Annotated in this window: 48 protein-coding genes and 9 pseudogenes (1 of these 57 running past the window's edge); 30 read left to right on the forward strand and 27 right to left on the reverse strand. The window is 51.5% G+C overall.

All coding sequences use genetic code 11. The features are described from left to right. The 14 genes and pseudogenes from DO97_RS00705 to DO97_RS30520 form a co-directional block, all read right to left on the reverse strand. The coding region (locus DO97_RS00705) for an IS5 family transposase (RefSeq protein ID WP_036530391.1) at positions 1–921 on the reverse strand (921 nt) is incomplete at its 3' end. Next, positions 894–1400, reverse strand: a complete 507-nt coding sequence (locus DO97_RS00710; protein WP_162182912.1) for a DUF2726 domain-containing protein — start codon at positions 1398–1400, stop codon at positions 894–896. The genes DO97_RS00705 and DO97_RS00710, both read right to left, overlap by 28 nt. 150 nt (positions 1401–1550) lie before the next feature. Beyond that, positions 1551–2081: an HNH endonuclease gene (locus DO97_RS00715; RefSeq protein WP_081980580.1), complete on the reverse strand. Its 531-nt coding sequence runs from the start codon at positions 2079–2081 to the stop codon at positions 1551–1553. 77 nt (positions 2082–2158) lie between these two features. Further along, entirely contained in the window at positions 2159–3118 is a 960-nt protein-coding gene (locus DO97_RS00720; RefSeq protein ID WP_036530398.1) for a DNA cytosine methyltransferase, read from the reverse strand. 211 nt (positions 3119–3329) lie between these two features. Then, a complete protein-coding gene (locus DO97_RS00725; RefSeq protein WP_036530400.1) occupies positions 3330–5963 on the reverse strand; it encodes a S8 family peptidase in 2634 nt (877 codons plus the stop codon). Further along, positions 5956–7002, reverse strand: a complete 1047-nt coding sequence (locus tag DO97_RS00730; RefSeq protein ID WP_036530401.1) for an ATP-binding protein — start codon at positions 7000–7002, stop codon at positions 5956–5958. The genes DO97_RS00725 and DO97_RS00730 overlap by 8 nt, the downstream gene beginning before the upstream one ends. Positions 7003–7418: 416 nt before the next feature. Further along, the gene (locus tag DO97_RS23520) at positions 7419–8198 is read right to left on the reverse strand and encodes a hypothetical protein (RefSeq protein WP_156120372.1); all 780 of its coding nucleotides are present in this window, start codon (positions 8196–8198) and stop codon (positions 7419–7421) included. Between the two features lie 674 nt (positions 8199–8872). Further along, positions 8873–10123, reverse strand: coding sequence for a Y-family DNA polymerase (locus tag DO97_RS00735; RefSeq protein ID WP_036530404.1), 1251 nt, complete (start codon positions 10121–10123; stop codon positions 8873–8875). A 6-nt stretch (positions 10124–10129) separates the two neighbouring features. Continuing rightward, positions 10130–10567, reverse strand: coding sequence for a LexA family protein (locus DO97_RS00740; RefSeq protein ID WP_036530405.1), 438 nt, complete (start codon positions 10565–10567; stop codon positions 10130–10132). Between the two features lie 350 nt (positions 10568–10917). Continuing rightward, on the reverse strand, positions 10918–11073 hold the full coding sequence (locus DO97_RS23525; RefSeq protein WP_156120373.1) for a hypothetical protein: 156 nt from the start codon (positions 11071–11073) through the stop codon (positions 10918–10920). A 50-nt stretch (positions 11074–11123) separates the two neighbouring features. Continuing rightward, entirely contained in the window at positions 11124–11420 is a 297-nt protein-coding gene (locus DO97_RS00745) for a HigA family addiction module antitoxin (RefSeq protein WP_036530408.1), read from the reverse strand. A 12-nt stretch (positions 11421–11432) separates the two neighbouring features. Beyond that, the gene (locus DO97_RS00750) at positions 11433–11714 is read right to left on the reverse strand and encodes a type II toxin-antitoxin system RelE/ParE family toxin (protein WP_036530409.1); all 282 of its coding nucleotides are present in this window, start codon (positions 11712–11714) and stop codon (positions 11433–11435) included. 284 nt (positions 11715–11998) lie between these two features. Then, a complete protein-coding gene (locus DO97_RS00755; RefSeq protein WP_204368410.1) occupies positions 11999–12340 on the reverse strand; it encodes a hypothetical protein in 342 nt (113 codons plus the stop codon). A gap of 382 nt (positions 12341–12722) precedes the next feature. Further along, positions 12723–14283: pseudogene (locus DO97_RS30520) on the reverse strand (DEAD/DEAH box helicase family protein). 293 nt (positions 14284–14576) lie between these two features. Here DO97_RS30520 and DO97_RS30525 point away from each other — a divergent pair. Continuing rightward, positions 14577–17293, forward strand: a pseudogene (locus tag DO97_RS30525) (MGH1-like glycoside hydrolase domain-containing protein). Positions 17294–17384: 91 nt separating this feature from the next. On the opposite strand, the gene DO97_RS00770 reads toward DO97_RS30525, so the two are convergent. From DO97_RS00770 to DO97_RS28045, 3 genes are read right to left on the reverse strand one after another with little or no spacing between them, the layout of a single operon-like run. Continuing rightward, the gene (locus DO97_RS00770) at positions 17385–19184 is read right to left on the reverse strand and encodes a response regulator (protein WP_036530415.1); all 1800 of its coding nucleotides are present in this window, start codon (positions 19182–19184) and stop codon (positions 17385–17387) included. Beyond that, complete coding sequence (locus DO97_RS00775; RefSeq protein WP_338038153.1) at positions 19184–21577, reverse strand: response regulator; 2394 nt, start codon at positions 21575–21577, stop codon at positions 19184–19186. Before DO97_RS00775 ends, DO97_RS00770 begins: the two co-directional genes overlap by 1 nt. Then, positions 21462–22343 carry a hypothetical protein gene (locus DO97_RS28045; RefSeq protein ID WP_338038100.1) on the reverse strand — a complete coding sequence of 294 codons (882 nt, stop codon included), beginning with the start codon at positions 22341–22343 and terminating at the stop codon, positions 21462–21464. Before DO97_RS28045 ends, DO97_RS00775 begins: the two co-directional genes overlap by 116 nt. Positions 22344–22858: 515 nt before the next feature. Here DO97_RS28045 and ilvA point away from each other — a divergent pair. Genes ilvA through DO97_RS24750 form a run of 4 tightly spaced genes read left to right on the forward strand, consistent with a single transcriptional unit; the run spans position 22859 to position 26479 of the window. Beyond that, positions 22859–24370: a threonine ammonia-lyase, biosynthetic gene (ilvA, locus tag DO97_RS00780; protein ID WP_036530417.1), complete on the forward strand. Its 1512-nt coding sequence runs from the start codon at positions 22859–22861 to the stop codon at positions 24368–24370. A gap of 39 nt (positions 24371–24409) precedes the next feature. Beyond that, positions 24410–25312 (forward strand): glycosyltransferase family 2 protein, encoded by a 903-nt coding sequence (locus DO97_RS00785; protein WP_052128204.1) that lies wholly within the window; start codon positions 24410–24412, stop codon positions 25310–25312. Further along, positions 25290–25958 carry a glycosyltransferase gene (locus tag DO97_RS24745; RefSeq protein WP_204368412.1) on the forward strand — a complete coding sequence of 223 codons (669 nt, stop codon included), beginning with the start codon at positions 25290–25292 and terminating at the stop codon, positions 25956–25958. Before DO97_RS00785 ends, DO97_RS24745 begins: the two co-directional genes overlap by 23 nt. Beyond that, entirely contained in the window at positions 25919–26479 is a 561-nt protein-coding gene (locus DO97_RS24750) for a glycosyltransferase family 4 protein (RefSeq protein WP_204368413.1), read from the forward strand. Before DO97_RS24745 ends, DO97_RS24750 begins: the two co-directional genes overlap by 40 nt. Before the next feature lie 128 nt (positions 26480–26607). Here DO97_RS24750 and DO97_RS00795 read toward each other — a convergent pair whose 3' ends face one another. Next, the gene (locus DO97_RS00795; RefSeq protein WP_239651336.1) at positions 26608–26847 is read right to left on the reverse strand and encodes a helix-turn-helix transcriptional regulator; all 240 of its coding nucleotides are present in this window, start codon (positions 26845–26847) and stop codon (positions 26608–26610) included. Positions 26848–27147: 300 nt separating this feature from the next. Here DO97_RS00795 and DO97_RS00800 point away from each other — a divergent pair, with 300 nt between their 5' ends. Then, positions 27148–27726, forward strand: a complete 579-nt coding sequence (locus DO97_RS00800; protein ID WP_036530420.1) for a DUF3611 family protein — start codon at positions 27148–27150, stop codon at positions 27724–27726. A 2-nt stretch (positions 27727–27728) separates the two neighbouring features. On the opposite strand, the gene DO97_RS00805 is transcribed toward DO97_RS00800, so the two are convergent. Both DO97_RS00805 and pheA read right to left on the reverse strand, forming a co-directional pair. After that, positions 27729–28445, reverse strand: a complete 717-nt coding sequence (locus tag DO97_RS00805) for a phosphoribosyltransferase (RefSeq protein WP_036530423.1) — start codon at positions 28443–28445, stop codon at positions 27729–27731. 80 nt (positions 28446–28525) lie between these two features. Beyond that, a pseudogene (pheA, locus tag DO97_RS00810) lies at positions 28526–29399 on the reverse strand (prephenate dehydratase). A gap of 255 nt (positions 29400–29654) precedes the next feature. Between pheA and DO97_RS00815 the strand changes: the two are divergent. Together DO97_RS00815 and DO97_RS00820 are read left to right on the forward strand one after the other, a co-directional pair. After that, complete coding sequence (locus DO97_RS00815; protein WP_036530426.1) at positions 29655–30227, forward strand: DUF1997 domain-containing protein; 573 nt, start codon at positions 29655–29657, stop codon at positions 30225–30227. 50 nt (positions 30228–30277) lie between these two features. Continuing rightward, a complete protein-coding gene (locus tag DO97_RS00820; protein ID WP_156120375.1) occupies positions 30278–31693 on the forward strand; it encodes a 1-acyl-sn-glycerol-3-phosphate acyltransferase in 1416 nt (471 codons plus the stop codon). Positions 31694–31830: 137 nt separating this feature from the next. Here DO97_RS00820 and DO97_RS00825 read toward each other — a convergent pair whose 3' ends face one another. Continuing rightward, positions 31831–32172, reverse strand: coding sequence for a hypothetical protein (locus DO97_RS00825; RefSeq protein WP_036530431.1), 342 nt, complete (start codon positions 32170–32172; stop codon positions 31831–31833). A 230-nt stretch (positions 32173–32402) separates the two neighbouring features. Between DO97_RS00825 and cobQ the strand changes: the two are divergent. Both cobQ and DO97_RS00835 read left to right on the forward strand, forming a co-directional pair. Next, positions 32403–33888 (forward strand): annotated as a pseudogene (gene cobQ, locus DO97_RS00830) (cobyric acid synthase CobQ). A 13-nt stretch (positions 33889–33901) separates the two neighbouring features. Next, a pseudogene (locus DO97_RS00835) lies at positions 33902–34142 on the forward strand (2Fe-2S iron-sulfur cluster-binding protein). 33 nt (positions 34143–34175) lie between these two features. On the opposite strand, the pseudogene DO97_RS28060 reads toward DO97_RS00835, so the two are convergent. After that, positions 34176–35571 (reverse strand): annotated as a pseudogene (locus DO97_RS28060) (gluconeogenesis factor YvcK family protein). A gap of 173 nt (positions 35572–35744) precedes the next feature. On the opposite strand from DO97_RS28060, the gene DO97_RS00845 reads away from it, so the two are divergent. The 4 genes from DO97_RS00845 to trxA all read left to right on the forward strand — a co-directional run bounded on the left by DO97_RS00845 (position 35745) and on the right by trxA (position 38335). Continuing rightward, positions 35745–36527, forward strand: coding sequence for an ABC transporter ATP-binding protein (locus tag DO97_RS00845; RefSeq protein ID WP_036530435.1), 783 nt, complete (start codon positions 35745–35747; stop codon positions 36525–36527). A gap of 118 nt (positions 36528–36645) precedes the next feature. Beyond that, positions 36646–37869 carry an MlaD family protein gene (locus DO97_RS00850; protein WP_052128207.1) on the forward strand — a complete coding sequence of 408 codons (1224 nt, stop codon included), beginning with the start codon at positions 36646–36648 and terminating at the stop codon, positions 37867–37869. Positions 37870–37877: 8 nt separating this feature from the next. Beyond that, positions 37878–38000, forward strand: a complete 123-nt coding sequence (locus tag DO97_RS27185; RefSeq protein WP_275574910.1) for a hypothetical protein — start codon at positions 37878–37880, stop codon at positions 37998–38000. Between the two features lie 17 nt (positions 38001–38017). After that, positions 38018–38335 (forward strand): thioredoxin, encoded by a 318-nt coding sequence (gene trxA / locus DO97_RS00855; RefSeq protein WP_036530438.1) that lies wholly within the window; start codon positions 38018–38020, stop codon positions 38333–38335. Positions 38336–38409: 74 nt separating this feature from the next. On the opposite strand, the pseudogene DO97_RS30530 reads toward trxA, so the two are convergent. Both DO97_RS30530 and DO97_RS00865 read right to left on the reverse strand, forming a co-directional pair. Then, positions 38410–39923 (reverse strand): annotated as a pseudogene (locus DO97_RS30530) (UDP-N-acetylmuramoyl-L-alanyl-D-glutamate--2,6-diaminopimelate ligase). Between the two features lie 29 nt (positions 39924–39952). After that, positions 39953–40228: a glutaredoxin family protein gene (locus tag DO97_RS00865; protein ID WP_036530440.1), complete on the reverse strand. Its 276-nt coding sequence runs from the start codon at positions 40226–40228 to the stop codon at positions 39953–39955. Between the two features lie 149 nt (positions 40229–40377). On the opposite strand from DO97_RS00865, the gene cysH reads away from it, so the two are divergent. After that, positions 40378–41109 carry a phosphoadenosine phosphosulfate reductase gene (cysH, locus tag DO97_RS00870; protein WP_036530442.1) on the forward strand — a complete coding sequence of 244 codons (732 nt, stop codon included), beginning with the start codon at positions 40378–40380 and terminating at the stop codon, positions 41107–41109. A gap of 73 nt (positions 41110–41182) precedes the next feature. Here the strand turns inward: cysH and DO97_RS00875 are convergent, their stop codons facing one another. Next, a complete protein-coding gene (locus DO97_RS00875) occupies positions 41183–41512 on the reverse strand; it encodes a hypothetical protein (protein WP_036530623.1) in 330 nt (109 codons plus the stop codon). A gap of 183 nt (positions 41513–41695) precedes the next feature. Continuing rightward, positions 41696–42386: pseudogene (locus DO97_RS00880) on the reverse strand (NUDIX hydrolase). A 77-nt stretch (positions 42387–42463) separates the two neighbouring features. Here DO97_RS00880 and DO97_RS00885 point away from each other — a divergent pair. From DO97_RS00885 to DO97_RS22780, 15 genes and pseudogenes are all read left to right on the forward strand, one after another. Next, positions 42464–43279: a protein phosphatase 2C domain-containing protein gene (locus DO97_RS00885; protein WP_036530445.1), complete on the forward strand. Its 816-nt coding sequence runs from the start codon at positions 42464–42466 to the stop codon at positions 43277–43279. 83 nt (positions 43280–43362) lie between these two features. After that, the gene (locus tag DO97_RS00890) at positions 43363–45210 is read left to right on the forward strand and encodes a hypothetical protein (protein WP_239651337.1); all 1848 of its coding nucleotides are present in this window, start codon (positions 43363–43365) and stop codon (positions 45208–45210) included. 74 nt (positions 45211–45284) lie between these two features. Beyond that, entirely contained in the window at positions 45285–46334 is a 1050-nt protein-coding gene (locus DO97_RS00895; protein ID WP_036530450.1) for a cysteine hydrolase family protein, read from the forward strand. 179 nt (positions 46335–46513) lie between these two features. Beyond that, entirely contained in the window at positions 46514–47308 is a 795-nt protein-coding gene (locus DO97_RS00900) for a hypothetical protein (protein ID WP_036530451.1), read from the forward strand. Positions 47309–47517: 209 nt separating this feature from the next. Continuing rightward, positions 47518–48468, forward strand: coding sequence for an AraC family transcriptional regulator (locus DO97_RS00905; protein ID WP_156120376.1), 951 nt, complete (start codon positions 47518–47520; stop codon positions 48466–48468). Positions 48469–48589: 121 nt separating this feature from the next. Continuing rightward, positions 48590–48757, forward strand: a complete 168-nt coding sequence (locus DO97_RS29970) for a DUF6887 family protein (protein ID WP_420805839.1) — start codon at positions 48590–48592, stop codon at positions 48755–48757. A gap of 121 nt (positions 48758–48878) precedes the next feature. Then, positions 48879–49631: a PRC-barrel domain-containing protein gene (locus tag DO97_RS20400; RefSeq protein ID WP_052128212.1), complete on the forward strand. Its 753-nt coding sequence runs from the start codon at positions 48879–48881 to the stop codon at positions 49629–49631. 50 nt (positions 49632–49681) lie between these two features. Continuing rightward, positions 49682–49909, forward strand: a complete 228-nt coding sequence (locus DO97_RS00915; RefSeq protein ID WP_036530453.1) for a hypothetical protein — start codon at positions 49682–49684, stop codon at positions 49907–49909. Between the two features lie 15 nt (positions 49910–49924). Then, positions 49925–50860, forward strand: coding sequence for an SDR family oxidoreductase (locus DO97_RS00920; protein WP_036530455.1), 936 nt, complete (start codon positions 49925–49927; stop codon positions 50858–50860). 97 nt (positions 50861–50957) lie between these two features. Continuing rightward, positions 50958–52175: pseudogene (locus DO97_RS30535) on the forward strand (ATP-grasp domain-containing protein). A gap of 27 nt (positions 52176–52202) precedes the next feature. Then, on the forward strand, positions 52203–53111 hold the full coding sequence (locus DO97_RS00930; protein WP_036530457.1) for a succinate--CoA ligase subunit alpha: 909 nt from the start codon (positions 52203–52205) through the stop codon (positions 53109–53111). A gap of 229 nt (positions 53112–53340) precedes the next feature. Then, positions 53341–54489, forward strand: coding sequence for a bacteriohopanetetrol glucosamine biosynthesis glycosyltransferase HpnI (hpnI, locus tag DO97_RS00935; protein ID WP_036530629.1), 1149 nt, complete (start codon positions 53341–53343; stop codon positions 54487–54489). A 92-nt stretch (positions 54490–54581) separates the two neighbouring features. Then, on the forward strand, positions 54582–56045 hold the full coding sequence (gene hpnJ / locus DO97_RS00940) for a hopanoid biosynthesis associated radical SAM protein HpnJ (RefSeq protein ID WP_036530460.1): 1464 nt from the start codon (positions 54582–54584) through the stop codon (positions 56043–56045). An 84-nt stretch (positions 56046–56129) separates the two neighbouring features. After that, on the forward strand, positions 56130–56549 hold the full coding sequence (locus DO97_RS22775) for an EamA family transporter (RefSeq protein ID WP_052128214.1): 420 nt from the start codon (positions 56130–56132) through the stop codon (positions 56547–56549). A 7-nt stretch (positions 56550–56556) separates the two neighbouring features. Next, a complete protein-coding gene (locus tag DO97_RS22780) occupies positions 56557–56934 on the forward strand; it encodes an EamA family transporter (RefSeq protein WP_052128215.1) in 378 nt (125 codons plus the stop codon). A 207-nt stretch (positions 56935–57141) separates the two neighbouring features. Here the strand turns inward: DO97_RS22780 and DO97_RS00950 are convergent, their stop codons facing one another. Then, positions 57142–57671, reverse strand: the 3' portion of a protein-coding gene (locus tag DO97_RS00950) for an S-layer homology domain-containing protein (protein ID WP_239651339.1). It continues 847 nt past the right edge of the window; only the last 530 of its 1377 coding nucleotides appear in the window; its start codon lies off the right edge, out of view; it ends in the stop codon at positions 57142–57144.

Below are 57671 nucleotides of genomic sequence, written 5' to 3' on the forward strand. Positions count from 1 at the left end.
CTTACCCCCCAACTCCATCACCCAACTCCCGAAAACATGCTCTACTTGGGCACGAATTTGAGACTTCTCTCGGTTAGACTCCTGCTGCTGTTCTGTTAGTGGGTGATTGCGATAGCCACGCTCATGAATCTGACTCTCATACGTGAGTAACTCTAAAACCGTCTCAATCACTTCACTGCGGTAGGCACTATCCGCCCAGACCTGATCCCCACTATTATCAAAGTCCAATAGCGAACCCACCATCTTAGAATCATGGACGGCAGCATCGCTGACGGCATAGCGACGAATAAAGCCATGAACTCTATCGATGCTGATGTGGTCTTTATAGCCAAAGTGGCTGCTGCCATTCTTCTTTGTCCAACGTGCTTCAGTGTCTTTTTGCGCCAGTTTATGGGGCTTATCTTGCCATGTAGTAGGAGTCTCACCGCTCTTGATCTGCTTGTTCTCGTCACGACTATTGCGCTGTTTGGGCACGGGAACTAAGGTGGCATCCATGATTTGACCCCCTTCGGCTTGATAACCATGGCTCCTGAGATAGCCATCAAACTGCTCGAACAAGGGTTCGATTAACTGCTGCGATGTCAATTGCTGACGAAATAACCACACGGTTGTGGCATCGGGAACGCGCTCTTCAATCCCTAGATGGAGAAAGCGCATGAACGATAGGCGGTCGTTGATTTGGTACTCTAAGGATTCGTCGCTGATGTTGTACAACTGCTGCAATATCAACATCTTGAACAGCAGCAAGACATCGGTGGGTTTGCGTCCGGCGTTGCTTTTGCGAGGTTTGTCGTGAATTTGCTCCAGGATGGGGCGAAACTCTTGCCAAGGGATAATGCTGTCTAGACGAATCAGGATGTCTTGTTTCTGGGCTAGGATTTCATAACGCTGCTCTAGATCCCAAAGGCTTTGTTGTCCCATAGCTGTGAATGGATGACTAGTCTAATGCTCAATGATCTCATTGTTTCCTTGATGTGAGACAGCTTTGACTGAATTTTTCGAGGTGCCCCTAAGTTCGTCTTGTTTTTTGATAATTCTCTAAAAGCAAAGTAGTAAGATACCAACCAAGCTATAAGTTCAAGCTTTTTGATTCTTTTAAGAGATTTATTGCTAATACGTAGTAAAGGCAAGCCCAGTTTAGAGCATAATTCATTCTTTAGTTTATCCTTGCTAATATCTTCTGGATTAGATAGATGGTGCTTTTCATCTATTTCAACACCAAATTCAACATAATCATCGCTATTGATAACACAGAAATCAATATGAGCCTTGAGTGCATAGGAATATTCTTGTTTGCCAATCCCTGAATTAGAAATATCAAGAATATCTTTTAGACCAACCTTAGGACAAACTCTTGCACCATAGGGGATGACTGCTTTGGTAATTAGTTCATCAGCCAACTTCTCATAACTGTTAACTAGTAATTTTCGTCGTCTATCCATTTGAAAACCTAATTGCTTTGGCTTTGCGGCCTAACGGTGAAGTTGTGCGGCGGCAGATAACCTCGAACGCTCACCGATAACCTCTGTCCCGTCCGCACCAACGCAGTGTTAGGTGTCTTCTTCGCCCAGGAACTCTTTAGTTTGTTTTGGATACTTCCGAACAAGCCACTTAAGAAGCTCAATTTGATCACTTCCTTTAGCTCGTCTAACCTGTGCTAGAAGTTTTAGGTTTGAAGGTCTTTCCAAAGTTAAATTTGAAGCACCTTCATTACACACAGAGCAAATCGCACGGAGATTGGATGGATCGTCAGTCCCTCCTTGGGACTTGTCCACTATATGCCCAATATGCAACCGTGTCTTTCTTGTGAGATCATAGGGATGTGACTCTCCTGCTACAGCACCACACATCTGACACGTAAATCCATTTCTATCGAGAACGTAAGCACGAGTCTCCTTGGAAATTGCTCTTTCAAAAGCGGGGATTGGCTTAGGATCTTCAAGAATGTATTGCCCAGGTCTTAGATCGCCTCTATCGTTATGAGTTTGAATTTGATACCCTTCTTCTGACCGCAGTTCTCTTACTCGCCTTGCCCATTCTGTGATACCTCCAGCCACCTCCCTAAGTTCATCAGAGTCCATGACTCTGCCGATGTTGTTAAGAAAGTGTTCTCTGAGTTTTGCCCTTGCGCCTTTCCTTTCTGGCATAATTCATTCTTTCAACTGGCAATTGCAAATATCTTTTTGGATGTTAAGCAGTTAAAGACTTCTTGTGCGACAGCGTGAGCTACGGGTGGCGGAAAGGCATTCCCCACTTGGCGGTATGCTGGTGTCTTTTTACCAGTGAAATGCCAGTCATCAGGAAAACCTTGAATTTTAGCAACCATTTCTACTGTCAGCTTGGGCATTCCCACAAAATCCTTACCAGGTGGCTCGTTGGCAACTCCCATACCATCCACACCCAAACTTGCCCAAGCTCGCTTAGCACGAGTAGGGCCTAAGTCAGGTCCACCATGCTTCTTAGAACCTCCTACAATCGTAGGGGCAATATCATCAGCTTGCTGTTTCCACTTATCAACGCCTTTCCATCCGCGAGATGCCATTTGTTTGTATAAAAGCTCTCCGACAGTGGGTGGATTTTGGCCGTAAGATTGAGGCCATGAGAAATTGCCTGCTAAATCTTGTCGTATGGCTACTATCACAACACGAGGTCTTAGTTGCGACACACCAAAATCAGAGGCATTCAGCAACCTCCAATCAGCTATATATCCCATCTTTTCGAGCTGTCGCTTTAAGTTGACTCGGTAGTCTTCAAAAACAGCATCCAAAAATCCTCGAACGTTTTCTAGCATGACAGCACGAGGCTTGCATTCATCTACTAACCTCAACGCTTCGGGAAAAAGATCGCGGTCATCTTCTTTGCCTAGTTGCTTGCCTGCTTTTGAAAATGGTGGACAAGGTACGCCACCTGCTAGCAAATCAACACCTGTGAATGATTTGCCTTCAAATTCTCTAAGATCGCCTTCTACAATGTTCCAGTGAGGTCGATTAAGCCTGAGAGTATTACAACAGACACTATCAATCTCAACCAGTGCTTGAGGCTCAAAGCCACTCTGCTCTAGTCCTAAAGCTTGACCACCAGCACCAGCGCAGATTTCTAAGCATGTCACTTGAGCCATTGCAGTTCCCTCGACCATCTCACAGATTGTAGTACAAGCTTACGTGGAAAGGACTTGGACAAAGGGATAGAGAGCTACGGACACCTAACGGTCGTGTTCAGCGGCGGCTAGTAACCCTCGCATCTCACCGATAACCTCTGTTCCGTCCGCTGCAACACGGTTGTTAGACATCGTTTTAGCTGTGCATCATAGCAGGAAAATTGATATTACTTTAGGAAACACTCAAACGTACTTCCTGCTGTACTTGTAGAGGTTGCTGAATCTGAACAAACGCATCATAAATTGCAATTTCTGAGTTGATAGCCTCAAAACTGACAACTAAAGAGTAGGGAACAGTTGCTTCTGGATCATTATTCCACCCTTCATGCCCAACCACCGCGACACAGAAACCCTCACGCAAATCATAAGACTGCACTATTGCCCAGTCTTTCTGCACGGTTCCTGTACTTCTGGAAACCTCTTTCACGATTCCATCAATTCCTTTTGGTTTTCGCTGATCATCACCATTAGGTCTGAATTGTCTCTTACCAAGAGTCCAACGAAATAAACCTTCACCTTCGTCAGCATCTTCTGGGGCTTCATTGTATTCCTGGAGTACCCTGTCTAAAAACTTTTGAGGATCTTCTCCTTTTTTACTGCATGTCCAATCAAGCCATGTTGATAAATATTTTCTCCGATGCCGACGAGTACGGCGAGGTTCAGCGACGTAGGACAGAGTAATTTCAATCAAAATATCAAAGCCTTCACCTTCCCTTAAAAGAACTTCTGGTATTTGGACTTGATAAACTTTGGCTTGCCGAGCGCGGATAATTTCACTACCTTGAGTTTTCAAAGTTATACGATTGAGAGAATTACCCAAGGCTCTATCAAGATCGGGGATTCCATAGCCCATTGTTCTAATTCCTTGATAGAGTTTTACAACTGACTCATTTGTCCAAGTGGGTAGACGTGCTGATTGGACAATGAGCGCACGATATAACAAAGTACTCTCTTGGGGAAATGTCGCTGCTAAAGTGGCTGCAATATGAGTTACTTTTGGGGCAGCAAAGGAAGTGCCAACAGCGTCAGAGCTGACAGCTTTACCCCCATAAAGTGTGGATCGCACTAGCTCAGGACAAACGGACTCTGGTTTGGTGAAACTTGGTGAGGTAGGTGAGTCAATTACATAGTCTCCTCCGTACTCTACTACTTCTGGTTTGATAGTGCTCCAAATTCCTAATCCTGAACAAGAAAATGAAGAAGGAAAGCCTGCTTCTGCTATTGATTTAAGTGGAGGATTCTGATAAGCAATGTGAGCAACCGAACCTACCGTCAATGCTTGAAAACTTTGGGCAGGGTTCGCGACTCGTGCAGAGGGGGCTAATAGATAATTTGGATAGATCCGCCCAGCTTGCATATGTGCGGAAATGGATGGTCGAGTAACAAAGCTTGCATTCGCCTCAATGTTGCCCGCAGCGACAATGAATAAAACATCTTTTTCCCAAGCCAGCTTATCTATTGCGGCTGCCCAAGGAGTCATGGATTGAGTTCGACAAGGAGAGATTCCTGCAACTGAGTGATTAAAAATACGAGTTCTAGTGTGGTGATGGTAAAATCTCACAATTTCTTCCAGCACTTCAGGAGGAAATAGTTTTTTAGGTAGCTGATTGCTACCATCAAGAATCCTAGCGTTTTGAATCCAACATATCGCTTGCTGACGACCTGTTGGAAGAATCCCACGAGGGTAAAGAACAGCACCAGCAACTCTAGTACCATGCCCACCTCCTCGAACATAGTCAGCAGTCATATCAAGTTCTCCGGGCACCCATGATTTGGAATGATGGGAATCGATTGCAGCCCGTAATTTAGGATGAAGTTCCTGAATACCACTATCGATTACGCAAACTTTGGGCGCGTTAGGATCGGGAGGTTCTAGTATAAATAGTTCCCGATCAGATTCAGACCCATTGGGTATCACTGAAGGAAGACTAAATTCATCGGGTTCACTGACATCAAAAATATACGGAAAATTGAGAACAAGATCTTTTAATCCTTTTCCAAGAATCCGAATGCGGCAAGAGAAACTATCTGGCAGCCGTGAAATGCCTATTTCTTCACCAGCTATATTTCTCAGGATTTCGCCATTATACTGGTTGATAAATTTTTGGAGTTGGTTCGTACGTTCTGAATATAAGTCATCCCATTCCTCAGGAGACAAATTGTGCTTGCCTAACCATCTATTTACTCGTTGCTGATATTTTTCGTTACTCTCATTTTCCTTACGTTTAGGGCATCTTGAATATTGCTCTTGTACGTTTATGCAGGCAACACCAATATCTGCAATATACTCCTGTTGCTCCAGAATTCGATCCCATTCAGCTTTAAGGTTGTCAGAAAGAATATACTCTGGGCGTTGAGTTCCTTCTAAGATCTGCCAAATTTCTGGAACTTTACCTCCGCCCCTCTGAGAGTTAATAAATTGCTCAATCTTCTTTCTAAGTTCTGAAAGCTCTGTGTCGGCTGAAGCTCCAATAATATAACCCTGTTCTAAATCTGCAACGACCTCAATTCCAAAACTCTTTAAAGCATCTGCATCAAATAAATCAGGATCTACTTGTAGTATGAAGGATACTGCATCTGGCAATTCAGGTTTGCCCTCTTCCTCACGTCTTTTCTTCTCCTCTTGCCAGTTTATGGCGATAAGATCAATTGAGGATTTCAGCTTGTTACCATGCCCGCCTGCATCTCCCCTATTAGCCAAGGTAGTTGCAGAAACTCTGCCACCACCACCTGGTGGAGCAGAGGCTATCCCTTCTTTGACTAGGCGAAGTGAAATGTGAGGAAATTGTTCCGAGCTATCAGGCATGAGAAGCTAAAACGTCTTGAATTGACTCTTCTAAATGTTCTTGAATAACTAACTCTTCTCGATCTAGGATGGCTCGTTTTGCAGCATCCTGAGAAACCCTGACAACTTGTGCAGCCGAAAAATTCACCATTTTCTGAACAACTAAGTTCCAATCGATTGAACCAACTTCAACAGAGGAGAGTGTTTGTTTAAGAATAGCTTCAATTTCTGATTCTGTTGGTTTTGGTACTTCAATAGCATCATCAAACCTTCGCCAAACAGCTTCATCAAGAAATTTGGTTAAATTAGTTGCTGCCACAAGTAAGCCATTTGAGGCTTCATACTCGTCAAGTAGTTGAAGAAATGTATTGACTACACGCTTAATCTCACCAACCTCTTGGCTATCTTCACGGGATTTGGCTAGTGCGTCACATTCATCAATAAAAAGCAAACAAGGAGATGAAGCAGCAGTTTCAAATACTTCACGTAAGTTAGTAGCAGTTTCTCCTAAGTAGGAGGACACCATTGCATCAAAGCGAACCTTGACTAAAGATAATCCGGTATTCCAAGCAATACGTTCGGCTCCCATAGTTTTGCCGCAACCCGGAGATCCATAAAGTAAGATCTTTTGACGGTATCGCAAACCATGATGAGCAAGCCGATCACGAGCAGCATATTCCCGCTCAACACGACGGAATCGTGTTTCAACAGCATCAGAGAGGATCATATGATGCCGCAAACTATCACGAGGAATAGTAACAATGAACGGATGATTAAACCTGTGCTTACTTGATAAGAGTGTGAGCGGTCTTGCATCAGGTACTTTAGATGCAGTGTCTTCTGAAGTCGTTGCAGGACTGCCTTTATGAGGAACTGTTGATGGATTTTCAGATTTAGTAAGACGGGTGCTTTTTCGGAGAATGCTTTCCAATTGATCAGCAAGGTTGATATGCCCTAACTTGCGTTCTTCTTCTACAACAACGGACAGCATACTCTGTATCGCCTGTGAATCATCACTGGCAACAGCACGAAATAAACGCTTTAGCACCTCTCCCTTCATTCTTTGACCTGTCGCCCACAGCCACTTGTTCTACTCTTACGATACCTAAACCTCCTGAAATCTTATGAAAACTTCACAAAATTAAAATATGCTCTCTAAGGTTTGGGGGTTGGCAACGATGTCTAATGGGGCGCGAGATAAGCGGAACTCCGACTTGAACGATGCGGAAGCATCGGACGACCAAGGAGTGAAGTGCAACGGAATCCGAAGGATTCTGCTTCATCGAGTAGTTGGGCAGATTGCGAGCTGAAGATTGGAGGTATAACAAACTCGATGAAGTCTCGCGCCCCATTGGGCGAGCAGGCGAGCCCCGCGAGCGATCGCCCAACGACTAAGATAAGCGGCAGCAGATGGTCATGGCAACTCCACCTAGATCTTCCAACTGTCCGCTTCATCGACTTGTTCGACTGCAACGCTTACCTATCGGTGTAATAATTGACCAACATATTCTGCTTCGCTAAACGCATCAGCAACCAATCTTTCGAGACATCGTAAAGATGATGCAAATTACTACCATCGTTATACATGATTGATACCATCCTTAAATCTAAATCTAAGTATGAGGACGAGGATGAGTTGAGCTTGAAACTGAATTGAGAGGGGCGATCGCAAATCATACAAACCTTTCTATATGGATAAATCCAACCACAATGTTGAGTCAATAACTGAAACGCTTGCCAATCAGCCAGGCTATGCTCACAACAAAGAACCGAAATGCAAAAATCTAGTAAAGCTCCATGTAACATCCATAGTTCAGGCTTGACACAATTTTTCAGTTTATTACGTTGCGATCGCGGTAAGGGTTTGATCAAAGGGTATAGTAACACTTGGTTTGCGAATTCAATGGGCAGTACCTTAGTGTGCATCACCCACCAAAGTCTTCTGTGCAATTCTTGATAAAGACGGTAGCTAAGTTGGCTGGTAACTTGTTTGAGGAGTGATTGCTTGTAATAATTTTTGATAGCTTTAGTCACGGAGTTACCGAACTGAGATGATGTAACAGTTCCTATTGCTGCACAAGGACTAGCTCGAAATAAGATTTCTGGCGTAGATAAATTTAGGATTGTATAAACAGATTGAACTGCCGTTCTTGCAAGTAAACGGTCAGTAGGTGCTGGGATCAGGGCAATTCTTTGCCATTTCTGCCGATATAACGATATCTGTTCTTCCTGAGTTTCCGTTAACTGATCAATCACCTACTATCTTCCCACGAACAAGCTTGAATACTGCCCTACTGCTAGCCTCACAGTACCTTGATACTGAAGACCAACAGATAAACTTAATGAACCGTCTCAACCAGTAACCTTGCGGTCGAACTAATACTTAGATCCCATTTTGAGATCTAAGTAACCCCATGATTTATGCCCATTATTTGCGGTGCATCTTGATACATCAAGTATTTCAGGGATTTTATCATGCCTCCCCTGAATAGAATATATATGGAAAATTGAAATATAGAAACTCAATAGTTAACCACTGAAATCTTTACTTACAAAGCATTTCGAGAATTATTAGCGGCAATTTTATGAGTATATATCGTCAGAATGCCATCATAACTAACAAAAATGGGGTTTTATTCATCACTCTAGTTCTATGATCCAATTGTGCAACAAGTCGTGCTTCCCGCTCTACCCAAATGCGCTGCTCAACCAGCCAGAAGCTGAATCAGGTTGAGCTGTTGCCTGCGGCGATCCGAGCCATTCCAGAGCTACGCAAAGACCGCTTCGGCATCCTACACTACGCTCCAGCCGGGGAGAGAAGGGGGGTAAGGGTATGGCGAAACCGGGCAAACTACCCGGCTCCAGTGTCAACTCACCCCATTAAGGCCCTTGCTCTGAAAATTGCCACTAAAAAATCACATCGTTCAGGCTTAGTTGATGAGGGGCAGATCTTGCCAGCGGGTAGTGTACTGGGGAGAACGCCGATTTGCCTGCAGCCGCCATGCGGTTTTGAGTCCCACAGCCCCATACTGGAGAGTTCCGGCTCCCATCTGGTTATTAAGGCGGTCAATCACCTGCATTAACTTCTGGTGCCGTTCTCGATCCAGGGAGTCAAAGAGCCCCATCTGTCGCTGATGCTCCGGTACTAAACCCATCATCATAACCCCGGCTTTTTTGTAGCGTTGCCCAGGGCAATACACAACTTCTGCCCCCTGCAAGGCAAAGCCCAGTAGTTCCGGTGTGAGGTTGGTAACTACGGGCAGGGTCAAGGTTGTGGAATTGGAGTAGGGATGCTCCTGAAACAGACTGGTACGAGCAAACACCATCAGGATAGTCGCCGCCTGCTGCTGTCGTCGGAGTTTCTCAGCGGCTTTGGAAGTATAAAGGGCGATCGCTTCTTTAAGTTCAGGCAAAGTCTCAATCGGGCGACCAAACGAACGAGAGACACAGGTTTCCTGTTTGGGCATTGGGCATAAATCTAGTGGCAGACAGGATTCTCCCTGCAACTCTTGAAGCAAACGGATGCCCACAACCCCCATTTTCTGGCGAATCAAAGCTGGGTCGCTATCTCGCAGTTGAAATGCGGTTTCAATGCCCACAGAACGCAGCCATTTGCTATAGCGCCGACCAATGCCCCAAATGTCCTCAACCTCCGTTGCTGCCAGAACCTCATCGGGATCTGAGCAGGAGGAGATATCAAATACGCCATTGGCGGTGGAGGATTTCTTGGCGACTCGATTAGCAATCTTTGCCAGGGACTTGGTACAGCCGATTCCAACGGATACCGGAATTCCAGTCCACTGCAAAATCTTACGTCGGATTTCCTGTCCATAAGCCGTCAGGTCACGGTGCCTAAAAGGTAAGTCCAGAAATGCCTCATCAATGGAGTAAATTTCCATTTCGGGTGCAAACTGTTCCAACAGCATCATTACTCGCTGGGACATATCGCCATAGAGGGCGTAATTGGAAGAAAACACCTGGATCTGATGCTTCTGAATCAAGGGTTGAATCTGAAAGACTGGCACCCCCATCTTGATGCCCAGGGCTTTCGCCTCAGGGGATCTTGCCACCACGCACCCGTCGTTATTCGACAGTACTACCACTGGCTGTCCCCATAGCTTTGGGTTAAACACCCGTTCGCAGGAGACATAGAAATTGTTGCAATCTACCAGAGCAAACATGCAGGGTTAGAGGGGATGGATCACATTGGTTACCACCCCCCAGACCTGGAAGTCCATAGCCTCATCAATTTCCAGATCCGGGTAGTTCTGATTATCCGGGATCAGAAATAGTCTGCCTTTACGTCGTCTGAGTCGTTTGACGGTCAATTCACCATTGACCACCGCAATAATAATCCGCCCCTCCGTTGGCTCTAGGGCGCGGTCTACCACCAGCAGATCGCCAGGATGAATCCCCGCTCCCTTCATGGAATCGCCACTTACCCGCACGAAAAAGGTAGCAGCAGGATGCTTAATCAGATACTGATTTAGATCAAGCCTGCCTTCGATGTAGTCCTCTGCCGGGGAGGGGAAGCCAGCCGTCACCGGAGTCATGTACAGCGGTAAGGCACAGACGGTTGAGCGATCTGGTGAGAAAACCTGCTCAACAATGAGTTTAGAATCCATAGGGGGTAGGGTAAAACCACTCTGGACTTTATCACATCAAATTCAATGGCTATAGCATCTGGCGAACAAAGGCCATTGCGGCGTATTTTTTAGCATCACGGAAAAATCTAGAAATCCGCCCATGATTCATCCTTTTGTAATTACCTGGGTCTGGGGGATCTTCCCCTAGGGCTTGAAGCTGGAGGCCCAACATGATGATGATTCCCAAGATTTTGGATCAACCCAATCAGCTCATCCACCTGCTCAGAGGTTAACTGCTTGGGACTGGTGCGGCTAAAGTAATTCTGCATCAACGTTTTAACCGAATCGGTATCTAGCCCCGTTGCTTCCCGTGCTGCTCGAACCCGATCTCACTTATTTTGACCAGACTCCGGCATCGGTGCTCCATCCGTTAACCAAGCCAGCAGAGACTCTGCCAACGCTTGACCGGGGTTGTGGTGGGTGTTGGTTGATGGGGGTTCAGGTACATGGTGCTTTGGGGTGCAGATGTACCGATTGCTAGTCACCAATCCCCCAGGTGTCAACCTAACTGTTGGGTTGACTGTTTGGCTTGCAGTTACACCAGTAGCTTGCAACGAGAGATTCGAGCCAGCACTTCACCCATAGATTCACGCGCAATTGCAAGATCGTAGTTCGTCTGACCACGAAGCCACCAACCATCGCTAAGTCCAAAGTAGCGACATAACCGGAGGTCAGTATCAGCAGTGATCGCACGCTTGCCAGCGACGATATCGCCTATGCGCTGAGCTGGCACACCGATATCCTTAGCAAGACGATACTTCGTAAGACCGAGTGGCTTCAGAAACTCTTCTTCCAGCATTTCGCCCGGAGAAACAGGGGGAACAGTGCGCATGGTCAACCTCGTTCAATGGTAGTCAACGATCTCCACGTCTTTCGCGCCTTCGGAAGTCCACACAAAGCACACGCGCCATTGATCATTGATGCGGATGCTGTGCTGACCTTTCCTATCACCTTTCAAGGCTTCGAGTCGATTGCCAGGTGGTACGCGTAGATCTTCCAAGACAGACGACCAATTAAGCTGCTCAAGTTTTCGCAGAGCCGGACGCTCGACGTTAACCCAACGACCTACACGCTTGCCAGCGAAGAGGGCCTCGGTGTCCTTGCACTTGAAGCTCTTGATCGCCATGATAATATACTAACGCCTAACGTTAATAACGTTAAATGTGATTATCACCTGACTAGGGTGCGCGTAGGTGCAGGAGGAATGCTGTTGCCTGCGGCGATCCGAGCCATTTCAAAGCTACGCAAAGACCGCTTCGGCATCCTATCAATTCCGCTCCGCTCCATTGATGCGCCTACGCTTGGGGTCTTTGCTCCGCAATGGCTTCCACTACGTTCCAGCCGGGGAGAGTAAGAGAGAGAAGGGGGGTAAGGGTATGGCGAAACCGGGCAAACTACCCGGCTCCGGTGTCAACTCACCCCAACATGATGATTCCCAAGATTTTGGATCAACCCAATCAGCTCATCCACCTGCTCAGAGGTTAACTGCTTGGGACTAGTGCGGCTAAAGTAACTCTGCATCAACGTTTTAACCGAATCGGTATCCAATCCCGTTGCTTCCCGCGCTGCTCGAACCCGATGCTCGAAGAGCGGTCTTTGACCATCGCACTTACTTTGACCAGACTCCGGCATCGGTGCTCCATCCGTTAACCAAACCAGCAGAGACTCTGCCAACGCTTGACCGGGGTTGTGGTGCGTGGTGTTGCTCAACGCAGGGCAGCGAGACTTGTAAATCGTCAAAATATGCTGCATGTGCATTGGATCAACCGCATCTTGAACAATCGGCTATTTCGGCTGATCATGGGGGCAATTATCTAAAAATGTAAAGTTATGCATCCACTTTCAACGTTTCTGTCTGGAACCCTATAGAACTTGGGCTATAGCTCATCATCACAAATCCAGAGACCAGTGCCAGGACGACAATGAGGTGAAGTGCAACGGAATCCGCAAGATTTCCGCTTCATCGAGCAGCTGGGCAGATTGCGAGCTGAGGAATGAACTACCCTGCCGCAAGCGGACGGGGTATCAGATTAAAGCTAGTAAGAGGCTCGATCAAGTCTCGCGCTCTGTTGGGCGAGCATGCGAACCTTGAGAGCGATGTGCAGCAAAAGTGATCACTGGGGATTTCATTCAATCACTGGATCACTGGAGGGCATGGATCGGTGTCTTGGGCAGACCGATCAATCGCTGGGTTGTCCCAATCTCCGGTCTCTTCAGCGACGCGATAGACCGGGATCTCAGCCGGCGCATAGGTGGGGGGCACCAACTGTAAGGAGCGCTGTTGTTGGAGGGGTTGCGCCAGGGATTTTGTCTGGGGAGTGGGGGAGTCGCCCCTGTGTCGCCGTTGGGATGTCTGTTCCTCGGAGGTTTCTGCCGCAACGACTTCATAGAGCCATGCCAGCTTATCGGGGCGACTTCCCTGGCGCAGCACCCGCCCCAAACGTTGGATATACTCACGGGTGGAGCCAGTTCCCGACAGAATAATCGCAATCTGCGCCTCAGGAACGTCTACCCCTTCATTGAGCACATGGGAGGTGACCAGGGTTTTGTAATCTCCCTGGCGAAATCGTTCTAAAATCCGGTGGCGTTCCTTGACGGGGGTTTGATGGGTAATTGCCGGAATCAGAAAATCTTGAGAAATTCGATAGACCGTGGCATTGTCATTGGTGAAAATCAAGATCCGTTCCGGAGCATGTTGAGCCAGCAGGTCAGCCAGAACCCGTAATTTTCCCTCGGTGCCCAAGGCGATCGCCCGGGCATCCCGGTGAGCTAGCATCGCCCGTCGTCCGGCAACAGAACCCGCACTCACCTGTACAAATCGCTGCCACCCCTGAAGGCTCCCCAGGTAAATTTTTTGGGATTGTAAAAAACTCATTCCGCAGCTTCATTAAGGTGGTGTAGCGATCGCGCTCTGAGGTGGAGAGTTGCACCTGAATTTTCACAATTTCATGGGGTGCCAATGCCTTGCCAGAGAGTTCGGCGGCGGTTTTGCGGTAAATCTCTGCTCCCAGGAGAGCGACTAGGTCGGCATGTCTGCCATCAGTTCGTTCCGGCGTGGCCGTTAACCCCAAGCGATAGGGCGCTATGGAAAGCTCGGCAATCCCGCGGTTGAAGTTGCTAGGCAGGTGATGGCACTCATCACAAATTAACAGTCCATAGCGATTTCCCAGGGTCTCCGCATGGATGGCCGCACTGTCATAGGTTGCAATTAAGATCGGGGTGCGATCGCGGGAACCCCCTCCCAGCAGTCCGACGACACTATCGGGGAAGGCCGCGACCAGGTGGGCATACCACTGGTGCATCAAATCGAGGGTGGGCACCACGATCAAGGTGCTGCGAGGGGTTGCCTGCATTGCCAGTTGAGCCAGGTAGGTTTTACCAGCAGCGGTCGGTAGCACAACAACGCCCCGGCACCCTGCCTGTTTCCAGGCTGTCAACGCCTCCTGCTGGTGGGGATAGGGTTGCATTTCTAGGCGGGGAGTTAAGGTCATTTCTTCAAAGGCCGTTGCCTGATCCAGAAACTCCACGCCCGCTGTTTGCAGCGCCGTCATTAGATGGGAATAGTGGCAGGCGGGAATCCGAAACCGCTCCACCCGATCATCCCAGGTGGCGAAGTCAACCCATGCTTTGCCTTTGGGGGGAGGATGGAGAATCAGGGTGCCCCGGTCAAAGGTCAGGGTAGAAATGCGAACCATGGGCTGTCCTGGGATCTGATCAACGATGGGCGCTAGCCTGCGGTGGATTGATCTTACGCGAACCATCCCCTGCATCACCCCCAGTTTGCAACCGATGAAGCGGCGATCGCTACGGGGGTGGCGACCCTAGCCTTTCCCCAGCCTCTATAGCGCTGGTCAGACCACTGAGGATATGGTCAGACTGTCAAATGCCGATTTTGAAAGACTGCCTGATATCCCCCTCGCCCAACGAGATCCTGGAACTCCAGGTAGTCTATAGGTAGACTGGGACGGAGCGACTTTGGGGAACTCTCATGACAGCCGAACGGATTCGACTTCAATCAGCCCGCGATCACAACATTCCCTGGAAAAAGTGGGGCCCCTACCTGAGTGAGCGCCAGTGGGGAACGGTGCGAGAAGACTACAGTGAGAACGGCGATGCCTGGAATTATTTTCCCCATGACCAGTCGCGATCGCGGGCCTATCGTTGGGGCGAAGATGGCTTGGGGGGGCATTTCTGACGACCACCAGGTGCTTTGCTTTGCCTTGGCCCTCTGGAATGGTAAGGACCCGATCCTAAAGGAGCGCATGTTTGGACTCACCAACAACGAGGGCAATCATGGCGAGGACGTGAAGGAGTATTACTTCTACCTCGACAGCACCCCCACCCACTCCTATATGAAATATCTCTACAAGTATCCCCAGGGGGCATTTCCCTATGACGATTTAGTCAAAACCAATGGGCAACGTAGTCGAGAAGAGTTGGAATACGAACTCCTGGATACGGGTATTTTCAACGAAGACCGCTATTTCGATGTCTTTGTTGAATACGCCAAAGGGGATGTAGAGGATATCCTGATTCAAATTAGCATCGCGAACCGTGGCCCTGAAGCAGCTCCCCTGCACCTATTGCCAACGCTGTGGTTCCGTAATACCTGGTCTTGGTCCGATGGCGGTTCTAAGCCGATGCTGCAAAAAGTTGAAAACGCTGAACACACTATTATCCAAGCCCATCACACCGATCCGATGTTTCAGGAGTGGTTGGCGGACTACTATCTCTACTGCGATCGCATCGTTCCCCTGTTATTTACCGAGAACGAAACCAATCACGCCCGTCTCTTTGCCACGGCGAATACCAGCCCCTACGTTAAGGATGGGATTCACAATTACCTGGTGCAGGGGCAACAGGATGCTATCAATCCCCTGCAAATCGGCACGAAGGTGTCCCCCCACTATCAACTGCTGGTGGAGGCTGGAACTACCCAGGTCGTCCGCCTGCGCTTGACCCGCACCGCACCGGATCAGATCAGCCACCCCTTTGCTGAGTTTGATGCCATGGTGCAAACACGTCTGCAAGAAGCCGATGCCTTCTATGACGAAATTACGCCAGAACCCGTCAAAGCCGATGCCGATCGCAACCAGGTGATGCGTCAGGCCCTGGCTGGCATGTTGTGGACGAAGCAGTACTTTTACTACGACGTGGATAAGTGGCTAGAGGAACATCACGTCACCCCGTGGTCGAGCCCGGAGCACCGTAAGGCCATCCGCAACGGGGAATGGTTCCACATGTATAACGACGACATTATCTCCATGCCGGATAAGTGGGAGTATCCCTGGTATGCAGCCTGGGATCTGGCCTTCCATATGCTGCCCCTGTCGATCGTGGACTCGGACTTTGCCAAAGCCCAGTTGGATTTAATGCTGCGGAATGACTATCTGCACCCCAACGGTCAAATCCCTGCCTATGAGTGGAACTTTGGGGATGTCAACCCTCCCGTCCATGCCTACGCCACCATGCAAATCTATTTGATTGACAAGGTACGGAATCATGGCAAGGGGGATCTGGACTTTCTCAAGTATGCCTTTGCCAAGCTGCTGGTGAATTTCACCTGGTGGGTGAATCGCAAGGATCGCACCGGCAGCAACGTTTTTGAGGGCGGATTTTTAGGACTGGATAACATCGGTGTGTTTGACCGCAGTTCTCCCCTGCCCACGGGGGGCTATCTGGAACAGGCCGATGGCACTGCCTGGATGATCGTTTTTTAGCCAGCAGATGCTGCGAATTGCCGTGGAACTGGCGGTTCATGCTCCCATCTACGAGGAATTTGTCTCTAAGTTCTTTGAGCATACGATGTGGATGTCCGCTGCCATGGATCGTCTGGGAGATCACCAGGATGAAATGTGGGATGAAACAGATGGATTCTTCTACGATGTCCTGCGATTACCCAATGGCACGGCGATGCGCTTAAAGGTGCGATCGATGGTGGGACTGCTGCCCCTGGCAGCCGTATCTATTTTTGAAGCCGAGGATCTGGCGAAATTACCAAACTTTAGAAAGCGTGCTGTAGCATTTTGGAACCGTCACCCGGAACTGACGACGAATATGCACCTGCCCAATATACCGAGCGCTTCAGGGCAGTACATGCTGTCGGTGTTCAATGAGCAAAAGTTGCGTCGCGTCCTCGCCCGGATGCTGGATGAAACCGAGTTTCTGAGTCCCTATGGAATTCGATCGCTCTCCCGCTATCACCGAGACCATCCCTTTGTCTTTCACCATGGGGGGCAGGAATTCCGCGTTGACTATCTGCCAGGGGACTCCAACTCAGGGATGTTCGGCGGCAACTCCAATTGGCGTGGCCCTGTCTGGATGCCGGTGAATTTGTTGCTCCTAGCTGCCCTGATTCGGCTGTATGCCTTCTATGGAGACTCGTTTAAGGTGGAATGTCCAACGGGGTCTGGACAATATATGACTCTGTTTGAAGTAGCACAAGACCTGAGAGAGCGGTTAACTTGCATCTTCCTACGGGATGGCAGTGGACGCCGCCCCGTCTATGGCGGTGCAGAGAAGTTCCAAACCGACCCCTACTGGAAGGACTTAGTCCTATTCTACGAATACTTTCACGGGGATAATGGAGCCGGGATTGGAGCCAGCCATCAGACCGGATGGACGGGGTGTGTCGCCCGGATCATGCATGGAATGCCAGATATCACCAAAGAGTTCCTGACGATTTTGAAGCATCCCCCAAGCTGAGCAAGGGGTTAACCTCCATCTTTCTGGGCGATCGCTGGGGATGGGAACCAGTCGATGGGGAAGGAGGTTTCAAGCAGTGAGTGCGAAAGTCCTAAGCAACTTTTAACTGCACCCTAAAACAGGTTTGGTGATTGCTACTTTCAACCTGGATCGACCCGTCCATTTGTTCAACGAGTTTTTTCACCAGTGCCAGTCCCAAGCCGGTACCGCCGTGTTTCCAGGGATCATTGTTGGGAATGCGGTAGAACTTATCAAAGATCCGAGACAGTTCTGCGGGGGCAATTTCCACCCCGGTATTGGTGACCGTCAGGTGTAAAAAATCTGGGCTCTCCGGTGTCGTGATCTCCTGAGCGATATGAGCTGAAATTGAAATGGTTTCCCCTGGGGGGGTATATTTACAGGCGTTACTCAGGAGTTCTGTAATGATGCGATCGATCCCTTGGGGATCAAAGTTCACGGTGGGTAAGTCAGGGTCAAGGATGATCTCCAGGGTTTGCTGTTGATTTTGAGTCCGGGTTTCAAAGGGTTCGATCAGGTGGGGAATAAAATGCTGGAGGTTGATAGCAGTTGGTTGGCTGGCATAGGTTCCGGCTTCAATATATTGCAGACTCAACAGATCTTCTACCAGAGAAAGTTCCCGGTTGCACTCTTCCTCTAACACCCTCAGGTACTGAATAATTTTATTTTTTTGAGCCGCGGAATCTAAGGTTTTTGCCATCCTCTGATCTTCTGGATCAGTCATGATGGTTAATAACCTAATCACCATTTTCATGCTGGCGATGGGAGTTCGCAATTCATGGGAGATGGTGCTGAGAAAATCATCTTTGAGGTGATGCAGCCGTTCCAGCTCTTTTACCTGTGCTTGGGCGGCTGCATACAGTCGCGCTTGCCGCAGGGCGATCGCCCCCTGGTTGGCTACCTGTTGTACCAGATTGACTTCCATGTCACTAAAGCTGGAGGCGGTGTCTTTAAACAGCCACAGATCCCCAATAATCCCCACCTGGGCTACCTGATGATCAAAAATAGGGCAGGCTAAAATTGCCGAGTGATTGCGGATGGGGCTGGGTTGAATCTGGCAAAAGGCAAAGCAAACCCGCTGATGTTGCAATTGCTCATAGATTTCCGGGGCATCTGCCATGTAAAGCAGTTGTCCCTGCGTCCCAGGTTGACCTGAGGCAACATACTGGTAGCGAATCGTTGAGGATTGATGATCCGTGTTGTACAGTACCGCGTCACAGCAGTGAACTTCCAAAGCTGCGGCTAGTTCTTTCACCGCAGCCTCGAGGATGTGATGCTGATCTAAAGAGTCTCGAACTTTGTCAGAGATGCGCTTCAGGGTGGCTTCAAAGTTGAGGGATTGTTGTAGTTCCAGCGTCCGCACTTTCACCCGTCGCTCTAAATCAGCGTTGAGGTGGCGAATTTCAGTCTCTGCCCGGTGGCGCTGGTGAATCTCTTGCTCAAGTTGGTGATTTTGTCGGGTGAGTTGTTGGTGCTGCCGTTGGATGAGCAGCTGATTTCTGACTCTTGCCAGGATTTCAAGTTCTTGAAAGGGTTTGGTGATGTAATCCTGGCCACCACACTCAAAGGCCCGAAGTTTGTCGTTGATCTGATCAAGAGCACTGATAAAAATGATCGGAATCTGGCGGGTAACTGCGGAGGCTTTTAACTGCTCACAGACCTCATAGCCATTCATTTCTGGCATGTTAATGTCTAGCAGAATTAAATCCGGTGGGTCACGGTGAGCCGCTTGGAGTGCCATTCTGCCGTTCAGCGACTTGCGAATGATATAGCCTTTGGACTCCAGGATCTTGGCCAGTAAGCGCAGATTATCTGGGATATCATCTACAACCAGAATGTTAGTTTCAGCGGCAATTTTGAGCCCAGTCACCATCAGCGTTCCTCTTGCCCCTGGGTGAGAGCCGCGATCGCTTCCAGCTGAAAGTGATCCACCAGAAATGTTAATCCGGCAATTAATGGCTGTTCTGACTGGGGAATTTGGGTCATCAATTGCCGGATCTTTTCATCCCTGAGTTCAAGAGCTGCTTCATGCAGTTGCACTATCCATCCCTGCGGCATCCTTTGCAGGTCTGCAAGGGTCAGGGACGGTTGGGGAAAACTTGGTGGCTTTAGTGATGAGTTGTCTCTGTACTGGTAATGAACGCCTAGAAAATCAGCGATGGTCTCAAACAGTAGGGTTTCGGTGAATGGTTTGGAAATATAGTCATCACAGCCTGCTTGTAAACTGGCCGTGCGATCCTGCTCAAATGCGTAGGCGGTGATGGCAATGATTTTGGTCGTGTGTGGAGGCTGATCCGTGAATGCTGCTGATTGTCCCCTGATCGATGCTTCCTGGGCGCGAATTTGCCGGATGGCCTCATACCCATCCATCCCCGGCATCTGAATGTCCATCAAAATCAGATGAGGAGACCAGGTTTGCCAGTGGGCGATCGCCTCAAATCCATTCTCAACCGTATGAACCTCAAACCCAATTGGCTCCAATAAAGTCCTCAACAGTTGTTGATTATGAACCACGTCTTCAACCACCAGAATCCGGTATGACGGCTGCCCTGGCTCCAGACCGATGACAACAGGAGTTGTTTCCGGCTCTAGCAGCAGATCCATGGCTGCTGGCTGGTGCAACATCAGATCACAGGTAAAGGTAGATCCCTGATTGACCGTGCTTTGGACGGTGATGTCCCCCCCCATCAAACGGGCAAACTGTCGGCTAATGGGCAATCCCAACCCGGTTCCCTGGGCATGACGACCTGCCTCGGTTTGCATGAAGGGGGCAAAAATTGATTCCCAGTTGTCTCTTTCAATCCCACACCCTGTATCTTCTACTTCAATGGAGAGGCTGAGGGGCTGACAGGGAGGGGGGGTATTGGGATAACAGGTACAGCCTGTGCTGATGGTCTCGGTGGGGGTTGCGTTCACCCGCACCGTGACGCTGCCCTCGGTCGTGAATTTGATCCCATTACTGATGAGGTTCATCAGAATTTGCCGTAGCTTTGCTTCATCACTGCAAACATAATGAGGAACACGCGGATCGACTTCAAAGCAGAGGGTCAACCCTTTCTCAGAAGCTTTGAGGCCAAATATATTTTGCAGCGATCGCAGCAATTGGAGGAAATCGAAATAGTGTTCTGACTTTACCAGCTGACCGGCCTCGATTCTGGACATGTCTAAGACATCATTGATCAGTGCCAGCAGATGCTCGCCACTTTCGTTGATGATGCCTAAATACTCCTGAAACTCAGTCGGTGTATCGGGACTGTGGTTCATGATCTGGGTAAATCCCAGGATGGCATTCAGGGGGGTTCGCAGTTCATGGCTCATCTTGGCGAGGAACTGGCTTTTGGCTCGGTTGGCAATCTCAGCTTGTTCAGCAGCCTGTTCTAAGGCGGCCTGAGAGAATTGCAATATTGCCTGCATCAAGGTATTTCGCATCATCCCTGCCGCTTCAATTTCTGGCGATTCCCAGGGAAGGGAGGTTTCTGACACGGTTTCTTTCCAGAGTTCAAAGGAGTGGCGCGGGGTGAGATGTTTTTCTCCCTTTGGGTCAATCCTGACCGCCGAACTTGGATCGCCAGCCCAGTTGATCGTTTGGATTTGCTCAGGTCGAAACCAGAGGAGGTGGTAAGACCTTTGGTGTACCACAATGGAAATGGTTAAAATGCCACTTGCTGTCTGCTTAAATGCTTGGGCTGGGGGATAAACACGGGCAAGGCAGTCCGTGACATAGATCTCCTGTTGATCTTGCTGGAGCAGCCAGGTTAAAAGCCCTTGCACAGCTTCCAGGGAGGGAGTTTTCCCAATCAGAGAAAGCTCCTGATCCAGGACGATCGCTACCCCTTCGGCATGAACAAGATCGAGTAATTCTGTGGCATTGCGGGTCAAAACCTGCTGAATAAAATTTGGTTCACTCAGAAATGTCTGTTGCAAGCGATCCTGAATTGCTTTGACTTGAAGTCGATAATGGGTCAATTCTTGTTCTTGCTGCTGTACTAGCTCGATCGCGGCAAATTTTCCCAGGAATTCGCAGGTTTTGCGGGTTTCGTAATCCACCCATTTCGGACTGTAATGGTGACAGGCTATCAGCCCCCACAGATGCTGATCATTCACCAGTGAAATAGTGAGGGAACCCGCAACCCCCATATTCTGTAGGTAGTCAATGTGGTAGGGAGAAACCCCCCGTAATATACAATCTCTCAGGTCTAAGGGTGGATCGATGGGGACATTGTGGGGGGCAATCAGAGGGGCAGGGGTGTAATTGACATCCGGAATTTGGCGCACCCAATTGCGAAGAAACAGTTTGCGGGCAGGCAGAGGAATGTCGATCGCTGGATAATGCAGACCTAAATAGCTTTCCAAATGCCCCTCGTTTTTCCTCCGCAATCACGACACCGTGGGCATCGGCGGCAAAGCGGTAAACCATGACGCGATCGAACCCTGTCATTACCTTGACTTCTCTGGCAATGGTTTGGGCTAAATTAGCAAGACTGGTGGCACTGCGAAGGCTAAGAATGGCTTGCAGGCGACGGTAATACTGGATGGCCTGAGTTTTCTCGGCGGCTAGCTGCGGTTCCAATTCCAGGATCAGTGCTGCCGTTGTTTGGTGCAGGGTACATCTGAAGGTTTGGACTCTTGTCTTCATGCCCCCCAATCCCCCCTTTTTTGGATGCTCCCCAGGGCTATATTCTGAGGGACTTGGGGGGCTAGGAGAGGGGATTTTTACCCGTGTTTTTAACTCAAACGGGTTGCACCAGTCTAAATTATTTTGCAGCAGAGAGCTAACAATGTCGTTGACCTGAGTGTCAGGAAATAATCGCTCTAAGGATTGCCCCAACAACGCTGCTGGGGAGATGTCAAAAGATTGCACTACATTCTCACTCACTTGCAAAATTTTGAAGTCGGGTGCTTCCAGGGTTAGCAGCATTCCATGGGATTGAATATAGCCCGGAGCATATACAGATTCTTCAGTACAATCCTCCAAGTTCGTCAGAGAAGAGGGAGTAAATTTGGGTGGCGTAGAGGAGGGTAAAAGTTGCATATTAAAGGTGGTAAACTTGAGAATTTAACAGGGTATTAATTCAACTGAAGGATTGAGTTTGTAAGATTGCTATAAATATTAGTTTGATATTTTTTTCAGACTAATATTTATCTGTAATTTCTATTAACGTGGTACTGAGATCGGCAGCATAGGTGGGTATTGAAGCGACAGAGCTACTACACCAGAACCAAGGCTGTCTTCCCTGGGAATGCGCCCCAGCACCTAACCCTTATTAGACGCATTTGAAGGGCTGAGGGTTGCCAATCTTCAGCATTGCTCAAGATCAGCAGTTGCTTTAATTCTAACGGGAACCAACAAACCTACCCGTAGGGGAACGCTGTCAATGGTTTCACGGGCTTGCCGCTAAGGACTGTTGAGGCTCGGTTCTTCCAGGGTTTACAAGTTTTCAATGAGATTTAATCAATGAGAGTCTGGGATGATGAAGACAGGCTGGTAGACATGGCGAAGACTAGCATAGAGTTTCCGTCATCCAGCATTGCTGACCCCTGAATGCCATGCCCTCTGATTACCTGGAACGTATCCTCAATGCCCGTGTCTACGATGTGGCCCAGGAGACTCCTCTAGAAGTTGCCCTGCGTCTATCAACGCGGCTGAACAATCGACTGCTGCTGAAGCGGGAAGATATGCAACCTGTATTTTCCTTCAAGTTGCGGGGAGCCTACAACAAAATGGCACAACTGCCCCTGGAACTGTTGGCCCAGGGAGTGATTGCTGCCTCTGCGGGGAATCACGCTCAAGGGGTTGCCCTCAGCGCCCGACAACTGGGGACGCGGGCTATGATCGTCATGCCCGTGACCACCCCCCAGGTCAAGGTAGATGCAGTGAAGGCTCGAGGTGCAGAGGTGGTATTGCAGGGAGATACCTACGATGATGCCTATGCCTACGCCCGTCAACTGGAGGCAGAAAAAGGGTTGACCTTTATTCATCCCTTTGATGATCCGGATGTGATTGCCGGACAGGGGACGATTGGCATGGAAATTCTGCGGCAATATCAAAACCCGATCCATGCAATTTTTGTCGCCATTGGCGGTGGCGGATTGATTGCAGGAATTGCCGCCTATGTGAAACGCTTACGTCCTGAAATCAAAATGATTGGTGTGGAACCTGTGGATGCCGATGCCATGTCTCAATCTCTGAAGGCTGGACAGCGGGTACGCCTCTCGCAAGTGGGCTTATTTGCCGATGGGGTGGCGGTGCGGGAAGTGGGGGTCGAAACCTTCCGTCTGTGCCAGCAATATGTGGATGAGATCATGCTGGTGGATACCGATGCCACCTGTGCGGCGATTAAAGACGTGTTTGAGGATACGCGATCGATTCTAGAACCTGCAGGTGCTCTAGCGATCGCCGCGGCTAAAGCTTACGTCGAGCGGGAGCACATCCAGGGACAAACGCTGGTCGCAGTTGCCTGTGGGGCCAATATGAACTTCGATCGCCTGCGCTTTGTCGCCGAACGGGCTGAGTTTGGGGAACGTCGCGAAGCCATATTTGCGGTCAAAATTCCCGAAGAACCGGGCAGCCTGCGCCAATTTTGTGAATGTATTGGCAAACGTAATCTCACCGAATTTAACTATCGCATTGCCGATGAACACGCCGCCCAGATTTTTGTCGGGATTCAAATTCAAAATCGAGAGGATGCTGCGCAAATTGTCACAACCTTTGAACGCTGTGGGTTCCAAACCCTTGATTTAACCGATGATGAACTGACAAAATTACACCTGCGGCATATGGTCGGGGGGCATTCTGCCTTGGCTGAGAATGAATTACTCTATCGGTTTGAGTTCCCAGAACGTCCGGGGGCGTTGATGAAATTTGTTCAGTGTATGAGTCCCAACTGGAATATTAGCCTCTTCCATTACCGCAACAATGGGGCAGATTATGGACGCATTGCCGTTGGTATGCAGGTGCCGCCCCATGACATGGAGGCATGGCAAGCCTTTCTGGATACCCTGGGCTATCGCTACTGGGATGAGAATCAGAATCCAGCCTACAAGCTGTTTTTAGGTTAGGGAAATGGGACAGTTTAACCCCCAGGGGTGAAGCATTCGATGACTGACAAGGCAGCGGTTTTCCTCCTCCTGCCGGTACATAACCGCAGAGTCGTAACCCTGAGATGCCTCGAGACCCTAGCTCAAAATGGCGACCTTGAGCATTATCAGGTTGTGGTGGTGGATGACGGCTCCAGCGATGGCACCCAAGAGGCTATCCAGGCACACTATCCTGGGGTAACTATTCTCAAGGGCGATGGCAATCTCTGGTGGACGGGAGCGATGAAATGGGGCATGGAATATGCCTATGCACAGGGAGCAGCGTATTTGATTTGGCTCAACGATGACTGTTTACCCGCCCCAGGAGCGATCGCCCATCTGATCTCCTTCTTGCAGACAAACCCTCAGACCCTTGTGGCTCCCACCTGTTACGCCCAACCATCGGGTACGGTGGTGGAGAATGGGTTTCGAGGTCGCCAGCGATTTTATGCCCACCCCCATCAACAGGTCAGGGTCGATGGCATGGCTGGCTATTGTGTCGGTCTACCCAGAAGTGTGATTGAACAAATTGGGTTTCCCGATCCCCAGCGCTTTCCCCACTATGGCGGCGATGATATGTATCTCTTGAAAGCAACCCGTCACGGCTTTCGGGCCTATCTCTTGGGGAATGCGAGGGTCAACTTGGCTGATATGGAGGGACTCATTCATGATTTTTCCAGCTATGTTCACAACCGTATGCGATCGCCGCTCACATTTCAGAAAATTTTTTGCCATAAAAAGTCTCGCTATTACTTACCCAGCCAATTTTTTTACTATCTGGAAAAATATCATGGCCTTCCCGGTGTAGTCGTATTTATCCTTAAACTGCTGTCTTGGTTGGGGCAAACTTGCCGATTGATGTTAAAAAACTCGTCCCTCTTCTCTGGCACGTTAAACAACTATGCGCATCCTACTCGCTCATAATTATCATCAGTTTCGGGGTGGCGATGATGAAGCAACGGAACAGGAGGTGGAATTATTAACCCACTATGGTCATGAGGTGCGGTTATATCACCGCCATAATGATGAAATCAAAACCTACTCACTCCTGCAAAAGGCACTACTGTTTCTAGAACCGACTTGGTCGAGACAGTCCTATCGAGACATCCAAGGGGTGATTCGAGATTTTCGCCCCGAAATTGTGCACTTCCAGGGCATTTTCCCCTTAATTTCACCCGCTGCTTACTATGCCTGTGCTGCCCAACAGATTCCAGTGGTGCAAACCCTCCATGACTATCGCCTCCTCTGTCCGGTGGCGACGTTTTTCCGCCAAGGGCAGGTTTGTGAAGCGTGTCTGAATCACTCTCCTTGGCAGGGGGTGGTTCATGCTTGCTATCGTAATTCCCGGCTGCAAACCGCTGCCTTGGCAACCACCCTCAGCGTGCATCGGGGGCTGAAAACCTGGACTCATCTGGTTGATTTGTTTACCACCCCAACGGAGTTTGCCCGCCAAAAATTTATTGAGGGCGGACTGCCAGCTGAGAAGTTATTTGTACGTCCCTATTTTTTGGCTCAAGATCCAGGGGTGGGGTGGGGCAGCGAAACCACGCGCTGTTTGTGGGGCGGCTGACCCCCGAAAAGGGGTTGATCACCCTGCTGGAAGCATGGCGCAGCCTTCCCCACATTCCCCTGAAAATCGTGGGAGATGGTCCCTTGCGTCCGTGGGTTACAGCCTATATTCAGGAGCATCAGTTGCATCAGGTGGAGTGGGTGGGATTTGTCCCCTTGGCCAAGGTTTTGGAGTACCAACAACAGGCGTTATTTTTGGTCATGCCCTCGCTGTGGTACGAGACCTTTGGACGGGTAATTTTTGAAGCCTATGCAACCGCGACTCCGGTTCTGGCCAGTCAACTCGGTGCCATGACAGAGGTGGTTGAGGCGGGTAAAACTGGGCTTTTGTTTCAGGCGGGCAATGCCGCTGACTTGGCTGCGAAAGCCAACTACGCCTTCACCCACCCTCAGCAGCTCCGTCAGTGGGGGCAGACGGCGCGGGCGCGCTTCGAGGAGCGCTTTCTGGCTGAGATGGTTTATCACAGGCTGATGACCCTCTACCATCGGCTGCTGACTGCCAAAGCTGCCCCAACTCGATAGCAGTCCTCTGTCAAGTTTTATGGGATGCACCAAGAGGGTTAAAGAGGGATGATTTTTTGAGGGTTGAAGACGCTCAAAAAAATCTTGACGGCCCGCTAGCCAGTGAGGGGCGGCAATCTGTTGTGATCTTAAAGACACCCTGTATGGAGCTGCCAGAGATGGGCTAGCTCTCGGGCGGCATACAGCCGTTCCGAGAGCAGACGATACATCCGACGGGGTCTGCCGCGCCGTTCAGCCCGTTCCCAGTAGGATTGGATGAACCCCTCCCCCACCAAAAACTCCAGGGCACTTTGGAGAATCGTGTCCGAGAGGCGATAGCTGGGGAGTTCCTGAGGCAGCAGATCAATCAACCCCCCGGGCGTGGGCATCACTCTTGAGCAACACATACAGGGTGTAACAGACCGCCTGTTCCTTCGTGAGGAACAGCGGGGGGGGTATTGCGAAAAAAGCGATGAATATCCTCAAATTTGATGCTTTCCATGGGAGCAGCCGATAGGTCGAAATTGGAAGGTCCTATTGACCTATCAGCGATTTTTTGAATTCTTACGCAGAAAATCCGAAATTTGTTCAATCCTGATCCGGCGGAGCCGAGGGATCACCCTGGTAAGGGAGTGCGATCTCAGCCCCTGCCTAGGGATATAATCGGGTGTCCTCAGGAGTCGATCTCTATGCTCAATCGCTCGGATTCCTCTCTGCCGCCCCCAGCCATCCAGCAGATTGCCAAGATGTTTCGATTGACTGGCTGGGTTGGTTTTTGGGTGCAGCTGGTTTTAGGGGTGGTCTCGGCTTTAATTTTGCTCTTTGCCGCCATTAGTCGAGAGGATGTGAGTACCCAGGTACGAACCGCCGGCACTGGTTTGGGGATTTTCTTTTCCTCCTGCGGGCTGGTGGTGTTGGCCGTGAGTATTTATTGGGCGTTTCGCTATACCCAAATTGCCAAGCAACTCGCCTCTCCCAGTCGTCCCCGTAAGGAAGAGACCCTCAACTTAGTACAGCTGGGATTACTCGTGAGTCTAGGCGGTATGTTGGTGGCGATTCTGGCCGGATGGGCGATCGCTGGTAGTCTCACCGCTAAATCCTTAGCCCAACCCCAAGGGGCGTTGATAAGCGCCTCTTCCATCCCGCTGATCCGTCCCCTCGATATTTTTGTGGTTCAAGCAAATATCAACACGATCGCAGCCCACTTTGCGGGGGTACTCACCTCTCTGTGGCTGCTGCGATGGCTTACACGTCCCCATCAATCCTAGGGTCAGGTTCGAGGGGGGGGGTATGCCCCCTCGGGGAGGTAGGGCTGATTCAGCCCCTGGAGACAGGCGATCGCAGCGGCGGTCGTGATCTGAGGAAAATCCACATAGAAACGACCAACACTCCAAAAGGGCTGGGGTGTCCATAACGTGATCACCCGATCGACCCATTGTTGCAGTTGGGGCATCAGTACCCGTGGGGCCACGGGGACACACACCCAGATCTCCGCTGGGGATTGGGTTCGCAAGGATTGAATCGCTGCTGCCATGGTCATGCCTGTGGCAATGCCATCATCAATGACTAGGGCGATCGCCCCCGTCGCACTCAGGTGAGGACAGTAGGGAGCAAACCGACTCGCCTGGAGTTGGGCTTTTTCCTGGGCTTGCAGATAGGCCTGGTTCCAGAGGGGTTGCTCCCAGGGATTCTCTGGAGCTTCCTCTGACCACAGAACCGCCCCATCGGCGGTGAGGGCACCCACCGCTAGCTCTGGGTTCTCTGCGAGGCTAATTTTCTTGGCAACCATCACGACCAAGGGGCAGCGGAGTTTTTTGGCAATGGGTTCCGCCACCAAAATTCCACCTCTGGGTAGGGCATAGAGCACAATCGGTCGGGGAGGAAGGAGCCGTTGCGCCAAGGCAGTCCCAATCGCCGTTGCCAATCGTGTCCCTGCGTCTTGACGATTGCGAAACCGCTCAATCGGTAATTGGGGAGATGATGGCATCGCCGTACCTGGAAATTAAGCTGCTCCTATCATGCCTGATCCGCATTCAGTCCAACAGAATGGGGTTCAAGCGAGAGGCGTTAAATGGCTAACACTGGGTAGCTGCCAAAGCTGTCCAACCGTTCGGTGTAGTCAGCGAGTTCCCCAAGGGCGGTTTGCACGGCGGGGTCGCGGTCGTCTGCTGCCAGATCAATAAAAAACTACATACTCCCCCAGCGATCGCTTGGTGGGGCGCGATTCAATGCGGCTGAGATTGATGCCGAGTTGGGCAAAGATTTGCAGGGCTTTAACGAGGGCACCCGGTTGGTTGGCGGGTAAACTGAAGGCCAATGAGGTATAGCGCTGACCGATCACCGCCTCGGGTTCTAAGGGGGTGGGGTGATTGCCCATCACCCAGAAGCGGGTGCAGTTGTCTGGATTATCGTTAATTGGGCAGGCCAGGATCGGCAAATCATAGAGTTGGGCAGCGCGTTGGGAGGAAATTGCCGCCAGAGTGGCATCTGCTTTTAGCCATTGCAAGGGCTCGGTGGTCGAATTGGTCGGCACCAATTGAGCTGTGGGCAAGTGGGTGTCTAGCCAGCCCTGACATTGGGCTAAGGCTTGGGGATGGGAATAAACAGTTTGGATAGCGGTTAGACGGTCAGCCCCTGAAAGCAAGGCATGGGTAATCGGCAGCACCAAGGCAAACTGAATTTGCAAGGTCTGTAACTGCCAAAGGCTGTCTAGGGTCATGGTGACGCTCCCCTCAAGGGAATTTTCCACCGGCACCACCGCCAGATCGACCTGCTGTTGGGCGACGGCTCGCAGGGTTTGGGCGATGCTGACGTAGGGATGGAGGTTCGATAGCTGATGGGTTTGTTGCTGGAGCCAATGGGCAAAGGCTAAGGCAGCAGCTTCGGCATGGGTGCCTGCGGGACCCAAATGAGCAATGCTGACAGAGCGGTCTTTGACCATCGTGGGGTTCATAGGGGGGATTCCTTAAGGGAGCAGGTCAATTGCACCAGCAATGCAATAATTCTTCTCATTTGTCCCAGCCATTCCAGCCAATAATCTGGGGAAACGAGGTATTTCGCTATAGATTTGCTGCCTTATAACTAGACATGCTGGTGAAGACAGCCGTAGCTAGCCGGTGACGGGATCAACGCTAAGCTTAAAATAAGTTAACAATAGATTTGGACTCAGTCCTGCACTGCTCTTTCCCATCCTCTCATGCACATTCAGTTTGTTGCCTCCCAATCCATTGAAATTGCAGTTCCAGAGGAACCCGTGCCGATTCAGCACTATCTGCGGCAGCCCCAGCGATTGGTACAGGCGCTTGTCGATCCGACACGCCTGGAATCCTTGGGGAGTGACTGCTTCCGGTTAAAGATGCGCCCCCTCAGCTTCTTGATGCTCAGTATCCAGCCAACGGTGGATATGCAGGTCTGGGCAACCTCCGATGGCGTCATTCATCTGCGATCCATTGCCTCTGAAATTCGGGGAGTGGCGTATATTAACCAGCGCTTTGCCTTAAATTTGGTCGGGCAACTGGCCGCAACCCAAGTCCAGGGACAGACCTGTTTGCAGGGTCAGGCTGATCTGACGGTGCATGTAGAACTCCCAACCCCCCTCGATCTGACACCTAAACCGCTGCTGGACGCTACGGGAAACGGGCTGCTCAAAAGTGTGTTGCTGACGATTAAGCAGCGGTTGATGCATCAGTTGCCCCTGGATTATCGCCGCTGGGCAGATAGTCCGACGGAAGTTGCGTTAACAGCTCCCGTTGTGCCGATCATCGGTTAATAGAGGGCATTCTCTTCGACCATCAACCCCCCCCGCTACTGCCTGCCTTGATGACTCAAGTTCAACCCCCTCTGGAATTTATTCCGCCCCGGTTTAACCCAGGGGTGCTGCGTTTGATGCAGTGGCTCTTGCCTGCCTTAATCAGAACCCAGACGGGGATTGAGCAAATTCAAGGCCGTAACGTTGAGCAACTGGTGGATTTATATCAGCAATTTCAAACGGGCAAGGTGCGGTTGATCATGGCCTTTCGCCACCCTAGCACCTACGATCCATTCTGCTTGGCCTACCTATTGGCCCATTTGGTGCCCCAGGGGGCTAGAAAACAGCACGTCCCGCTGCGATCGCCGATTCATGCCCATTTTCTCTACGATCGCGGCATTCCCCTCTGGGCTGGAGAGTGGGCTGGGTGGCTCTACTCCCGCTTAGGTGGGATTTCAATTCAGCGGGGGAAGATAGATCGCCAGGGGTTACGCACTGCTCGGGAGCTGTTTGTTAATGGCACGCTGCCGTTGATTGCCGCCCCAGAAGGAGCCACCAATGGTCATGGCGAGATTATCAGTCCCCTCGAACCAGGCATTGCCCAGTTGGGATTCTGGTGTGTGGAGGATTTGGTCAAGGCCGGACGATCGGAGTCCGTGGTCATTCTCCCGATCGGGATTCAATACCATTACGTGGATGCACCTTGGGAGGCTCTGGATTCGCTATTGCAACAGTTAGAAACCGTTGCCGGAATCAGTTCAGCTTCAGGCTCGGGGTTGCTGGAGGTAAAACTTAATCATCCCGATCCCAGTTGGACTGAACGGGAGGCAGGGCTATATCAACGACTATTGTCCCTGGGGGAACACATTCTCAGCTTGATGGAAGAGTTCTACACCCGGTTTTACCATCAAACGCTGATCCCACCCGTGGCAGCCGAGGCTCCTGTCCTCTCTGGGAATGAGCAATTTGCCCTGCGCCTACAAGTGCTACTGGATGCGGCACTGCGCGTGGCGGAACAGTACTTTGGCTTAATGGCGAAAGGTTCGGTGATCGATCGCTGTCGGCGGTTAGAGCAAGCAGGTTGGGACTGCATCTACCGGGAGGATATCAAGCAGCTAGAGAATCTCTCCCCGTTGGAACGGGGACTGGCCGATGCGATCGCCGCAGAAGCCAGCTTACGGATGTGGCATATGCGTTTGGTGGAGAGCTTTGTCTCGGTGACGGGACGCTATGTACGGGAAAAGCCCACGATCGAGCGCTTTGCTGAAACTACCCTGTTGATGTGGGATCTGGTGACCCGCATTCAGGGTAAAAATCCCTTTGCCCGTCCCAGCCTGGGTAAACAGCAGGTTCAAATTACCATTGGTACCCCAATCTCGGTGAGCGATCGCTGGGATACCTATCAAGCCAATCGTCGCAGCGCGAAACAATCAGTGACCGATCTCACCCAAGATTTACAGACGGCTCTGGAAAGCTTGATCCTCTAGTTAGTGCAGCAGCATGCTAAATTAATTTTTCCAGTTGCCACAGACGTTGCAGGAGTCCCGCGGTGCAGCCGAAGCACAGCAATAACCCAATGGGACTGAACTGAAATGGTGGAACCCCGGCTAAAATCAGAGCCAAGCTACTGCCAGCGGCAATGGTCAGCCAGGTGACCCCCAGCGCAATGGGGCGATCGCACCGTTCTGCGATGAAGGTGACAGGTTTTTTTGAAGGTCTTCACGAGGCTCCAGATCAGGGCGATCGTCAACAAGATCGCGATGGGTAGGAGCAACCAGATAGCAAACTGTAACCAGGCTAGACCTGCACATTGGCGATAGGTCTGGACGGAGCTACAGACAGAACCCTGAGTCACCCAGGTATAAAGTACTGGATAATACACAAGGGTAGCCAATGCCCCTACCCCAGCTGCATTCAGCCAGACTCCAAACAGATACCCAAACACTTTGAACATTACGGGCTGCATCCATAGCAATCCTAAATGATTCGTAACCTAAAATTAGCCTAAAATCCTGACCCAGAAAGAATCAAAATTTACAAGTGACTGAGGACTGCTAGAGTATCTCAGCGGCAACAGAATTGCCAACAGGCGCAATAGTAACTCCTGCGCGATGATCAGCAGTCCAAGCACTAGAAAACCACGGTGGTAGGTCATAATTAACCTACCGCTTTTTGAGTGAAGATGAACGCACCAAAGTGAAAGCTCTGATGGTGGTCGGAACCACATCCCACGCTGGGAAATCGTTGCTCACCGCAGCCCTCTGTCGCATCCTCTGCCGTCGGGGCTGGCGGGTCACCCCCTTTAAAGGGCAAAACATGGCCCTGAATTCCTATGTGACGGCCAGTGGGGGTGAAATTGGCTACGCCCAGGCGGTGCAGGCTTGGGCGGCAGGGGTGGCTCCCCTGGTGGAAATGAACCCGATCTTGCTCAAACCCCAAGGGGATATGACCTCCCAGGTAATCCTCAAAGGCAGAGTCGTAGGCCGTGTTGGAGCAGCTGAGTATTATGAACAATATTTTGATCAGGGCTGGCAGGCGATCACGGAATCGTTGCAACGGCTGGCAGAGGAATTTGATCTGGTGGTCTGTGAGGGGGCAGGCAGTCCGGCGGAGGTAAATCTGAAGCATCGGGATCTGACCAACATGCGGGTGGCCCTGCATCTGCATGCAGCAACTTTACTGGTGGTCGATATCGATCGCGGCGGTGCCTTTGCCCATGTGGTGGGCACCCTGGAGTTGCTGGAACCTGAAGAACGGGCCTTGATTCGCGGGATTGTGATTAATAAATTTCGCGGCCAGCGATCGCTGCTTCAATCTGGCATCGACTGGCTGCAAGAGCGGACGGGGATTCCCGTCTTGGGGGTGATTCCCTGGTTAGATCAGGCGTTTCCCGCAGAAGATTCCCTTGATTTATTCGATCGTCGCCCGTCCAGTCAGCAACGGGATCTGACCATTACGGTGCTGCGGTTACCCCGGATCTCTAATTTCACCGATTTTGATCCCCTGGAGTCTGAATCCTCGGTGACCTTGCGATACATCCACCCCAAGGAGTCATTGGGACACCCAGATGCCTTGATTATTCCGGGTTCTAAGACGACGATCTCGGATCTGCTGGTCTTGCAAAAAAACAGGGATTGCCGAAGAGATTCGCAATTACGTCGCCGCTGGCGGCACTGTGTTAGGCATCTGTGGGGGCTACCAGATGATGGGTAAGCAACTGGCTGATCCCGAAGGAATTGAGGGTCAAGGGGGACGGTATCGGGGGCTGGAACTGCTGCCCATTCGCACCGTGATTACGGGGCCGAAAATTGCTCGCCAGCGCCAGGTGACTTCCAACTTCCCCTTGGAGGGGTTGCCCATTGCCGGCTATGAAATTCATCAAGGACGCACCCACCTGATGGAGCCAGAGCGAGAGGAGATTCACCACCTCTACCGCCCGTTGTTTGATGACACGACCCTGGGGATGGTTGATGCCAATCAATCGGTTTGGGGCACCTATCTCCACGGCATTTTTGACAATGGCCCTTGGCGACGTGCCTGGTTGAATCGCCTGCGTCAGCAGCGAGGTCTTCAGTCCCTTGCCACCGGGATTGCCAATTATCGTGAAGAGCGCGAGGTGATGCTGGACGGCATTGCAGATGAGATCGCAGCGCATCTTGATCTGACTTCACTGTTGTTCTAAGGTGCTGACTGCCATGACGGTTCAGATCCACTTTCTCCCCGATCAGGTAACAATCACCGCCACCCCCGGCGAACCCTTCCTCCAGGTAGCGGCTCGGGCTGGCATTACCATCCCCACGGGTTGCTTAATGGGTTCCTGCCATGCCTGTGAGATCGATATTGAGGGGGGGGTATGCCATCTGTGCCTGTATTACCGCCGTTCCCGGCGATCGCCCCCATTTGACCGTCCATCTCTACAGCGACCCCACCTGGTAACCTGAGACCGGGGAAGCTGCAATCTCAGTGGACTCAGAGGCGGCTATACCAGCGCAGCAACACACTGGCAAGCTTGCGGGGATTGTGACCGACCCGTCCCAGTTTGGCATCTTCCTCCATCACATTGGCGAGGAGTACCTGACAGTTGAGGCGCTTGACAGCGTCCCGATCCAACAGCACGGGCTGGGAATTAATTTGGGCATAGCGTTGCACAACGGAAGCAGAAGGTGGTTTCTTTTGCACCAGCACCGCATCAAAGCAGGGCTGACCGCAGATGTCAAAGATCGCTTGCAGGTGATCAGCAACGGAATACTCCTGGGTTTCCCCCACCTGGGTCATGATATTACAGACATAGATACAGGGTGCCTGGGAGTTGACAATCGCCGCCCGAATTTCTGGCACCAAGAGGTTGGGAATGACGCTGGTATAGAGACTCCCAGGGCCAACGATGATGTAATCAGCCTCTTGAATCGCCTGGAGTGCCTTGGGGAGAGCGGGGGGTTGGGGGCAGGCAGCCAATTTGTTGGATACTGCCCTTGGCCGCCGTAATATTGGACTCTCCTTCAATGTAGCGACCATCGGCCAACGCCGCCCAGAGACGGACATCGCTGAGGGTGGCGGGGAGTACCCGTCCCCGGACAGCTAGAACTGTGGAGCTGGCAGCGATCGCCTGCTCTAGATCTCCGGTAATCTCACTCAAGGCCGTGAGGAAGAGATTACCAAAACTGTGACCCACCAGCCCATCCCCGGCTTCAAACCGATATTGAAACAGTTCCGTAATCAGTTTTTCCTCATCCGCTAGGGCTGCCAGACAGTTGCGAATATCGCCGGGGGGTAAGACGCCAATTTCCCGTCGTAACCGCCCCGATGAGCCGCCATCATCGGCAACGGTGACAATGGCTGTAATATTGGCACTGTATTCCTTCAGGCCCCGCAACAGCGTTGACAGTCCCGTACCGCCGCCAATCGCCACAATTTTCGGCCCGCGATGCAGGCGGCGATGGGTCAACAGCATATCTATCAGTTCCTCATCCCCCTCCGGCATCAACACCTGGGTGATGGAACCCAGGGTGCGAGTCTGTCCCCAGAGAATCAGCAACATCCCCAAGGCGATCACCAGCGGCCCACTGATAAAGCTGGGAATCACTGCGGTGATCGTTTCGAGAATTGCCCCAAACCACTGGGTGAGGTAGAAAATGGGGGTCAGCTTAATCCAGATTGCCAGCCCTAAACTGGTCAGAAACACGCCAGCTAAACTGATCAGCAGCCAGCGTTTGACCAAAATCCCCGGCACCAACCACTTAAAAACCTGCAAATGCTTCCGATCCGACCGTTGGGGAGGCGATCGCTGGGGCCGACGCAAACCCTGACTCGGAGATAACTCTGGTCTAAAAATCCGTAGGAGATGCTTGATAAAAGCAGTGGCCATTGCTCGACGAGGACAGAAATCGGACGGGCTTTACCCAGACCCTCAGGGGTTAAAGCATACAGGCTCAGTATAACGACCAAAAACTCGGCGAGTCATCCGCTACGGTCGCTGGGATGCTAATGTTGTGAATCAATCCTAGGTCTTGCCCGCATCAGTCTTAGTGTCACTTGCCAATGACAGCGCCACTGATTGAATTAAAAGCAGTCTCGAAACGCTTCGGCTCCAGCGTGGTGTTAGATGAGGTGAATCTGACGATCTTCGCCGGTGAGGCTCTGGCAATTATTGGGCCTTCGGGAACCGGTAAATCCACCATTCTCCGCACCATTGCTGGATTATTGGCTCCCGACAGTGGCGAAGTCTATATCAAGGGGCAACTCCGACTAGGGGGCGTGGAGGAGCGAGCTAACCCCATTGGTATTGGGTTGGTTTTCCAGCAGGCGGCGCTGTTTGATTCCTTGACGGTGGATGAGAATGTTGGATTCTCCCTCTACCAGCACTCGAATCTCCCCCGCCACCGGATTCAGGAACTCGTCCGCGAAAAGCTGGAAATGGTGGGACTGGGAGACATTGGCGATCGCTACCCCGCAGAACTGTCAGGCGGGATGCGGAAACGAGTCAGCTTTGCCCGGGCGATTATGGAAGACCCGGATAACGCGGAAGATAACCCAGAAGTGCTGTTGTATGACGAACCGACAGCAGGACTCGATCCCATTGCTTCGACGGTGATGGAAGATCTGATCCGTCACTTGCAACGGGTGGCGGGAGTTTGTAACACCTACGTCGTGGTCACCCACCAAGAGAGTACGATTCGGCGCACCGCCGATCGGGTGGTGCTCCTCTACCAAGGGAAAGTCCAATGGCAAGGTAAGCTGGCGGAAATTGACACCACTGACAACCCAATGGTGCGTCAATTTTTTAGTGGCAATGTCGAAGGCCCAATCCCGGTGATTGGTTAGACCAACTGGCTGGAAAGTTTCCGGTGGGGATTCCCTGAAGGCTCCAGACAGCGCTAGACTGAGGAGCATTGTCTCCGTCTGGGTTGGATAACCAACCATTCTGCTGATGAGGTAACCCATGACAACCAACCGCACCAGACCCTCCCGCATTGTTCGTGAAGGCTCCGTGGGACTACTGGCATTAGTTGCCGTGGTGTTCTTTGGTGTCACCATCCTCTGGTTGCGAGGCTTTACCTTTGGAGACCGCAACTATCGAGTCCTGATTGATTTTCTCAATGTTAGTGGTTTGCAAGTGGGTTCTCCGACACTCTTCCGAGGAGTGACCATCGGGCGCGTCACAGCGGTTCGCCCCGAACCCAATGGGGTGGAGGTCGAGATTACCATCAATTCATCAACACTGGTGATCCCTCGAGATGTGCGGATCGAAGCCAATCAATCGGGGTTGATTAGTGAAACGGTGATTGAGTTCACGCCCCTCAAGCCCCTGCCTGATAGTGAGATCGCCACTGCTAATCCCCTAGCAAAGGATTGTAACCCTGATTTAATTATCTGCAACGGTGCCCAACTCAAGGGGGAAATTGGTGTCAGCTTTGATGAACTCTTGCGCTCATCGATTCGTTTTTCTGAAGCCTTCAGTGACTCGGCCTTCCTGGAAAATCTCAACCAGACCGTGAAAAATACTTCGGATGCTGCCCACGGCATCACCACCCTAACGCGATCGCTCCAGGGACAAATCACCACCCTCTCAGCCTCAGTAAAAGCAGTGGGCAAGGCTGCAAATCAGATCAATTTGACGGCGACTCAAGTGAATAGTTTGGTGGCTGACAACCGTGCAACGTTGGTAAAAACCCTCAACAACCTCAGTGCCACCAGTTCAGAATTGCGCGGAACCGTCGCTCAACTGTCGCCCTTCCTGAATCGGGTCGAAAAAGGTAAACTCCTGGCTAATCTGGAAACCTTTGCCGCGAACGCGGCTCAGATTTCTGTGAGTTTAAAGGAAGTGACCAGTGTCGCATCGAATCCTGGCACCTTAATTGCCCTCTACCAACTCTTAGACTCCGCTCGTGCCACCTTCCAAAACACCCAAAAAATTACGGCGAGTTTAGAGTCGGTCACCAGTGATCCCGCCTTTCGCCAAAACCTCCGCAAGCTGCTCGATAAGTTGAATAAGCTCATGTCGTCCACCGTAGAACTGGAGCGACAAACCCAACTAGCCCAGGTTTTGGCACCCTTAGCCCTACCAGCAACACCGCCCCACCCACCACGACTGCTTTACCAGCCCATTCCCCCACCACGACCGTTGCTGTCCCCCCAGCAACTCCCAGCCCAGGGCCAACGGTAGATTTTGCCTTGACCCAAAATCCAACGCTGCAACTCCTGGGGGCAGTGATCGCCCAACTCACAGAACCCTTGCCGCCCCCAGCGAAAGCGGCGACGAACCCTGCCATCCCCCCATCCGCCCCCCAAAATTAACGTTCACCCCTGCAACTATGGCCGTCAAAAAGCAATTCACCAGTTTTCCAGAAATGCTCACAGGCTCGGATCTACCCTTGTTGGTCGACTTCTATGCCCCTTGGTGTGGGCCATGCCAGATGATGGCTCCGATTCTAGAACAGGTGGGAACCCGGCTTAAAGATCGACTCAGGGTGGTGAAAATCAACACTGAAAACTACCCCCAATTGGCCTCCCAGTATCAGGTGCAAGTATTGCCAACTCTGGTGCTGTTCAAACAGGGGCAACCCGTGGAACGCATTGAAGGCATGATGACAGCAGAACCCTTGATTCAACGTTTACACTCCCTCCTGTGACGGTTTCGTCCCTCATAAAAACTGAAAAACTCTTCTGGTTAAAGTCAGCTGATTTCTGGAGCCAATCTATTTAGTTATTCGCGATCGCGCAGGAGACGCTCTGCTAGGGCAGTTTTGGCCTGTTCCCGGTCATCAAAGTGAATTTTTTCTGTCCCCAGAATTTGATAGTCTTCGTGACCCTTCCCAGCAATCAAGACACTATCTCCGGGTTGGGCATTGCGGATGGCGGTGGCAATGGCTTGGGCGCGATCGCTGAAAACCGTTGGCGTGATGGTGGATGGAATACCCGCGAGAATATCCTCCAAGATCCGCTCTGGAACTTCCGTGCGGGGATTATCGGAGGTGACAATCACCTGATCGGCGAGTTGGGCAGCAATGGCTCCCATTTGGGGTCGTTTCGTGCGATCGCGATCGCCGCCACAACCAAACACACAGATCAACTGCCGCTGAACAAAGGGACGAGCTGCCCGCAGTAAATTTTCTAAACTGTCGGGGGTGTGGGCATAATCTACAATCACACTGATGTCCTGATCAGGATCAATTTGCACACACTCCATGCGACCAGGAACTCCAGGAAATTGAGGCAGCACCCGAACGACAGTGTCTAAATCCAGACCCAGGTGCAACACCGCCCCCACCGCTGCCAGCAGGTTCTCCAGGTTATATTGCCCCACTACGGGGGGCATGAAACGCCGCCTCACCCTGGGGCGTATGCAACACTCCTTCGATGCCAATAGCACTGTAGGTCAATTGATCTGCCCAGAGATCCGCCTCCGGGCTGCGGGTTCTATAGGTCCAGACCTGATCTGGATCTAATTGAGCCATCAGTTGCTGCCCATAGGGATCATCGCCATTGATGACGGCACGCCCCCGTAGATACGGGGGGATGAAACAACGCAGCCTTGGCGGCAAAGTAGTCCTTCATATCGCGATGAAAATCTAAGTGATCCTGGGTTAGGTTGGTGAACACTGCCACCTCAAAGGGACACCCTAAGACCCGGCCCTGGGCCAAGGCATGGGAGCTGACTTCCATGACCCCCCACTGACAACCCGCCGCCCGCGCTGCCGCAAGTTGAGCTTGAAGGTCAACGGCAAACGGTGTGGTGTGTTGCGCGGTCTGTTGAAACCCCGGCCAACGGGTATAGAGGGTTCCCAGCAGAGCAGCGGTCTGGGAGGATTGATTGAGAAAAAACTCAATCAGATGGGTGGTCGTGGTTTTACCATTGGTGCCCGTCACCCCCACCAATTGCAATTGCTGCCCCGGATGGTCATAGAAGCAAACGGCCAGTTGGGCACAGGCTTGAACAATATCTGCTACGGGCAGGACACAGGGCGCAGCAGCCCCTGAGCCAGGGGGATATTTCTCATAGGCAGCCGGAGACACAAGCGCTGCGATCGCCCCCGCGGCGATCGCCCCTGACCAAAAATCCCCCCCATCGACTCGGGTTCCGGGCATCCCAATAAACAGATCCCCTGGTTTACAGGCCAGGGAATTGGTTTTGAGTCCCGTAACCTCCACCTCTAAGGCTGGATGTTCCAGATTGGACAAGCCTTCTGGGAGGACAGACAGTAACGCGCGCAGTTTCATCATCGGAGTTGACCGTCACAGGGGCTGGATTATTCTGCCGACAGGGGAGCCAGATGTTTTTGTAACAGTTTTTCTAGCTGGGAGACACTGGCTCGAGGAGATAGACGGGGGAGGGCGTTCAGGGTTCCGGAATCGTCGAGGTGGCAAAGAACCGGAATCTCATACTGGTAAGCCTGAAACCAATCCTCCCGAGAGGTAATATCCCGAATCTCCAACTGGAAATCCCAGCCCTGAAGCTGCTCTAGCTTCGCTTGCAGCCCCTCACACAGATGACACCCAGGCTTGCTATAAAGAATCAATTGCATGGCTGACCGTTCCTCGTTGCCCCTCTTATGTCATGGGTTCGTAGTATTTATACGGTATAAAGCCTCATTCCTCGGTCGGATTACGGGTCTTTATCCTACAATGATGAATATACGCCTCAACCTGTAGCAACCTTACCGCAAAACCTGCTATGACCTATACTCCCGTAGCTCCGTTTCGTGTCTCTACATTTGATCTGGATCAACTAAACCAACAGTTTGCCGATGCCCTTCCCCAGGAAATTCTGGGGTGGTGTGTACAGCACCTCTCGGCACGGTTGGTGCAAACCAGCGCCTTTAATGTGGATGACATGGTGATTACGGATCTGCTGTATCGGGAATTACGTCCAAGCAAGCCTGTCCCGGTGCTGTTTCTGGATACCCTCCATCACTTTCCCCAAACCCTGGAATTAGTTGCCAAGGCTCAAAAACGCTACGATCTCGATCTCAGGGTTTACCAAGTGCCGGAGGTGACCTCCCGAGCTGCCTTTGCCGCCCGCTATGGGGAAGCACTTTGGGATACGGATATCCAACAATTTCACCACCTGACCAAGGTTGAACCGTTGCAACGGGGCTTGGCAGATCTGGGAGCCGTTGCCTGGATTACGGGACGGCGGCGAGATCAAGCCGTTACCCGTGGGGAGATGCCGATCTTTGAACTGGACACCCACCAACGCTTGAAGGTTAATCCCCTAGCAGCTTGGACACGGAAACAATCCTGGATCTATGTTTTTGAACACAGTGTAATTTACAATCCCCTCCATGACCAAGGCTATGCCAGCATTGGGGATGAACCCATTACCACTGCCGTTGAGGATGGCGAAGATGAGCGGGCGGGGCGCTGGCGGGGCACTGGCAAAACCGAGTGTGGTATTCATCTTTGAGGCTGGATTCTGTTGACTGACACCTTACTTTTACTGCCCTCCTGGCGATCGCTCGGGGGGGCTTTTTTTCAGCTTACTGTCCACAACAGCGATCGATGCCCAGACTCGCTAGCAATAAATCACTGACTGCGTTCGCAACCGCAAATTCGCTATAAAAGCTTTGAGAAAAGTCAAAGGCTTTCATCTCCGTTAAAATTGCCACGAGTAGCGACCCCACATCGTTTTCTCCTTCCATGCGCTGGCGAACAAATACCTGGGCCGCCCGTTGGGCAATTTGCTGATTCACGGGTTCGGGAAGAAATTCTTGATCAAGCCAGGCGAGGAGATGAGTGCGGAGCCACTCTCCTTCCTGCTCAGGGTGCAGGGTCGGGGGCAGAGAAATCGGTGGGATCGGTTCAGTCATAGGGCAGGTGCTCCTGGAACCATCGTCAACACATAGGGGGGCGGGGCAGGGAAACGAAGCAATGACATTAAACTGGAAATCTGCCTTGAAACTCAATAGCAAACCGATTTCATAGGCCTTTCCAATCTCGAAGAAGTAGGTGAAAGGCAATAGCAGAGGGCTGGTGGAGGAGTCTCTGATTCTTCAGACTTCAAAGTTAAAGCCCGTTTCTTTGAGTTGTCGGTATTTAACTTCATCGAACCGATACAAGCGGGCTGCCCGATGCGCCACATCTTGCTGGACTTCATCCAGTTCCACCAGCAGTTGCATATTCAGAATTTTTTTTGCGGAAATTGCGTTTATCTAACCCTTGACCCAGCACCGTCTCATAGAGTTTTTGCAGTTGAGTCAGCGTGAACTTCTTCGGCAATAGTTCAAAGCCGATCGGCTCATAGCGGAGTTTACCCTGTAACCGTCCTAGCGCCACTGCCACAATCTGATCATGGTCGAAGGCTAGGGTTGGCAACTGTGCCACTGAGAACCAGGCAACATCCTGGGCATCCGTTGCCGCCTGAATACGATAGGCATCTAAGTTGACGAGGGCGTAGTAAGTAACGGTGACCACCCGATCGCGAGGGTCGCGATCGACACGACCAAAGGTATAAAGCTGCTCCAGGAACACCTGCTCAATCCCCGTTTCTTCCCGTAATTCCCGCAATGCAGCCTCTTCTAGAGATTCATTCAAGTGGACAAACCCACCAGGAAGTGCCCAATCACCAACAAAGGGGGGGAGTCGGCGCTGGATCAACAGGATCTTTAAGTCAGAGGCATCCAGGCCAAATACCACGCAATCCACTGTGAGGGCGGGTCTGGGGTATTCGTAGGTATGGGACATGGGCAATTTTCCGTCAGAAGCTTGACATAGTGTAAATCAAACACTTATATTAAGTGTACCGATAACACTATAGAGCAATGCAAGGACTGTTTACAGTGGCGGCGGGCTCAATTACGGGCCGAGATCATCAGTGGATCAACAAAAACAACCAGGATGCCTACTATCTTTGGCGTGATTCCCACTCCTTGATTGCAGTGGTCTGCGATGGTTGTGGCAGTCGTCCCCACAGCGAAGTGGGAGCCAAGATCGGGGCTCGTTTGGTGGTGGAAACCATCCGGCGATCGCTGATCGGTGCTGCAATGGATCTCAACACTGCGGGCTTCTGGCAGCAGATCCGCCAGGAGATCTTAGGGCAACTCCAACAGTGGGCGATCGCCCTCGGGGGAGATTTTGTCCAAACGGTGCTGGATTATTTCTTATTCACCCTTGCAGGCACCGTGATCACCCCCACCACTACGTGGATCTTCTCCATTGGCGATGGAGTGATCATCCTCAACAGTCAAATCCAGGAACTGGGTCCCTTCCCGGACAATGCCCCCCCCTATCTGGCCTATGGTTTGCTAGCCTCGGGGGCTGTCAATACTGAGTTTCAGTTGCATTCGCCCTTGCCCACCCCAGAACTCCAGACTCTCCTCATTGGCACCGATGGGGTCAGTGAGTTGATGCAGATTGGTCACCAGTGCTTGCCTGGGAAACAGGAATTCGTGCAGCCGATTGATCAGTTTTGGCAAGAAGACCGTTATTTCAGTAATCCCGATTGCTTGCGCCGCAGATTAACCCTGATTAACCGGGAGGTGGTGCGCCTGAATCCGCGATCGCAGCAGCTGGAAAAACAACCAGGATTGCTGCCAGACGATACCACGTTGATTGTGATCAAACGCTGCCCAAGTTGAGATTTCGGGTTCAGATTTGACTGTTTGGGATAGATACCGAGGCGATCGCCATGGAAGTGTATGTCAACCGCAGGTGCATCAAATTGAAGCCCCAGAAGGCGATCGGCAAGGGGGGAGAAGCCGATGTCTATGACATTGGCGGTGGGAAAGCCCTGAAGGTTTTCAAGTCCCCCAGCCACCCCGACTACCAGGGATCTCCCCTGGAACAACAAGCGGCCTGCGATCGCCTGCGGGAACACCAGCAAAAACTGCGGCAGTTCCCGGCTCAGCTTCCTGATCGGGTGGTACGCCCCGAAGCCTTGGCAACAGATCAACAGGGACAGATTCTGGGGTACACCATGCCCTTTTTGCGAGGAACCGAAGTGCTGCTGAGGTATGGCGATCGCGGCTTTCGTCAAACTGGAATTCCGCAACAAACCGTGGTGCAGATCTTTCAGGATCTGTATCAAACCGTGGCTCAATTGCACCAAGCCCAGGTGGTGATTGGGGATTTTAATGACCTGAATGTGCTGGTCTTAGGCCACCAGGCACACCTGATTGATGCCGACTCCTTCCAATTTGGCAAGTTTCTGGCTCGGGTGTTCACCGCCCGATTTGTTGACCCACTGCTGTGTGATGCCCCCGCCCATCAACTGATCCTGCAGGCACCCCACACCCCGGATTCCGATTGGTATGCCTTCACAGTGATGTTGATGCAGTGTTTGCTGTTTGTCCATCCCTACGGTGGTGTCTATCAGCCCAAAGACCCAGCGCAGCGCCTCCCCCACGATCTCCGTCCGCTGCATCGAATTACCATCTTCCATCCACAGGTGAAGTACCCCAAGCCAGCGCTGCCCTACCATTGTTTACCGGATGGGCTGCTGCACCATTTCCATCAGGTGTTCGAGCACAATCTTCGGGGTCAGTTTCCGCGATCGCTGCTAGACAATCTGCACTGGAACCAATGCCCCACCTGTGGACTGGAATACGCCCGCCCGTGCTGCCCCAACTGTGCCCAGATGGCTCCGGGGACGGTTAAGGAAATGACTCGGGTGCGGGGAACCGTGGTGGCGACCCAGGTCTTTGTCACCCAGGGGGTGATTCTGCAAGCTGCGCTCTCGGGGGAGCAGTTGTGCTGGCTGTTCCATGACCGGGGGGCTTTCCGGCGGGAAACCGACCAAGCAGTGCTGACAGGGGACTTGAATCCCCAGTTACAGTTTTGGCTCCAAGGGGCCAAAACCTGGGTGGGTCAGCAGGGGCAGGTGGTAGCCCTAACCTCCCAAGGGGTGCTGCCTGGGATCACGGTCGAGCGCTGCGGTCTTGCCCATAGCTTAGCCGTTAATCAAGATCACGCTTACTGGATTAACAACGGCCAACTTCTCCGGAATGGGCACCTCGGCCCCCATTACATCGGGGATGTGCTGACGGGACAAACCCGTTTCTGGATGGGATCCCAGTTTGGCTTTGGTTTCTACCAGGCGGCAAACCTGAGGGTTGCCTTTGTGTTTGATCGGCAGCAGCAGGGCTTGAATGACCGGGTACAACTTCCCCGCTGGCAGGGTCAACTGATGGAGGTTACCTGCACCTTCAGCGATCGCTACTGTTGGGTGCTGACGGCGACTCAGGAACAGGGCAAGCAAATTCACCGCTGTACCGTCATTGGTCGCGATGGTGTCCTCCTAGGGGCGATCGCCGCTGAACCCGGCGGTGATCAATCCTGGCTGACCACCCTCCAAGGGAAATGTGCCGTTGATAACTTTCTGCTGGCCGCCACCGACCAGGGAATTGTGCGGGTTGAACTCCACCAGGGCCAACTGACCTGTACCAAGGAGTTTCCTGATACCGAACCCTTTGTGGACAGTAGTTCCCAGCTGTTTGCCACCTCCCAAGGTTTGTATATCGTCAATCGTCGCCAGATCCAGTTCCTGAAGCTGGCAAAGTCTTCCCCTTAATTGAGCCACGGTGAGCGCGTCACCGAGCCAGCCATTGTTTTGATCCCCTCTACTTTTTCTCTAGGAGTCTCACCATGACCACCCAAACCACCCAACAACTCCCCCTGCCTGCCCACTTTGATACCCAAAAAGTCAGCGATGTCTGGCGGGTGCTCTATCAAGACCGTGCTGCGGATGCCGAAGCTTGGGCCAAACAATGGCATCTACAACCCGCCGCCAAGGACAGGTTTCGTATTTGTCTCATGGCCATCGATGTCCAGAATACCTTCTGCATTCCCAAGTTTGAACTGTTTGTTGCCGGACGATCGGGGATGGGAGCGGTGGAAGATAATATCCGCCTGTGTGAGTTTATCTATCGCAACCTAGGCATCCTCACCGCGATCGCCCCGACCATGGATACCCACACGGCGATGCAGATCTTCCATCCGGTGTTCTGGATCAATGATGCCGGGGAACATCCAATTCCGGCTGCGACCACGATTACCCTGGCCGATGTGCAACAAGGCCGTTGGAAAGTCAACCCTGCCGTTGCCTTTAGCCTGGGGAAAGGCAATTACCTGGCATTGCAAAACCACGCCCTCCACTATGTGCAAAAACTCAGTAACGATGGGAAGTATCCCCTGATTGTCTGGCCCTACCACGCCATGCTGGGGGGGATTGGTCATGCCTTAGTGTCGGCAGTAGAGGAAGCAATGTTCTTTCATAGCCTGGCTCGCAATAGCCAGACCTATTTTGAAATTAAAGGCGGCAATCCCCTGACGGAAAACTACTCGGTCTTGCGTCCCGAAGTCTTAGAAGGCGCCAATGGGCAGGCGATCGCCCAGAAGAATACCCGGTTTATTCAAAAACTGCTGGACTATGATGCTGTGATCATTGGCGGCCAAGCCAAGAGCCACTGTGTGGCCTGGACAATTGACGATCTGTTGACGGAAATTCTAGCGCAAGACCCCAGCTTGGTGAAGAAGGTCTATCTGCTGGAGGATTGCACCTCCCCCGTTGTCGTTCCAGGGGTGATCGACTTTACGACCCAAGCTGATGACGCGTTCCAACGCTTCAAAGCTGCGGGCATGCATGTGGTGCGATCGATTGATCCGATTGAAACCTGGCCTGGAATTAACTTGTGAACCGATTCTCACCCCGGTTGATCAGGCCCATGGGGTCCTGAACCGATGGACAACTCCCGTTTCTCAGCTGTGCATACCAGTCTCTCAATTTCATGGGTGTGATGCTTTCCAGGGCTTAGCCTTCAGGTTGATCTCTGGGACTGCAAAAATCCAATTTTTCCCCACAAAGGAGCATATAAATGAGCTACAACACGCCGAATGTGAATACCCTGTTTCAAACCGCTTGTGATGATGGCATTTTATCGACCGCATCTCTGCAAGCCCTTGATGTGCTGGATATCGGCATCCAGATTCAGGCAGCGTTGGGAGTACCCGTCGATGATGTCACCGCCAGTGAGGTGGTGCTGGTGACGGTGATGCCTGACGATTCAGGTTCGATCCGGTTTGGCAACAATGCTGCGGCTGTCCGAGCTGGACACAATACGGTGCTGGATGCCCTCCGAACTTCCAACCAGAAAGATGCGATTCTGATTCACAACCGCTACCTCAATGGTCGGATTCTCTATCCCTACTGCTCCCTCAGTCAGGCGGTGCGGATGGATAACAAAAACTACGACCCCAACCTGGGCACCCCCCTCTATGACCAAATGGTGGTGTTGCTGGGTACTGTCCTCGCCAAGTCCCAGGAGTTTGCAGACAATGGGGTACCTGTCCGCACGGTGACGCTGTTGATTACCGATGGAGCGGACGCTGGTTCAACCCGTGCCACGGCGAAAACGGTGAAGACCCTGGTGCAAGATATGCTGCGGAGTGAAAATCACATCATTGCGGCCATGGGCATTGATGACAGTTACACTGATTTTCGCCAGGTGTTCAGTGACATGGGCATTCGTGATCAGTGGATGCTCACCCCCGGCAACAATCAGGCAGACATCCGCAAAGCCTTTCAGGTCTTTTCCCAGTCTGCGGTTCGAGCCAGCCAAAGTGCAGCCAATTTCAGTCAGTCAGCGATGGGCGGTTTTGGCAATCCCTAGCAATGGCTGCCCGATCCCACCGCTCAACGGTTGAACCGAGTTGATACATCAGGATTGCTTGCACTCCCTGATGTATTAATTCGAGTTTTCGTCATCCGTTAATTTACGGATATTGATAGCAATATAGCTAAAGACTGGGTAAATTTTTAGAAAACTTTTTATCATGGGGAGAGCGTCGTCACATAAAATTCCAGTGTCCAAGATTGATCATGTTTGTTGATCCAGAAAAGACACGCGATATCTCTGACTTGGTGTACTCGCGCCAGCCACTTTTAATCAGTCAGACAGCGGCATGGCGCAGCATTCAAGTCGCCCATTATCTCCACCCGCCGTGGGAAACCCCCCAATACTTTGCGCTTGCCCATCTGATTCAGGTTCACCTGGGTAAGCCCGTGAACATGCTTCTCAACTTGAGCGGCAACTGTCATGATCTTCAGCTGACTGCAGGGGATATCAGTATCTATACCGCTGGCAGCCTGATTCAATCCCGTTGGGATCAGGTCGCTGAGTTTATTAATCTTTATATCCATCCCGATTTTTTCCAGCGCCTGAGCGCTGCGTCTCTCAGTCCCGATCAGGCGAGGTTGCTCCAGAAGCCCCAAGTGCGCGATCCACTGATACAGCAGATAGGACAGGTTTTGAAAACCGAATTAGAAACCAATGGGTTGATGAACCGCTTTTATGCCGAATCTCTGGCCACTGCCCTTGTTGCCCATCTCCTCCGCCGATACATGCTGCTGCCGCCGACATTGCGGCAACATGGGGATGGCTTGCCTGAGTACTGCCTGCAACAGGTGATGGATCATGTCCACGCCCATCTGGCCGAGGATTTGAGTTTGGATGAACTGGCGGCGATCGCTCAGATTAGTCCCTACTATTTTGCTCGCTTGTTCAAACAATCCATCGGGGTGTCTCCCCACCAATATGTCATCCAACGACGAATTGAGCGTGCCAAACAATTGCTCCAGGACGACCAGATCGCGATCGCGGACGTGGCGCTGCAATGTGGGTTTCCCAGCCATAGCCACTTTACTAAACTGTTTCAGCACCAAACTGGAATGACTCCCAAGCGCTACCGCCACGACCACAAGGCTTTGGGAGATGGGGTCTTAAGTAGACGACTCCCAGAATCGGAGTTTGACCATCGGATCAGCTTCTAGCCTACCTTTAGTGGTTCTCACTCACATGCGGTATATTTTGGCTGGAGATACTGAAAGATCTAGCGTTTTAGATTACACCGAATTAGGAGATGTTCTGACGAGTCAAGTTAACTAAACTGCAATGTCAGATGAAGATTCAAAGCAACACTTCCTCGGATATCGTGAGGATAAGAAAGCTTTTCGACAGTATCTAGGTCGGATCGAAAATTGTCCGCATAAAGTTATGACGACGGTAGATGATCCTGATTTCTATGCCAAGATCCAAGCAGCCGTTTTGCGACAAATGTAACCATCAGGCTCCAATGGTGATCTGGGTTTCTAAGCGTTAAACGCTGGGGACGATCTAAAGCCACTGCCGGGTTTGCCTATCTTGTCTACCCCTACTGATTTGAGTCGATAGAACAGAAACGATGACAACTCGCCCCACCGTGGTTCGACAGAGTGAACTATTGCATCAGTTGGTACTAGACCGCAACACCATGGAGGCACTGGGACGGATTGAACTGCTCTGGATGTACCCCCAGTCCCATCGGGTGTTGGGATTTATTTGTAAATCCGGCTTGATTGGCCCTAAAAAGCTGGTGTTTAAGCTGGCTCAACTTGATGCTTGGGGGAGTAGTGGCATTTTCACCCGTTCCCAGCCTGAAGAAACGGATTTGAGTCGGGTCAAGCAATTAGAATCCCTGATTGGCCATGAGGTTTGGAGTAATGGCGGCGATCGCGTCGGCAACATTACTGATTGTCTGTTTAACTTGCAAACCGGAGCCATCAGTCAATATTTACTCGTGGTCAGTCGCTGGGGCGGGGTGAGTCGTGATGTCTATCAGTTGCCACCGGGGCAGATTTTGAGCTTTGGCAACAAACGCACGTTGATCACTGCTACCACCGCTAAATCCTTAGCCCTCTACCGAGGCGGCGTAGAACACTCCCTGACAAACTTCAAAACTTCCCTGCAAGAAGATTACGGCCAGGCGGTGCAAGAGTTAAAATCCCTCGGTCAACAGGCAAAAAAACCTGGCAACCCAGGCCAAGAAGCGGGTAGAGATCCTGGGGGAGCAGTTTCAGGAAACAGCCCAATCCCTGGTTCAAAACGTGCAGGCCCAAGGACAAACCTGGGTGGAGTTGATCCAAGACCCGCCTCCCCCTCCTCATCCATTGGCTGACCCATTGACTGACCCATTGACTGACCTTGACGACGATGAGGATTGGGGCGATGTACCCCCCCCCCGTGACTAGCCCGCCGCCGCTGGAGCACCCAGAAGAGATCATCCCATCTCCAGTTCTAAATCCCATGACTATGGAGGAGGACGATGGGGATTGGGACGAGGTTCAAAACGCACCCGCCAGTCATCTGCCGCTGCAGGCACCCTCAGAGGAAATTCCATCTCCAGCTCTAAATCCCGCTACTGTGGAGGAAGACGATGACGAACCCTGGATTTAGAACTATCCCCTCCCCATGCCGAACCCCCTTCCTCCCCTTGCCCAACAGGTGATCTTAATTACGGGTGCCTCTTCCGGTATTGGGGCTGCACTGGCACAAAGCTTGGCAACTCGCTACCCCGGTATCCGGCTGGTTTTGGCCGCTCGCACGGCGGTCACCTTAGAACAACTGGCGACCCAGTACCGCCAACTCGGAGCCGAGATTCTGGTGGTGCCGACGGATATGGCTGCACCGGAGCAGGTACAGACCCTTGCCACCACTGCGATCGCCCACTTTGGACGGGTGGATTCCCTGGTCAATAATGCTGGCTATGGTCAAATGGGACCAGTTGAATTGGTACCGATTGCAGCAGCGCAACACCAATTTGCGGTCAATGTTTTAGGCGTGGTGGGCTTAATTCAGGCGCTGATTCCCACCATGCGTCAACAGGGCGGAGGGCGGATTCTCAATATTAGTTCCATTGCCGGTCGTTTGGCGTTTCCCTTTGGGGGCTTATACAGCGCCTCAAAATTTGCCCTTGAGGGGCTCAGTGACACCCTAAGGATGGAACTAAGTCCGTTTAATATTCAGGTGAGTGTGATTGAACCGGGGCCTGTGCAGACCAATTTCTTTCAGGTCGCAACCCAAGGGGTTGAGCAAACGATTCCAGACCCCCAAAAGACTCCCTACCGAGCCGCCTTTGCCCAGATCGAGACCCTTGAGCAGCGGGTGGGCGATCGCGCTTGGAGTTCTGAGCAAGTTGTCGCCGTGATTCTCAAGGCTCTTACTGATCCAGTGCCTCGCCCCCGCTATCTTGCCGCCACGGGAGGTCGTGTGTTGTTGTTCCTAATGACCAAGTTGCTCCCCACTAAAATGGTTGACGGATTTTGGCAGCGCTTCTATGGCATTGATTTGGTTGAGCGAGATTGGAAAAATCGTCTTGGATCGTTGCCTAGAATAACAGTCCGTTAAAGGTTTTGCTGCTAGACTACTACCGGATGCTGCTGTCTAGCGGATCGACTCGCTGCCCCTGCTAACTCCCTGTGATTTATCTCTCCTCTTCATCTTCATGGACTTGCTAGAGTACCAGGCCAAGCAATTATTTCGCGAGACGGGGATTCCTGTCCTGCCCTCACAACGGATTGATTCCCCCAAAGATTTAAAAGGGCTAGAAATTCCCTATCCGGTCGTCCTCAAGTCCCAGGTTCGCATGGGGGGCGGGGCAAAGCAGGCGGTGTCAAAATTGTTGGGAATACGATTGATGCCGTGGCAGCCGCCCAAACAATTTTTAACCTGCCGATTATGGGGGAGTACCCCCAGGTACTGCTGGCAGAATCTAAGTACGATGCAGTTCAAGAATTTTATCTGGCCGTTGTCCTCGATCGTTCTGTGCGCCGTCCCCTGCTGTTGGGTTCCCAACAAGGGGGCATCTATGTAGAAGCTGCTTTGGAGCAGATCCAGCAAGTGGTGGTTGATCAGGATTTCTCTCCCTTCTATGCCCGGAAATTAGCCGTCAAGATGGGACTGCAAGGCCAGCTGATTCAAGCCGTCAGTGCCATCGTTGAAAAGATGTATGACCTGTTTATTCAAAAGGACTTAGATTTAGTTGAGATCAACCCTTTGGGCATTCGTGCCAGTGGGGAAGTGATGGCGCTGGATGGCAAGATTACCGTCAATGACAACGCCCTCGTGCGCCACGCCGATCTGGTTGAGATGGCGCTGACGATTGCCAACCGAGTTGTGGATAAAGAAACCAAAGCCCAACTGACAGTTTCCCGCCGGGTGACGGCCACTGATGACCCCCCCCTTGATTGAGCTGGAGGGTAATATTGGTGTCATCTGTAACGGTGCTGGGTTAACGATGACCACCCTGGATTTAATCCAGCTCCAGGGTGGCAGCCCCGCTAGTTTCCTCAATTTAGGGGGTGAAACCTCCCACTACTATCCGCCCGCTTCAACCCCTACCGTTGCCAGTGAAGAGTCAGCTACTTTTATCTACCACACGCTGGAAAGCGGTCTGACCTTAATGAGCCAGGATGTGACTGTGAAGGTGATCCTGGTCAACATTTTTGGCAGCTTTATTGCCTGCGATCGCGTGGCGGAAATTGTTGTCAACTATTTACACCTGCAAGAGACCCAAGGGCGACGCCGAATTCCCTTGGTGGTGCGGCTGGTTAATGATCAGGCCACTGCTGCACGGCAGCATCTGAATCAGACCCTCGTGACCTTGGTAGAGAGTCTTGATGATGCCGTGGCTAAGGCGGTGGCATTGACTGAGATCGATTAGACCCCAACCGCTCTAGGAACATGGTGTATGAATTTCACAGCTGATACCAGAGTCCTGATTCAGGGCATTACAGAACCCTTGGCAGCGGCGGCGGTGCCGTTGATGCAAGCCTATGGCACCCGAGTTGTCGCCGGGGTCAGTCCTGGATTTGGTGGTCAGGTGTTGGCAGGAATCCCCGTGTTGGATTTGGTCGAACAGGTGCTGACCCAGGTTGGGGAGGTCGATGCCACCCTGATTTTTGTCCATCCCTATCGGGTGTTAGATGCCGCCCTAGAGGCGATCGCCAACGGCATTCGTCAGATTATTATCATCACCGAAGGGATGCCGCCCCTCGATATGGTGAAACTGCTGCAAAAAGCAGAGGCCAGCGAAACCCTAGTGGTAGGGCCTAACTGTCCGGGGGTCATTGTACCGGGGCAGGTGTTATTGGGCATTCATCCCGCAGAAGTTTATACCCCCGGCAATATTGGTCTAGTGAGTCGCAGCGGCACCCTCACCTATGAAGTCGCCATGGAACTCACCCAAGCAGGCTTGGGTCAGTCCATCGCTGTTGGGATTGGCAGTGATGCGATCGTGGGTGCGTCCTTTGCACAGTGGCTTCAAATCTTGGATGAAGATGAGACCACCGAAGCCATTGTTCTGATTGGAGAAATTGGGGGTGACAGTGAAGAAGCTGCTGCCCAATACATTGCCGAAGTCATTGATAAGCCTGTAGTTGCCTACGTTGCTGGTCGGGCAGCCCCCCGAGGCAAACCCACTGGCCATGCCGGAGCTATCATTGCCTCACAATTGTCGGCGACGCGAGAAATTATTGCTTATCACACCCACCTGGGGACGGCAGAGAGTAAAATTGCGGCGTTTAAAGAGGCTCAAGTCCCCGTTGCTGAACGTCCTTCCCAGATCCCGGTGCTATTGCAGCAGGCGTTACAACACTGATGGTTTTCTCACCCCCCATGACCCTAAGCTGTCTCCATGGCTACCCTCCGCCACTAGCTGACTACCATTCACGTCTCAAGCTCCTCCATCGTCAGGAGTTTATCGGCACTATCTTCTCGATTTGCTGCTCTTGGGTTGACAAGTTGCGTTGTTAGGCAGGGTTCTAATTCTCAATCGTGTTGATGCAAATAACTTGAATGTGAATTCTGTACAGATACTTCCTATCACCTTGAATGATGTCTGGTCTTATAGCTTGTTAATCGCTTTATGTCTGCCAGCAACTTGGTACTACTGCTATGGGATCTATGCAGCACTAACCTTTTTTTACCATCCCATCCAGCCAGAACCTGACTACCATCCGCCGATTACGGTTCTCAAGCCGATCTGTGGTCTCGATAATGATACTTACGAAAACTTTGCTTCCTTTTGTAGACAGGACTACCCTGACTATCAAATTATCTTTGGGGTTCACAATGCCCAAGATCCTTGTGTGACCATTGTCCAGCAACTGATTCAGGATTTTCCAGACCTTGATATTCAGCTCGTAATTAGTGACCGTATCATTGGCACCAACTTTAAAGTCAGCAACCTGGCGAATGCAGAGCCTCAGGCGAAACACGCCATTTTGCTGCTGGCAGACAGCGACGTTCGCGTAGGATCTGACTATCTCAGGCGCGTGATCCAGCCGCTGCGGGACCCAGCTGTAGGAGTTGTCACTTGTTTATTTAGGCCACTGACACGAGGGTGGGTGGCAAATCTCGAGGCTCTTGGCATCTCAACAGATTACCTGGCCGGGGTTTTAGTAGCGAATCGCTTGCAGGGAATGACCTTTGCCCTGGGGCCAACCATCGCCATTCGCCGCGCTGCCTTAGAAGCTATTGGGGGGTTCGCCGCGATCGCTGACTTTCTGGCGGACGATTTTCAACTGGGTTACTTACCTGCCCAAGCAGGCTATAAGGTCGTACTCTCCGATTACATCATTGAGCATGTGATTACCACCGAGAGCCTCACCGACTTGTTTCACCGCCAAATCCGATGGGCTTTTTGTACCCGAGTTTCTCGACCCTGGGGATATCTAGGGCTGATCTTTACCCATGGAATTGCTACTAGTTTTTTATTCCTGATCATGACCTGGGAAACCAGATTGGGCGTGATTGGGCTGAGTATTACTTGGTTGACAAGATTGGCAATGGCTTGGATCATTGGGGCGATGTTCCTTCAGGATCGTGCCGCAAAACAATTACTATGGCTGGTGCCTCTCAGGGATTTAATTAGTTTTGGTTTCTGGTGCTATGGCTTTGCTGGAAACTCGATCCAATGGCGTGGCCGCCGCATGAGATTGCTGAGAAACGGTAAATTAGAGCCTTGGGAGATTTGATCGAGGGTGGTACTCTAGCAGGCAATACCCATCTAAAACACCATCATTAAATTCTGCTAAAATCCTTCGCTAGCTTTATGGAGAGACATTCTGTGCAAAAGACTCTGTTCCTTAGCCCTCCCTCGTTTGATGGTTTTGACGGTGGGGCCGGTGCCCGATACCAAACCAAGCGGGAGGTTACTTCCTTCTGGTATCCCACCTGGTTAGCTCAGCCCGCTGCCCTGGTACCCGGTAGCAAGCTAGTCGATGCCCCCCCCCACGGCCAAACCTTTGAGGACGTTTTGAAGATTGCCAAAGATTACGAGTTAGTGATCTTGCATACCAGTACACCCTCGCTTCCCAATGATGTGAAAATCGCTGAGGCACTCAAATCCCAAAATCGCAATGTCAAGGTTGGCTTTGTTGGGGCACACGTGGCGGTCTTACCGGAGCAAACCCTGAGGGAGAATCCGGTGATTGATTTTGCCTGTCGCCATGAGTTTGACTACACCTGCAAAGAGCTGGCGGAGGGGAAGCCCTGGGATCAAATCAAGGGACTGAGTTACCGCGACCCGCATCAGAATATTTGTCATACGGAAGACCGAGAACTCATCCACGACTGGGATTCGATGCCGAGCGTCTTGCCCGTGTATGCCCGTGATTTAGATGTCACCAAGTATTTCAATGGCTACCTACAACACCCCTACGTCTCTTTCTACACCGGACGGGGTTGCCCTGCAAAATGTACCTTTTGTCTCTGGCCCCAGACCATCGGTGGGCATCTTTACCGTACCAAGAGTCCCGAGGTGGTTGGCCGTGAGATGGAAGAAGCCAAAGCCCTCTTTGGGGATACGGTGCGGGAATATATGTTTGATGACGATACTTTTACCATTAACCGCCAGCGGGCGATCGCCATCAGTGAACACATGAAGCGGCTAAAGCTCACCTGGAGTTGTAATGCCCGCGCCAATTTAGACTACGACACTCTGAAGCAGCTCCGGGACAATGGTCTGCGGCTGTTACTTGTTGGTTTTGAGTCGGGGAACCAGGAGATTTTGAACCGGATTAAAAAGGGCATCAAATTGGAAGGAGCCCGGGAATTTATGAGGAACTGTCGCAAACTGGGGATTATTGTTCATGGCACCTTTATTTTAGGGTTACCCATTGAAACCCAGGAGACCGTGGAAGAAACGATTCGGTTTGCCCGTGAAATCAACCCCCATACCATTCAAGTCTCCATTGCGGCTCCCTATCCCGGCACAGAGCTTTATGAACAAGCCAAGGCCAACAAATGGTTTGCCAGTGATGCTCTGGTTGCCAATTCAGGCATTCAAACTTCTACCCTGCAATACCCAGACATTTCCAGTGCTGAGATCGAAGATGCGGTAGAAAGAATGTATCGTCAATTTTACTTCCGTCCGCAAAAAATCCTGTCCATCCTGCAGGAGATGGTGGTGGATCGCCGGGTGCTGGTGCGGCGGATGAGGGAAGGGGTGGAATTTTTCTCTTACCTGAAAGAACGTCGGGTGCAAGCAGGGGTGACGAAGTCGCAAGCCAGCCCGATTGTTGGGACTTAAAGGTTAAAGGTTTTCAGGGAGCTACAAGCAACGCTCCCTACTCTGGTCGATCCAGCAGCCCCATATAAGAGACCGAGAACGAAGATGAAAAATATCCTCCTCCTGGCATTGCTGGTTGTGCTTCAGGTTCTGGGATACGCCGGACTGAGCTATGGTCTGCATCAGGTTGGGGCAATGAGTCCATCTAACCCGCTAGCAATCTTTTTCTTTGGGCTTCAGGTGTTTTCCAATCTCTGGGTTTTACTCGGAGTGTTGAGCATGATAGCCTCCTTACTGCTTTACCTGGTCGCAATTTCACGGCTTGATCTGAGCTATGTCCTGCCGATCCTGGCCTCTAATTACGTACTGACGACCCTGGTGGGTTGGCTAATTTTAGGTGAAAAAGTTTCTGCACCGCGCTGGATCGGAACCCTGTTGATTACAGCGGGGGTCTTGATGGTTGGATTGAGCGAACATGCTCGTAATTCCAAGCGATCCAGAAAATCAATTCCCCACAAAACATGAGTTCATCATGATCAAAATCTGGCTGGCACTGATTGTGCTAGTGGTTGCAGATTGTGCAGGCACTTTATTTCTCGCTCGGGGCATGAAGCAGTTGGGGGCGGTTTCAACTGCAACGCTGAAACCACAGGCGTTGGTTCATTTCTTTTGGAGCGCCGTCAGCAACTCCTCCTTGAGACTCGGAATCTTTTGCATGACGATTATGTTTTTTATGTTTATTTCCTTGCTTAGTTGGGCGGATGTCAGTTTTGTAGTGCCAGCAACAGCTCTAACGGAACCCGTGAATATGTTAGGGACTCGGTTTGTTTTAAAAGAGCATGTAACCCCAGTTCGCTGGTTCAGTAGTGTGCTCATTTGTATGGGTATTTATCTAATTTCTTATAAGTAATTCACAGCCAAATCCCCAAGGAGTTTTAGCGTCCCCATTGATTCATAGAGCAGGTGATTAATGCTAATTTAACTCTGTAGGTAGCCTCAAAAGCGACAATTTTCCGGTCACTGATTTGTCTGTCGAGTGGTGGCAGGCTGACCTCCATCAGAACATACCTGCCACCATTGAAAACTCCAGATCCATCCACTCAAAATTGACAGTATCCTAGCCAGGGCTGGGGGACTGCCGCAATTGCAGCGCATCCTGGGCGGACTGCCCCTCCCCCTGGTAACCAAAATACCAAAGGGTTGCAGCGGCTTCGGCTCGGGTCACGGGCTTTTTTGGCTGGAACAAAGCGGTAAAACCAAAGGCACGGTGGATATTGGCTAAATCCCCATTTTGATGGTCGGCTAACACAGCTCGGAGCGCTCTTGGATCAATCTTGGCGGTATCCTGAAACCCCCAGGTTTGTTTCACGGTATCAATGGTGGCTGTAGGCAAGGTTTGACGGGTGTCGAGGGGAACCTTCCAAAGAATCAACGTCTCGCGGGTCAGAGGAGCGTCGGGACGGAATAACAGCGCGGCGCTATCCCCTGTGAGGGGACTGGGAATCAGTCCCGCTTCCGCCAGTCCTTGAATAGCTGCAAAATCTGGGTCGGTCTTCGGGACATCCTTAAACACGGGTTGGGAGGCATCGGCCCCTAGGCGCACTTTCTGCGCGGGACGGTTGGCATATATCTGATTATTGGCTGCTA

Origin of the sequence: Neosynechococcus sphagnicola sy1 (assembly GCF_000775285.1) — a bacterium.
GTDB lineage: Bacteria > Cyanobacteriota > Cyanobacteriia > Neosynechococcales > Neosynechococcaceae > Neosynechococcus > Neosynechococcus sphagnicola.

Bases quoted from the DNA above. Each gene is read 5' to 3' on its own strand.
- DO97_RS00730 (WP_036530401.1), bottom strand. From the start codon at position 7,002: ATGAAGGGAGAGGTGCTAAAGCGTTTATTTCGTGCTGTTGCCAGTGAT.
- DO97_RS00920 (WP_036530455.1), top strand. From the start codon at position 49,925: ATGCCGAACCCCCTTCCTCCCCTTGCCCAACAGGTGATCTTAATTACG.
- DO97_RS00825 (WP_036530431.1), bottom strand. From the start codon at position 32,172: ATGCAGCCCGTAATGTTCAAAGTGTTTGGGTATCTGTTTGGAGTCTGG.
- DO97_RS24745 (WP_204368412.1), top strand. From the start codon at position 25,290: ATGCGCATCCTACTCGCTCATAATTATCATCAGTTTCGGGGTGGCGAT.
- DO97_RS00740 (WP_036530405.1), bottom strand. From the start codon at position 10,567: ATGGATTCTAAACTCATTGTTGAGCAGGTTTTCTCACCAGATCGCTCA.
- DO97_RS00785 (WP_052128204.1), top strand. From the start codon at position 24,410: ATGACTGACAAGGCAGCGGTTTTCCTCCTCCTGCCGGTACATAACCGC.
- DO97_RS00915 (WP_036530453.1), top strand. From the start codon at position 49,682: ATGTACCCCCCCCCCGTGACTAGCCCGCCGCCGCTGGAGCACCCAGAA.
- DO97_RS29970 (WP_420805839.1), top strand. From the start codon at position 48,590: ATGTCAGATGAAGATTCAAAGCAACACTTCCTCGGATATCGTGAGGAT.
- DO97_RS00930 (WP_036530457.1), top strand. From the start codon at position 52,203: ATGAATTTCACAGCTGATACCAGAGTCCTGATTCAGGGCATTACAGAA.
- ilvA (WP_036530417.1), top strand. From the start codon at position 22,859: ATGCCCTCTGATTACCTGGAACGTATCCTCAATGCCCGTGTCTACGAT.
- DO97_RS22780 (WP_052128215.1), top strand. From the start codon at position 56,557: ATGATCAAAATCTGGCTGGCACTGATTGTGCTAGTGGTTGCAGATTGT.
- DO97_RS20400 (WP_052128212.1), top strand. From the start codon at position 48,879: ATGACAACTCGCCCCACCGTGGTTCGACAGAGTGAACTATTGCATCAG.
- DO97_RS00755 (WP_204368410.1), bottom strand. From the start codon at position 12,340: ATGCAGCATATTTTGACGATTTACAAGTCTCGCTGCCCTGCGTTGAGC.
- DO97_RS00725 (WP_036530400.1), bottom strand. From the start codon at position 5,963: ATGCCTGATAGCTCGGAACAATTTCCTCACATTTCACTTCGCCTAGTC.
- DO97_RS00770 (WP_036530415.1), bottom strand. From the start codon at position 19,184: ATGGTGACTGGGCTCAAAATTGCCGCTGAAACTAACATTCTGGTTGTA.
- DO97_RS00745 (WP_036530408.1), bottom strand. From the start codon at position 11,420: ATGCGCACTGTTCCCCCTGTTTCTCCGGGCGAAATGCTGGAAGAAGAG.
- DO97_RS00795 (WP_239651336.1), bottom strand. From the start codon at position 26,847: ATGCCCACGCCCGGGGGGTTGATTGATCTGCTGCCTCAGGAACTCCCC.
- DO97_RS00720 (WP_036530398.1), bottom strand. From the start codon at position 3,118: ATGGCTCAAGTGACATGCTTAGAAATCTGCGCTGGTGCTGGTGGTCAA.
- DO97_RS00865 (WP_036530440.1), bottom strand. From the start codon at position 40,228: ATGCAATTGATTCTTTATAGCAAGCCTGGGTGTCATCTGTGTGAGGGG.
- DO97_RS00895 (WP_036530450.1), top strand. From the start codon at position 45,285: ATGACCACCCAAACCACCCAACAACTCCCCCTGCCTGCCCACTTTGAT.
- DO97_RS00715 (WP_081980580.1), bottom strand. From the start codon at position 2,081: ATGGACTCTGATGAACTTAGGGAGGTGGCTGGAGGTATCACAGAATGG.
- DO97_RS00885 (WP_036530445.1), top strand. From the start codon at position 42,464: ATGCAAGGACTGTTTACAGTGGCGGCGGGCTCAATTACGGGCCGAGAT.
- DO97_RS00750 (WP_036530409.1), bottom strand. From the start codon at position 11,714: ATGGCGATCAAGAGCTTCAAGTGCAAGGACACCGAGGCCCTCTTCGCT.
- DO97_RS00735 (WP_036530404.1), bottom strand. From the start codon at position 10,123: ATGTTTGCTCTGGTAGATTGCAACAATTTCTATGTCTCCTGCGAACGG.
- DO97_RS22775 (WP_052128214.1), top strand. From the start codon at position 56,130: ATGAAAAATATCCTCCTCCTGGCATTGCTGGTTGTGCTTCAGGTTCTG.
- DO97_RS00905 (WP_156120376.1), top strand. From the start codon at position 47,518: ATGTTTGTTGATCCAGAAAAGACACGCGATATCTCTGACTTGGTGTAC.
- trxA (WP_036530438.1), top strand. From the start codon at position 38,018: ATGGCCGTCAAAAAGCAATTCACCAGTTTTCCAGAAATGCTCACAGGC.
- cysH (WP_036530442.1), top strand. From the start codon at position 40,378: ATGACCTATACTCCCGTAGCTCCGTTTCGTGTCTCTACATTTGATCTG.
- DO97_RS28045 (WP_338038100.1), bottom strand. From the start codon at position 22,343: ATGCAACTTTTACCCTCCTCTACGCCACCCAAATTTACTCCCTCTTCT.
- DO97_RS00800 (WP_036530420.1), top strand. From the start codon at position 27,148: ATGCTCAATCGCTCGGATTCCTCTCTGCCGCCCCCAGCCATCCAGCAG.
- DO97_RS00820 (WP_156120375.1), top strand. From the start codon at position 30,278: ATGACTCAAGTTCAACCCCCTCTGGAATTTATTCCGCCCCGGTTTAAC.
- DO97_RS00805 (WP_036530423.1), bottom strand. From the start codon at position 28,445: ATGCCATCATCTCCCCAATTACCGATTGAGCGGTTTCGCAATCGTCAA.
- DO97_RS00900 (WP_036530451.1), top strand. From the start codon at position 46,514: ATGAGCTACAACACGCCGAATGTGAATACCCTGTTTCAAACCGCTTGT.
- DO97_RS00850 (WP_052128207.1), top strand. From the start codon at position 36,646: ATGACAACCAACCGCACCAGACCCTCCCGCATTGTTCGTGAAGGCTCC.
- DO97_RS00875 (WP_036530623.1), bottom strand. From the start codon at position 41,512: ATGACTGAACCGATCCCACCGATTTCTCTGCCCCCGACCCTGCACCCT.
- DO97_RS00815 (WP_036530426.1), top strand. From the start codon at position 29,655: ATGCACATTCAGTTTGTTGCCTCCCAATCCATTGAAATTGCAGTTCCA.
- DO97_RS00845 (WP_036530435.1), top strand. From the start codon at position 35,745: ATGACAGCGCCACTGATTGAATTAAAAGCAGTCTCGAAACGCTTCGGC.